Origin of the sequence: Peribacillus sp. Hz7 (assembly GCF_042136355.1) — a bacterium.
Taxonomy (GTDB): Bacteria; Bacillota; Bacilli; order Bacillales; family DSM-1321; genus Peribacillus; species Peribacillus asahii_A.
Genome location: NZ_JBHHJV010000006.1, coordinates 1 through 57,671, shown reverse-complemented (window position 1 = coordinate 57,671; position 57,671 = coordinate 1). Strand labels below are relative to the sequence as shown.

The following is a 57,671-nucleotide window of genomic DNA, read 5'->3' as shown; positions in this document are numbered from 1 at the left end:
CATTCATAGACTTTGGAAGTAGCTCGACAAGACGGGTATCCATACAACTAACGATTATCATTTTTTTATCAGGGTATTTAGTTGTTTGATACTTTGTGTACTCCCCTTCATTAACAAACTTTTCATTATAGTCAAGAATTTCATTTAACAAGCTCATTTGTTGTCATCTCCTGATTAGCTATGTAATTTCATCTATACATTATATCAAATATTCATAAAATTGACTACACTTCTGTTTTAAATCAGGTAGTCAATGATCGCGGTGATGTAATACAGCGGCCAAAAATCCTAAAATAATGACTCTCTCCTGTTCAGTAATAATCGAAGAAAAGGTAATAATCGGTGTATTTAATTCGAATCGCTTAGCCCACTCTACCGGCATCCAGCCTTCTTGAAAAGAGGCGACATTTTTCTTCTCTATTGTTTTAAGCTGTAAAGAGTAAAGACTTGCCTTTGACTCTACTGCAATCCATTCACTCTGATTTCCTTTATAGATTATCCCTTTAATTTTAATTAGTGAATCCTTCCAATTTTCCCGGTAACCCCCAATTATTTCATCATCGGCATTATAAATCGTCATCGAATTCGTTAACCCTGCTCGAGTATGGTATTTTGCCCTAACTTGTCCATCGCTATCCAATAAGATAAATCGCTTGGGCAATAGCAGTGAAACGACGTTCGGAATCAACCACATAAACCAGCGCATATTTTGATCACGAACTTCTCCAAGAAGCAAACCTTTCGAATCAAATAGCAGCATACGCAATGTTGGTGCAGGCATAAAAACGACTAATACATGGTCTATGCTTAATAACTGACCACTTGTTTGCATCGGCTTATCCCCTAATTTTTCTACCCTTTTGTCATAGGTTCGAAAATAAAAGAAGTGAAGCACACTAAAAATGATGATCGGAATAACAAAGATTAATAAATCCCCTTCAAATAATTGTAAAAGATGACAAACAAAAAAAATAATCGCTAACAATAGGGAAATCCAAGCAACGCAAAAGCATGCTTTAGCTGTTTTCTGATAATACTCTCGAATATTCATAATTAGCTCCTTGACTAAAGATTCATACTCTCTCTATTGTTATTTCGCTATCCATTCCTTAATTCCCTTTAACAAAAATCAACAGTATCCTATAACAAAGCCTAACAAAAAAAGAATCTAGACAAACATCAGCTAGATTCCTTTTTCATGACTTATAAAATTCGAAAAATAAGTGGAATTCGATACTCGACTCCTTCATAGGCTCGTATCGCCGCAATGATTGTAAACACAAACGCCGCAACCCCTAAAATAGGCAGAATCAATACGCCAATTCCAACGAAAACAAGAAGTGCTCCAATTATTCCATAAATCGTGTAGGAGATAAGAAAATTAAAATACTCTCGGCCATGATAATCAATATACGGTGAATCTTTTTTCACTAACCAAATAATGAGCGGTCCAAGAAGCGGAAAAAATAAACTAATAACGTAAATAAGAACAGCAAATACTTTTTCATCTTGCGTAACCATTTGTCGTTCCTCCTCTCTCTCATTCCATACTATATCTATTTATACGCATAAACATAGAAACGGCTTCATTTTATACAGATTTTTTTAACATATGCACTAGAAATTCCAAATATATCGCTTAATACTGCACATCTTTGGACATAGACTCGCATACAGATAATTAGTGTTTGTCCTTACTACTTTTACCTGAGGTGAATTCCATTGTTAAATGAATTTCAAGCATTCATTCTCGGCATCATTCAAGGATTGACTGAATTTTTACCGATTTCCAGCACAGGACATTTATATTTAGGGCGTCACCTATTTCATTTAGATGAAGCAGGAATTTTCTTAGATACGATGCTTCATATTGGTACATTGCTTGCTCTGCTTGTTGTCTATAAGCAAGAAATCATTTCCATCATCAAAAAGCCATTTTCAAAAATGACTGTGTTACTCATTGCTGGAACGATTCCTGCAGTATTTGCTGGCGTCTTACTTGGAGATTGGTTTGATTCACTTTCAAAGTCAGGTGTGACCATCGGCTGGGAGTTTCTTGCTACTGGTCTCATTCTATGGTTCGCAGATGCAAGAAAGGGCGGCACGAAAACATTAGAGCAAATTTCCGTAAAAGATGCGTTCATAATCGGTACGTTTCAGGCAGCTGCCATCATGCCTGCCCTCTCTCGGTCAGGCTTAACAATTGCAGCTGGATTGTTGTGTAAACTCGACCGCTCCACCGCTGCTTATTTCTCCTTTTTACTATCGATTCCAGCAATCGCTGGCGGCATTGTTTTTCAAATGAAGCCCATTTTCACTGGAGAAGTGGAGCGGCTTTCGTTTATGGCTCTTTTTATCGGTACGTTAACTTCAGCAGTCTTTGGGTATATAGCTGTTGTTTGGATGATTGATTTCTTAAAAAAACAATCGTTAAAGTGGTTTGCCGTATATGTTTGGATTCTTGGAATCCTCATTTTATCCCTCCAATTTACCGGAAAATTTTGAATAAAAACGCATGATTAAGACAATCGTTTGCATAAAATAAAAATAACAAAATTTAGTCGAAAAAAATAGGCGAAATTACTATATCCAAATGCACTTTTTTTTAGTATTATAGCAAGGTAGAGCATATTATATTTCTGACAATAAAAATAGGGAAGGCAAATGGTGCGCCACCGGTTTCCCGGTTCTAGTGGGTTCGATTCCCACCCCGAAATTTTTTGATGAACGACTTAAAAAATTTCGAGGGTGGGCGGCAGCTACGCTATAGAACTGCCCTCAAAGCGGAGGGATGGAAATGTTAAAGAAAAGAGAGTTTGTTGATTGTTCGTCTCTTTATGATTTAATGTCGCATCCAGATGTCTTCCCTTTCGTACGCCAAAAAGTAGATTCTTACGAAGAATACGTTTTTGTTACAAAGCAAACGATTGAAGCTGAAGAAGCTGGTGAACTAATTTCAAGAACAATTTTAGATGAATGGGATAATCCGATTGGCTGCATCTCCCTATATGATGTGGAAAATGGTGCAGGATTTCTCGGTACATGGTTAGGTAAACCATTCCATGGAAAAGGCTATAATACCCTTGCAAAAGAGGCTTTCTTTAAAGAAATCTTTTTTGATCTTGGTATAGAAACCGTATTTATGCGCATTCGCAAAAAAAATATTCGCTCTTTAAAGGCAGCTGAGAAACTCCCTTATGCGATGAAAGTAAACGAAACAAGAAAAGCATTATATGAACAAATTAACCAAAATGATGATCTATTCGATCTTTTCGAAATTCCAAAAGATTTATACACGCTGCATATCCTTCGACAAAATGATGACAATGATCAACATCTTATGGAGGCATAGTGCACTTAAATCCCTTTACCATTTGTGTAAAGGGATTTATTTATTGACTGAAAAGTTAATCTTTTCTGATTATTACTCTATTCATCGTAATGATATTTTCGTATAATAAACACATCACTTGAACATTTTTCCAAAAAAATCGAAAGGATTTGTTTCAATTATGATGAAAAAAGGATTTCTTTTTATCATTCAACTGATAGTGCTTATTACCATTTGTAAAATTGGTTACTTGTGCACAGATTTCTTCCATTTACCCATTCCTGGAAACGTTATTGGGATACTCTTATTATTTATCCTGCTTCAAACAAATGTCATAAAGCTGGAATGGGTGGATTTCACAGCTAGCTTCTTTGTCAAGCATCTCGCTTTTTTCTTTATCCCGATTGCCGTTAGCTTAATGACATTAGGTGCTTTATTCTTCCGCTATGGATGGGCTTTAGCACTTGTTCTGGGCATCAGTCTAATCGTTGGTTTTATCGTCTCTGCATTAACTGTACAAAAGCTTGCACAGAAAGGAGAAGTCAAACAGCATGGAAACGTTCATCACCATCTATAGCATCAGCATCACCATTATTGCGTACATATTAGCAAGGAAAATATATATGAAATATCCATCACCTCTGACAACACCTGTTTTTTTATGTACGGTTGCTATCATATCAACCTTACTTATCAGCAACTTACATTTCGAAGACTACGTAGCAGCGAAAGACATCATCACATATTTTCTCGGCCCCGCAACAGTCGCTTTAGCTGTACCGCTTTATAAAAATCGTGCCATTATCGCAAAATATGCCATTCCAGCGATTAGTGGGATTATTCTTGGCTTGGCCGTCACTTTATGTATCGCGATTATCATCGCTAAACTATTCTCCTTCAGTTTAAACATGGTTCAAGCACTCGCTGTAAAATCCGTTACGGTCCCGATTGCCGTTGAGATTATGTCGTTATATGAAGGGGACGCAAATTTAGCGGCCGCCTTTGTACTTATAACAGGCATTCTTGGTACAATGATTGCTCCTTGGCTTATGGATAAACTCCATATCACAATGCCTTTTGCTCGTGGGATTGCATATGGAACAATTGCCCACGGTTTTGGTACCGCTCACGCCGCTCAGGAAAGTGAGTTCACTGGGGCAGTAGCCGGAGCAGCGATGGCGATGGCTGGTATTATAATCGCTTTCTGTTTCCCTGTGTTTTATTCTTTTTTATAAAGTGAAACTTGCATCAGTGGGGGCTTTAAGCGAGGGATACACATCGCCTATACAAACAGGTTCGAACCGCAGTGAGTCCGAACCTGTTTGTATAGGAAATTACGTCATACCAGCATTTAAAAGGCTATTTTGTCTGTTATAAATTTCTTTGAATACATTTTTGACTACGATTGATAAAAAATACGTTATCGGAGGCAAGGGAATACAGACCTTAAAATTTTTTAGTTCTAATCATATCAGTATTCATATTCATATTATTGTAAGTGCTGAAGATTGCCGATAAAAGTAATTTCAACATTGAGCAGAGTTCCCTTATTTTTGAAATTAGATTACAATTGATAACTTTGATAATCCTCTTTATTATCTTTTAAACTTAAGTAGATAAGATTAGAGCCCCGTGGCCGGGGGCGAAATAACAGTCAAAGTATTAATTTAATAAGGTTTACAAGTTCAATATGACAACCACGGGGTGTTGATACGACTACATTCAAATTTTTTACGGTTAAAAGAGGAGGGGGCCAATCTTCCCTTCTATTCCTTTTTTAGGTCTAGAGCATCCCTTAAGGCCTCCCCAAACAAGTTAAAAGCAATCACAACGATGAAGATCATCATCCCCGGGTACAACATCAATGAAGGATTATTTCTAAAAAATGGCTTACTATCATTGATCATCATTCCCCACTCTGCCTCCGGCGGCTGTATGCCCAGGCCTAGAAAGGATAGGCCTGAAATAGATAAAATAACTCCCCCTATGTCCATAAAGACTAATACAATAACTTGAGAGATAATAGTAGGTAAAATATGTTTGATGACTATAATGAGCCTTGGTGTCCCGCATATTTTAGCTGCTAAGACAAAGTTTTGCTTCTTTACACTAAGAACCATCCCTCGAATAACACGAGCATAAAAAACCCATTGGACGAGTATCATGGCCAAAATCAAATTACCAAGGCTCGGTCCTAAAACTCCGATTAAGGCTAAGGATAGAAGAAAGCTTGGGAATGCCATGAGAGTATCACATATTCTCATGAAGAAATAATCAACCTTACCGCCTCTAAAACCCGCATAAATACCAAGCGGAATACTTATCATCATCGTTAATCCCATGACAAGGAATGCTGTTCCCAATGAAGTCTGTGTTCCATAGATTAATCGAGACAATATACATCTCCCTAAATGATCAGTACCCAATGGAAACTGGGAGGAAGGCCCTTGCAGTTTCTGAGTAATATCAACAAAGTTCGGATCATTAGGAGCAAAAAAAGGAGCAAAAAGAGCCAATACCATCATGAATAAAATAATTATGCTGCTAATCATCATGAGCTTATGTGATAACAGCTTTCGTTTCACGTCTCGTAACACTCTTATTTCTCTCCTTCCCATCGTATACGGGGATCCAGGAAAGAATACATAATATCCACAAGAAGATTACAGACCACAAAAATCACGCTCATAAACAATACACACCCCTGAATCATTGGATAATCTTGATTTAGAATAGATGTGACAAATAATTGTCCCATGCCGGGCCAAGCAAAAATGGTTTCAACAATTACCGCTCCGCCTAGCATGTTCCCTAAACTCATGCCAAGTCCAGTTATCACAGGCAATAAGGACTTTTTTAAAACATGCCTGCTAACAATTAATCTTTGACGTAAGCCTCTTGCTCTAGCATACATAACAAATGGCTCATTCAAGTTTTCCAGCATACTAGCCCGCAGCAATCGCATATACGTACCTATATAACCAAAAGCAAGTGTTAAGGAGGGAAGCACTAGATGAGCCAAAGTTCCCCTCCCCAATACAGGAAATAAATCTAATTTTACAGATAATAAATAGATCAAAAGAAATCCAAACCAAAAGGAAGGCATAGAGACACTTACAAAGGCAACTATTCTACTAAACTGATCAACAAATTTCCCCTTGTAAATAGCCGAAATCATTCCTATAGGTAGACTAATAACAACAATAAAGATAAGCGAAGCACCTGTTAATTGAATCGTTGGAAATAAATGCAACAACATTTCGTCCCATACAGCATTTTTGGATACATAGGACATCCCTAAATCCAATTGCAACACTTTCCCCAACCATTCTAAATACTGGATATATAACGGCTCATTTAATCCAAGCTCAACTCGAAGGGCTGTTACGGCCTCATCCGTAGGTGGAATATTAGACATCCTTAAGTAGGCTACTGCTGGATCTCCAGGAATTAAATGAATCAGGATAAAAGTGATGAATGAGATTCCTAATAATATTGGAATTAAACTTGTGAGACGCTTAACAATAAACCAACCCATGTAGTACTCCTTAAGCTGTTTTTAATTATGCTCAATTTATTTAACATCAATTGAAGTTAAAGGCACCTCAACTTCTTGAGGTAAAAAATCTACCCCGCTAATATTTTTATGATACACGGCTACATTAGACTGATAAGATATTGGTAAGTAAACAGCTTGTTCATGCAAGGTCGTTAAAATATCTGTATATAACATTTTTCTCTCTTTTTCGTCTGTAGTTAATAATACTTCCTTAATTTTTTGATCTAGTTCCTTCTTTTTAGGTAATCCTAGTAAAGCAGTGTAATCTGGACTTCCATTTTCCGAATCTGTCGTAATAGCAGCTAAATAAGAATGCGGGTCAAACGGTACAGCCCATGTTGATGTAAATAATAAATCATACTTACCTTCAAATGCGGTTGTCCAAAAAGTATTACTTTCCTGACTAATCAATTTAATATCTATCCCTAGTTTTCTAAAATCACCTTGAACAAATTCTGCGATTGACTTTTGAATGTTGTCTGTACTATTAAATAGAAGTTCCAGTTGCAACTCTTTTCCGTCTTTTTCTCTAAATGGTTTTCCACCCACTTTTTTCCATCCGGCTTCATCCAATAACTGTTCTGCTTTTGCGGCATCATATTCATAAGGATCTACATTAATCTTTGTGTAATCCAAAACAGGTGGAAATAAAGTATCAGCCTTTTCTTCCATACCATAAAAAATATTATCGATAACAGCCTGTTTATTAAAAGCATGGTTGAGAGCTAACCGAACTTTACGATCTTTAGTAGCTTCGTTATTTGTGTTAAAAAGCAACGTTCTTGTAGCTGTAGGTTCTGACAATTTAGTTTCATATTTTCCAGAATTCTTCAAGAATTGGAATGAATCTTGGCTGATGACGCCGTTACCAAAAATAAAATCAAGTTCCTTTTTCTCAAAAGCTAATACTCTAGACTCGCCGTCCATAATAACTTTAACAACTACCTTATCTACTTTAGGTTTAGTACCCCAATACTGTTCGTTTCTTTCGAATACAGCAAACTCATTTTTCTTATATTCGCTCAATACCCATGGACCAGTGCCAATCGGCGACTTGAGTCCGTCCTTAAATGTATTTTGACTGTCAGGAAAAGCAGCTTCGCCCACAAATCTCAAAGGTCTGACATAAGTTAGTTCTTGAAGAGTTGGATAATACGAGTTATGTAAAGTAAGTTTAAATGTATATTCATCGACTACTTCTGTACTTTTAATTTGATTAATTAATTCCACCCATTCATGTTGTTTACGATTATCTAAAACCGTATCAAAGTTTTTCTTAACGATTTCAGCATTAAATGGCGAACCATCAGAAAATTGAACATCTTTTCTCAAATGGAATACATATTCTTTTCCATCTTTCGATATATCCCAGCTCTCTGCTAACCAAGGCTGAATTTCTCCACCTTCACCGTAATAAACAAGAGGTTCGTATACCATAGCCTGGGAAAAAAATTCATTTGGAAAATACGTGTGTGGATTTAAGTCACCGATATCTCCAGGCCAAGAAAAAGTAACAACTTTTGTTTTTTCTTTATCTGATGCATTTTCTTGATCTTTTGTTGTGTTGCTGCAACCAGCAACAAAGATTGTGAACATTACTAGTAGTCCAACAAATGAACGGAATAAATTAGACCTTTTTAAAAACATATTTTCTCACCTTCAATTACAAATTTTAATTATTCGATAAAATATAAACTACAAAAAAAGCATTCCCAACCAGAATTTATCAGGTCAGAAATGCCTATCGTTTAAGAACAAATTCGTCTTCATAGCACTCTAATACCTCCCCCATCTCCCGTAGGTTTAACAGCATTTCTAGAACGGGCAGGTCTTCTGACTTAGGTTCATCATCTCTATGCGCCTTCCCGGATATTATCCAGTGGCTCTTATACATAGGACTCCCCCTTACAGCGGCGGGACCGTGCCGGATTTTGCACCGGCTTCCCATTTAAGTATTCGCAATTAAACGAATACACCCATTCCAATACCATATGAAATTTTTCTTTATCTTCATAATGAAATATAAAGCTTATCTATCTTGAAAATGATTAAGTGAAAATCATTTGTAAACTATTATATTTTATTAGTTTCAACCTTAAGTAATTTTTGATAAATTCAGCCACTAACCCTATCTATAAACGAAATACAGTAAATAAGAAAGAAATTACACATGTTCTCTCAAAATGGAAATATTCACTTCATGGAAATGAAATCAAAAAAAGTTTACCTATCACAAATTATATTCGTTATTGCAAATTTTTGCTATATCAAATTATGATTCTGATGTTTTTCAGAATGAAACATTAACTATGATTTAGTTAATTCTATTGTGCTTCGATGCTCTTTAATAGAACCTTGAATAGTAAGATGAAGTTTTTTTATCAAATTCAAAATATCTTTGTACTTTTAGAAGAATAAAATCGCTTTGTTGAGTTTGAAATAAAGAATACATATTCTCTTTCTCTGGTAAAGGATATGTAATGAAGACTTGCATCTTCTCGCTGTTTAACAAGATTACGCACAAAATAACTAGTAAAAAACTTTTGATCACCCTAGATATTTTAGTCGTTTTTTTCAGAAGTAATGTCTAGACCGCCAAGCTATAGCACGGCAGGTAATAATAGTGTACAAAATAGAGTAGCGGAAATATTGGTGTTAAAGGAACAACTAGAAAAACTTGACACATATGTGAAGTGTGGTATAGTACTCCATAATCGAATACTATGTAATGCTGGTGCCAGATTGTTTAATCTGGCTTAAAAGGGAAACCGGTGAAAGTCCGGTACTGTCCCGCAACTGTAAATGGGAGCTACCTACAAAAAACCACTGTCGAAGGATGGGAAGGTGTAGTTTAGTGATGATCATAAGTCAGGAGACCTGCCAGTGATTTACAACATCGAAAAAACCTACGGAGGATAGGGAGATGTTAGAACGCTTGCATGACTTGTACAAATATGTACTTTTACATAGAATCGTTTTCACAGCTACTACCTTGTGTAGGAGCTGTTTTTTTATTGTATGGGGATGTGGAAAAATAGAGAGGAGAATCAATAATAGTGAAACAAAAAATTAAACAAGAGAAACTATACAAGTGTGCAAGTAGCAGGGGAAATAAGTGAGGAGCAGCCGTTGAATATAAAACCTATAAGTTTCAAAATGATCCAGCTCTATTTGCTATCGATGCTATTCTTTACAGCCAATTCCGTATTGACTGTAATTTTCCCTCTACAGGCAGAGCATTATGGCTTTAAGACCTCTGAAATTGGAATCATGATGGGGCTTTACATGTTTGTTTGTATGTTCTTACGCCCATTTGCTGGACAAATGATTGCTAAATACGGCGTTAAAAAAGTAATGTGGACATTACTCATTGTTCATGCACTAGCACTACTATTGTATGTTTGGTTAGAAGTGGATAGCTTGTACGCTGTTCGATCACTTCAAGGTGTAGTCACAGCCTTCTTCTCTATGTCGATGCAAATCGGGATTGCAGATATTTTACGAGATAAGGATCGTGGACAAGGGATGGCCATGTATTCACTTTCTACGGTGTTACCAGGATTGTACGGACCTGCACTAGCCCTGTATTTATGGGCGGATATGCAAGCCATTTATGTATTGGTCATCACTCTTGCACTGCTACCACTACTCCTACAATTTAGAACACCATTTGAAGAAACGAAAGCAGCGTCCAAGCCCGTTTCTCTTAAACTCGTAAAAGAAAGTTTTTTAAGCGCTCCAAATAAACAGAGCTTAATACAAGCATCAACTGTTATGCTCACTGGTGCATTCGTCTTTGGTGCGCTTAATACATTCTTACCGCTCTATTTAGTCACAGAAGAAATTGGAACCCCTGTTGCGTACTTGCTATTGCAATCGATGATCGTTGTCGCAAGTAGGTATCTCTTCAGGAAATATATTCCTTCTGATGGCAAGTGGCATACAAATTTTATACTTATCGTATTGAGTACTTCAATCATTGGCACATCCTTGTTATTGTTTGTTACTCAAGTGCCTTGGCTCTTATATGTTTCTGCTATTTTCAATGGATTAGTTTCTGCTATGTTATATCCAACATTGACCACTTATTTATCCTTTGCTATCCCAGAAAAATCGAAGTATGTATTACTCGGTGTTTTCCTCGCCTCTTATGATTTAGGTTTTGCACTAGGTGGCTTTATCATGGGATGGGTTATCCAGTGGTTCTCATATGAAGGACTCTTTATCGTATGCACAGTATTAATCGCTTTAATAATGCTTGTGCTCTTTATACAGAAACCGAAAGAATTATACAAACAGTTGTAACTTTGAAATAAAGTTTGATTAAAAATACTTCACAAACCCATATTTTGCGATAAATACAAAGAACCCATTTTAAACAAGTAGATCAAAATGGGTTCTACAGTTTTGACTGTTTACTTATCTTACAAATCAATTATAAAGGAGAAGTTGATATGAAACGCAATAAACGAAAAAAAGGACTAACCCTATTCTTTTTCATGATGCTAGCACTATCGATTTTTTTCGCTGGATGCTCAAATGATAACGAGAACAGCAAGGAAAAAGAAGAAGATAATATGCTCACAACTTCATGGCCACGCGACGTTGGAGAAATGAATCCGCACATTTACAATCCATCACAAATGTTCGCACAAACAATGGTGTATGAGCCCCTTATTAGCTACGGAGAAAACGGTGAATTGGTTCCTAAATTAGCAGAAAGTTGGGATATTTCTGAAGATGGTAAAAAATATACATTCCATATTCGTAAGAACGTCCAATTTTCAGATGGCTCTAATTTAGATGCAGCTATTATTAAACGCAACTTTGATTCATTACTAAAAAATATGAATGCAACAGGCGGACATACGTGGTTAGGCGTTATGACAAAGATTGATGAGTTCACAGTAGTGAACGAACACACGCTTGAAATGACATTAACAGAACCTTACTATGCAGCACTTCAAGAGCTGGCAGTTGCACGTCCTGTTCGTATTTTAGGTGCAGCTGGATTCCCAAAAGGTGACGACACATCAAAAGGTGTCAAAGAAGCTATTGGTACAGGCCCGTGGATTTTAGAAGAATATAAAGTCGATGAATATGCGATTTATAAACGCAACGACAATTACTGGGGTGAAGTACCAAACGTTGAAAAAATCAAAGTCAAAATCATTCCTGATGCTGAAACAAACGTATTGGCACTTGAAAAAGGTGAGCTTGATTTAATAGTTGGTGAAGGTGTCATGAGTATCGATACATTTAAGGAGTTAGAAGCTTCTGGTGAGTACGAAACGCAAGTATCTGCCCCCTATGCAACACGACAATTAATCATGAATACAACACGCGATACATTATCGGATATTCGCGTTCGTGAAGCGCTACATATGAGCTTTGATAAAGCAACTATGGTAGAAAGCGTAACATCTGGCTTAGAAGAAAAAGCAGACAATATTTTATCAACAAACTTCCCATATACAGCAGATATTGAACCTCAAGTTGTCGTATATGATCAAGAAAAAGCCGCGAAATTATTAGACGAGGCTGGCTGGACTTTAAGGGATGGGGCAACTGTTCGTGAAAAAGATGGCAAACCTCTTGAAATCGAATTAATGTACGATGCAGCGGAAACGTTGCAAAAAACAATTGCGGAAACATTGCAATCTGAATGGGCAGCAGTTGGTGTGAAGCTAAATATCGTATCAGAGGAATTACCAATGCAAGTTAAGCGCTTAAAAGCAAACGACTTTGATATCAACCTATTCAGCAACTACGGTTCACCTTATGACCCACATACGTTCGTGAACATTGTGGCAAATGATGGCTTCGGCTTTAATGTTGCGATTGCGTCTTATGAAAAAAAGGATGAATTGACACAACAAATCAATAATGTATTAGTCTCAACAGACGAAAAAGAGCGACAAGAGCTATACACACTGATTTTAACAACTTTACAAGATCAGCACTCTATTATTCCAATTTCATACATCAACAAAATTGCCGTGTACAAAAAAAATGTAACAGGTTTCAAATTTGCGGCAAACCGTGATGAAAATTCTTTTACAGGAATTGGATTAAAATAGATTGCGAGGAGGATTTTTGTGGGTTCCTACATTGTGAAACGAATTTTCGCAATTATTCCGATTTTCTTATTTGCGACATTCTTAACATTCGGGATGATTCAACTATCACCCGTCGATCCAGCTGAAGCTTATTTTGCAGCTTCAAATACACATCCTACTGAAGAAATGCTTGAACAAAAACGCCAGGAGTTAGGCTTAGACCAGTCTCTCCTGGTTCAATACGTTCAGACAGTAATAAATATTGTTCAGCTTGATTTTGGTGACTCTTATATTTCCAACAAACCTGTTTGGGATGAAGTCGTCATGAGAATTCCGGCAACTGTTCAATTAGCAGCACTTGGCTTTTTACTTACGATATGTATAAGTGTACCACTCGGTTTCTTAGCAGGTATTAAGAAAGATAGTCTAATTGATCATTTTAGCAGAATTCTATCATTTTTAGGTGCATCGATTCCTTCCTTTTGGCTCGGATATTTGCTCGTCCTTTTCTTCTCGGTCAAGCTTGATTTATTTCCGGTAGAAGGTACAGGTTCATGGCTTCATCTCGTGCTACCGGCAATCACACTTGCCTTTCCACTTATTGCACTTTATACAAGAATGTTACGTGCAAATGTGCTTGAAAACCTATATCAGCCATATGTTCTTTTTGCGAGAATGCGCGGCATTAATGAATACTGGATTATGACAAAGCATGTGCTTCGCATTGCCATTTCCCCAGTCATTACAGGACTTGGTATGAATTTAGGAATGTTTTTAACCGGTACTGTTATTGTTGAAATGGTCTTCTCGTGGCCTGGCTTCGGTCGTTATTTTGTCGATGCGATTTTCAACCGTGATATTCCGGTTATCCAATGTTACGTACTACTTGCAGCCAGCTTATTTTTAATCTGCAATTTAATCGTTGATCTGATTCAACTGTATGTCGATCCTCGAATTGTACAAAAAGGAGAGACAATGCAATGATGACTGTACGTCGATTTTTCCAGCAGCCGAAAATGATTTTGGTATGCATTATTATCATTTTTCTACTATTTTTAATTGCTATATTAGCCCCATGGCTCGCACCAAATAACCCAACGGTGGTTAATCTATCAATGAAATTACAAGCACCTTCGTTAGATTATCCGCTTGGAACCGATCATTTAGGGCGCTGTAATTTATCACGACTATTAATCGGCATGCGCATTTCGCTTGGGTTTGCGTCACTGATTTTCATTTCTTCACTTGTGATTGGCTTAGTAATTGGAACAATTGCTGGATATATTGGTGGGTGGTTTGACTATACGTTAATGCGTATTTGTGATACGGTTATGGCATTTCCGAATTTGCTACTTGTGATTGGGCTTGTCGGTATGTTTGGCCCCGGCTTAACCCAGGTCGTGACTGCACTCATTTTAGTACAATGGGTTTATTATGCACGGATTTTTAGAGGGATGGTCATTAACTTGAAGGCAGAAAATTATATCACCGCTGCACAAATTAGTGGTTCATCATCATGGAAGATTATGAAAAAGCATATCGTGCCAAATGTTTTGCCACCGCTTGTCGTGATGGGCACACTAGAAATGGGATGGGCAATCATGAACATTTCATCAGTGTCCTTTCTTGGACTTGGAGTACAAGCACCAACACCTGAATGGGGTGCGATGATTTTAGAAGGCAAATCCTTTGTTCGTTCAAACCCTGAATTAATGCTCTACCCTGGTTTATGTATTATGCTAGTTGTAATTGTCTTTAATTTACTTGGAGAATCCTTATCAGAGCACCTTGGTGTAAAGCGTCGATTTTAAAAGGAGTGAACTAGATGCCGGCAGCAAAACCTGTATTAGAAGTAAATCAATTAAGTGTGCGAACTAAAACAAAAACGCTCATTCATCCGCTTGAATTTACACTTCAGAAAGGTGAAATCCTTGGGCTTGTCGGTGAAAGTGGTAGTGGTAAAACCCTAACAAGTATGGCGATTTTTCAGTTGTTACATAAAGAAAGTATGGTTATTGATGGCAGCATTCGCTTAAATGGACAGGAGTTAAATGGCTTACCCGAAAAACGAATGAAAGCGATTCGCGGGAAGGACATTGCTTTTATCATGCAGAACCCGATGAATGCATTTACACCTGTTTATACTATTGGCAATCAATTTGTCGAAACGATTCGTGCGCATATAGCATGTAGCAAGAAAGAAGCCTTAGAATTAGCAACAGAAGCACTTGCAAATGTGAATTTACCAAATCCTAAAACATTATTATCACTCTATCCGTTTCAGCTAAGTGGTGGGATGCTTCAACGCGTGATGATTGCATTTGCGGCTTGTTTGCATCCGAAGGTTATTATTGCTGACGAGCCAACTACTGCACTCGATGTACATAATCAACTTCAGGTACTTCGTCATTTAGAGCATATTCGCGCGACATATGGGACATCAATTCTACTCATTTCACATGATTTATCCGTTATCTCAGAAATGGCTGATTACGTCGCGGTTATGCAGAATGGTCATCTTGTAGAGCAAGCAAATGTATTTGATTTATTCGATTCACCACAGCATGCATATACAAAGCAATTGCTTGATGCACGCCCTACTTTACACATGAACCCATCTACAAGGGAGGTTTCATATGAGTCTTCTTGACGTAAAACAAATTTCTCACACTTATAAGACGAATTCAATGTTTAAGCCCCGTCATAAACGTACTGTATTAAACGATATTTCATTCTCAATTGACGAAGGCAGTTGCTTTGCAATGCTTGGTTCAAGCGGCGCTGGGAAAAGTACGATTGGGAAAATTATGCTTGGTATAGAAAAACCAACACAAGGATCTGTACAATTTATGGGATATGACCTTTATACAATTGATAAAAAATTAAAGCACCAGTTACGCCGCGATTTACAGGTTGTGTTTCAAGATTCGTATTCATCAGTGAATCCGCGCATGACAGCCGAACAGATTATTGCGGAGCCACTCAGAAATTATGAGAAGCTTTCTGCTACGGAACAAAAACGCTCAATTATAGAACTACTTGAACACGTTGGTCTAAACAAAAGGGATTTAATGAAATACCCACATGAATTCAGCGGCGGTCAGCTCCAGCGAATTAACATTGCACGTGCGCTGTCTCTAAAACCGAAGTTAATCGTATTAGATGAGCCAGTGAGCAGCCTGGATATGGTCAATCAAACGCTCATTTTAGAGCTTTTAAATAACCTAAAAAAGGAACTCGGTTTGACCTATTTCTTTATTACACATGATATTAAAGCCGCGCATATGCTAGCGGATCAGCTCGGTATTTTAGAAAAAGGACAACTTGTGGAAGTCTTTAATAATCCTAGTGAGTTTTTTACTTCTGTTCACCCCGTTGTTCATCAATTACGCAGTGCAATATTAGCCGAGCATCCAAGTAGTCGCACAATCCGTAGCAACAAACGTCCATAAGAGAGGTACGCCTTCTACATTGTTGAAAACAACTTTAACAACGAAAGATCTATGCATCGGTCTTTCGTTGTTTTTATATAGAATAGATTTTATTTTATGTAGCTTTCAATGTTTAGATTAATTTTAAAGTATAGAAAAATCGGGGTTCATCTTGGTTGAGAAGCTGAGTATGAAGCTAGACCTTACAGGTAAAGAAAATGGCCTTGAATTTGCTGATTTACTCTTAAATTTATTGAAGAAAATTATGAAAGTACGTCATTCGATTAACAGTGGCAAATTTAATTACCACATATACACAAATAGATTAAAGTATAATATTGCCTAAAGTATATTGAAGCATATCATTGCCCATTCGGCAAGATTATGGTTCAAGTCACATATGCACAATCACTCCTTAATATTGTTGGAAGCTGGTGTAGCCATTAAAGAAGTACAGAATCGATTAGGGCATACTGATGTACAAACCACAATGAATATCTATGCACACATTACAAAAAAGCAAAGGCTATGCAAAAATTTGAAAAGCACCTCAATATTTGACTACGGATATGACTACGGTTGAATACGATTCAATGAAGTTAATTGAAATAGCCCAAAAGAAAAAACCCTTGATTTTCAAGGGTTTTAACAATATTTGATATCCAATGATATCTATATATCGAGACGCCGTGGCCCGAACCTGTTACTTGGTTATTTTTGCAACTCTTTATATAAATTCCGCAACACATACGTCTTATACAGCTCTAGCTTTCGACGCTCTACCGGATGATGCTTAATCCCCATCTTCTTTAATTCCGCAATAAACCAACCTTTTGAATATTGATAAGCCATTTCTATTCCTCCTCTAGCATTTAGAACAACATATGCTAGAGAAACTAGATACATGCTTATTTTTTCATTAAATCTAGTAATAATTGATACATTTCGGGTCCTGTTTTAAATGGGCGCTTCTGTTCCATCTTCGCGCGATACGTCGAAGACTCCTTCAATAAATGATCAAGCGTTGACTCAAATTGTTCAAAACTCAAGTTTTCCTCTTGAATCACTTGACAAAATCCTTGTTTTTCAAAGCTCGCCGCATTTAAAATTTGATCGCCGCGAGAAGCATTTGCACTTAGTGGAATCAGCAGCATCGGTTTTTGTAAGCCAAGAAACTCAAAAATCGAATTAGATCCTGCACGTGAAACAACGACATCTGCTGCTGCTAATAAGTCGAATAGCTCCTCGTGCACATATTCAAACGGAGCATATCCTGGCTGCTTCAATGACTCCTCGACATTTCCTTTGCCGCAAATGTGAATGATTTGGTAATGGCGAAGCAACTCCTCAAGATGCTTTGTAATCAAATGATTAATGCGGACAGCACCTAAGCTCCCGCCCATAATGAGCAAGACTGGCTTATTACTAGTAAAACCACAAAAGCGCTTTCCTTTTTCTCCATTTCCCGCAAAAATACCATCGCGCAATACAGCGCCGATATATAACGCTTTTTCTTTCGGCAAATGGGCATTAGACTCTTCAAACGTTGTAAAAATTCTTGAAGCAAATGGCATCGCGATTTTATTCGCTAAACCTGGTGTGTAATCGGATTCATGAATAAAAATCGGAATTTTAAGCATTTTAGCTGCAAGCACAACTGGAACAGACACAAACCCCCCTTTAGAGAAAATAAAATCTGGTCGTGTTTTCTTTAAAATTCGACGTGCATCAAAGATTCCTTTAATTACACGAAATGGGTCTTTTAAATTTTCAACCGATAAATATCTGCGCAGTTTTCCAACAGATACCGTTTCATAACGAATATTAGGGAATTCTTTTTCAATAATCGTTTTTTCAATCCCTTTTTCAGAGCCAATATACGTAATATCCCAATCATTTTTAATAAATTCAGGAATAATTGCTGTATTTACAGATACATGTCCAGCCGAACCTCCGCCGGTAAACACGATTTTTTTTGTCAATGTTTTCACCTTCCAACCAAAAGAACTTACCTTCCATAATACCACACCTGAACCATTCACCAACTAAAAAGAAAAATCAAATTCTTTTCATTTCCATGACAGACGTATGATATAATTTTTCCATTGTGGAAAATTTGAACTAGAGGTACATCAATGAATCAAACATTTAATAAAACAGCAAAAGTTCGCCAATTATTTCACCTATTAATCCCAATTCTTATTACTCAGCTTGGATTATATGCAATGACTTTTTTTGACATTATGATGTCTGGACAATATCATACCGTAGATGTTGCGGGTGTCTCTATCGGAAGTTCTTTATGGACACCGGTTTATATGGGTTTAGGGGGCGTGCTAATTGCGTTGACCCCTGTTGTTTCACAATTGGTCGGCTCTAAACGAACAAACTCTGTTCCCTTTTCTGTTATACAAGCCCTTTATTTATCCGTGGCTATTGCATTATCGGTTTTAACTGTCGGTACATTTACGGTTAATCCCATTTTAAATATGATGGATTTAGAGGCAAATGTTCATCAAATTGCTCATGACTATCTTGTGGCACTTTCATTTGGAATCATTCCCTTGTTTATTTATGATACATTGCGCGCTTTCATTGATGCACTTGGAAAAACAAGAGTATCGATGCTTATTACACTCGGAGCCCTACCAATTAATATTTTATTAAATTATATGCTTATTTACGGGAAATTGGGACTTCCGGAATTAGGAGGTGTTGGTTCTGGATACGCAACTGCGGTTACGTATTGGATCATAGCTATTATGGCCATTATCGTCGTCATACGCATTCATCCATTTGCCGTCTATAACGTATTTCAAAAGTTTTACCGTATTTCATGGAAAGAATGGAGCTCATTCTTAAAGATTGGAATTCCGATTGGTCTCGCTGTATTTTTTGAAACAAGCATTTTTTCTGCTGTAACCTTACTGATGAGTGAATATGATACCGTGACCATTGCCTCTCATCAAATCGCTATGAATTTTGCATCACTGTTATATATGATACCATTAAGTATTTCAATGGCTTTAACGATTGTTATTGGCTTTGAAGTAGGCGCAAAACGCTTGAAAGATGCTCGTGAATATAGTCTTATCGGAATTACGATGGCTTTATCTATGGCTTTACTTTGTGCAACCGCGCTGTTCTTTTTCCGAGAATTGGTTGCTTCTATTTATACACAAGATCAAACCGTTATAACGCTTACGACTCACTTCTTACTATATGCAATGTTCTTCCAAATATCAGATGCTCTTCAAGCTCCAATTCAAGGGATTTTACGAGGATACAAAGATGTCACCATTACCTTCTTCATGTCCCTTCTCTCTTATTGGATACTTGGATTACCGATTGGTTACACACTCGCTAACTTTTTCGATATGGGACCTGATGGTTACTGGATTGGATTAATTGCGGGATTAGCGATTGGGGCAATTGGTCTCGCTACAAGACTAAGGTTCATTCAACGAACCAATGTCCTTCAAGAAGCTTCCTAAAAATAACCTCTTCTTCAAGCAATAGATCAGAATCATTGCTTGAAGAAGAGGTATTTTTAACATAGTCAAATCTATAAACGATGAACCTTCCGCCCATCTTGTGCATAACATATTTTGCATAAGTAACTATTTTACTGACGAAAAGAGGAATTCAATATGTTTCCCTTCAGCAGCCTTTTCTCATCTTCCAAAAATCAAAACAGCTTCTTAAAAAACTTGCAACAAAACGATGTTCAATCCTTTATCGAGAAGGTTTTCACAGAAGTGATGCCCAACAATATGCAAGACGTGATGAATCAAGGAACTGTTAAAGCAAAAGAGAGCGGAACCCGCACAGCAGAAAATCCACTCCAAGCAAATGTACTAGAAACCCATTCATTTATCTATATTCGAATTCCAGTTCAAGATGAAAGCTGGCTTAAACAAATGAAAATTTACCATACTTCCAACCAATCGATGATCCATGATATCCCAAACGAAGGAGATAAGCATAACATCCCCTTACCGGCTCTTGTCCGAAAAAAAGGAACATCGGTTCAATATAAAGACAATATATTAGAAATCCGATTTCAAAAGCATTCCGATTTGAACTACTCGGAAATAGATATCTCAGAACTATAACAAACCCCCAAACTATCAAACAGTTTGGGGGTCTCTATTCTTATAATCTAGCAATCTTATTTTCCAATAAACATTTGTGTCCAGTAGTTCCCTGAAGCTACATAACCTACTCCAATATGAGTAAAGCTTGAATTCATAATATTTTCACGGTGTCCTTGGCTATTCATCCAAGCTTGTACAACTTGCTCAGGTGTTGTTTGACCTTGGGCAATGTTTTCACCCGCTGATTTATAGCTAATACCAAATGATTTCATCATATCAAATGGTGAGCCGTACGTTGGGCTATTATGATCAAAGTAGTTTTTATCTTTCATATCTTGAGATTTAGCACGAGCAACTTTGCTTAACTCTGTATCTAATGTAAGTGGAGCTAACCCTTGTTTTGCACGTTCAGCGTTTGTTAATTCTACTACTTTCTTTTCAAAAGCACTTACTGAAGTATTTGTTTCAGCTGCTGTTGGTTTGTTTGTGTCAGCAGTAGCATTATTGTTTGTTGTTGGCTGTTGTGTTGTTGGTTTTTGTACTTGTTGTTGTGTTGGTGCTTGTTGTTTTGCTTGTGTTGGCTGTTGCGCTTGTTGTGTTGGTGTTGATTGTTTTACTGGTGCTTGAATTACGTTTCCTTGTACTTTAATACCATACTTAGCAAAGTATTGTTGAATGAACTTTTGTGCATCTTCCTGTGATGTTACTTTATATGTGAACTGTTTAGTAGGTTGGCAATTTACTTGTGCTGCTTCTGCTTGATTGAATCCAGCTCCTGAGAACATGACTGCTGCTGCGGCTACTGTTGATAGAATTAATTTCTTTTTCATTTGTATTTCCTCCTAGTCAATCTGTTGTTTGGCTTTCTGGAATCATCATATCATGGCTTTTTTGTAACAATACGACCAGCCATTTCCAAAAGATTAACAGATCAAAAGGAAAGAGCATTAAATGATTTCTCTCCTGCTCTTAAACGATGCAACCCCTTCGTAATACTACCATTTAAATGTTTTTTTCATTTTTATTCTCTCGTTCTCTATTTCTCTGTCAATGGTAGTTTTTCTCTTCTTATTCCATAACCTTCTAAAAAATCAATATTGACACTTTTCTATTCCCCTGCTTTTTGTAACATTCTTTACTATAATGTTACAAAGTTACGAGAAAAATTACTATTTTACAATTACCGTAACAAAAAAGATCTAGTATTATACCAGACCCTTTACTTTATTCTTCTCTTATTTAATTCTTTGCTCCAATTACAAATTCTCGTTTTGGCATTGTATGCAAGTTTCGTGCGGTTACATGGGCATATACATAATATGTTCCTTCTTCTTTAAATGTTTTTTCAAGCTTATACACGCCATCTTGACTATGCTTGACAGGAATCGTTTCACTTTCCTCCTCGTCTTCACGCCAAATTTCAAAGCTTACCTCGTCGGCATCTGTAACGATTTCATCTCCATACGTTACTTTTGCTTGAAAGATAACCGTTTCATTCACTTTTGCTAGTTCAGGAGTTATCTCTAATTCTACATGTAACATCTTTGGAAGCTGCTCCTCTTCTTCCTTGCCGCATCCAACTAAGACAATAAGAACAGTTAAAAATAAAACGATTATTTTTCTCATTCGTCATGCCCCCTGCTTTAGTCTACAACCACTCACTTTGAATCATTGGAAATGTTACATACACTTTCGTGCCAACAGCCTCTTCACTTTCTATCTTTAGTTCACCTTTTTGTAATTCTACTAGTTTCTTAACGATAGCTAATCCTAACCCCGAACCACCGTCTGAACGACTTCTTGCTTTATTCACACGATAAAAACGATTCGTGATATAAGGAAGATCTTGTTGTGGAATACCTCTACCTGTATCAGCAATGCTTAATTCACATGTTTCTTTATTCTGCTTTAATATAATAGAAATAACTCCACCTGCATTCGTGTAGTGAATTGCATTATCCAATACATTCTGAAGAATTTGTTCAAGTTTGCGCTCTTCACCCATAATAATAGGATCTGGATCTAACTCCATCTGTAACTGTAGCTGCTTGTCTTGAATCACTTGTTCATATTTTTCGACAAAGTCCTCTATAAACTGGGCAAAGGCAATCGGGGATTCCTGTAGCACAACTTGCTTACGATCCATTTTCGTTAACTCCATTAAATCACCAACGAGATGCTGCATCCTCAATGTTTCCCTCGAAATAAGCTGAAGATATTTTCTTTCTTCCTCTTTATCCTTAATGACACCATCAAGAATGGCTTGTGTATAGCCTTTTATATAACTTAGTGGGGTTCGCAGTTCATGTGATACATTTTCAAGAAACTCTCTTTTTCTTTCTTCTTCTAAATGAATCGATTGGGCCATTTTATTAAAAGCATATCCAAGCTGACCTACTTCATCATCACTTGTAACTCGAACTTGTATCGAATAATCACCGTTAGATACTTGATGTGCCGCTGCTTCCATATCACGAATCGGGTGAATCAACTTCTTTAACCATTTTGTTGTCAGCAGCATAACAATGAGCATAAATAAAATCGCAGTCACAATCCATTTTACTGCAAACTCATGAATTAAATCGGTAATCGAGTTAACAGGAATATACGTATAAATAATTCCTTCTAATCGGTCTCCATCGGTTAGCGGAATAATGGCCGCTACTATATTTTTTTCAAATCGTTCTTCATACCCTTCTTTTTCAATCGGCTTTCCTTCAAGAAGCATTTGTCGCTCTTCTTCAGAAATCAATGTATTATAATCAATATCAAACGGCAAACACGCACTCAATTCTCGGGGATTATTCACAACGAATGTTTCACTTTCATTTTTGCTATTAAACCATTCAATGTTTCGCTTATACTCTTCCGTAATCTTACCTCCTGCATAATCAGCAGCGAGTAAAGAAGCTTCATAAATAAGGTCACTCTTTACCTTCTCAACATATAAATTTTTATAATAATATTGTGATAGAGAATACGCAAAGACAACAGATAGAATAACGGCACTCATAATGGTGAACCAGAGCTTAAATGACAAAGATCTGATTTTACGCAAAATGCTCATCTCCCATTTTATAACCAATTCCCCATACCGTTTGAATATAATCCGCTTCCTTTAACTTCATTCTTAATGTTTTAATATGAGTGTCCACCGTTCGTAAAGAACCACCATAGCTCCCGCCCCATACATGCTCTAGTAATTGCTCCCGACTGAGTGCTTGATTTTTATGCCGCATTAAAAAAAGCAACAAGTCAAATTCCTTTAAGGTCACATTAATCAGTTGGCCGTTAATTGTCACTGTTCTTGCTTTCTGATTCACTTCAATTTTCCCAATCATCACCACATCTTGCTCCGTATATAACGGTGCTTTCTTGCCTGTTCTTCTTAACACTGCTTCTACTCTAGCCATTAATTCACCTGGATTAAATGGTTTAACAACATAATCATCTCCTCCAAGCTTGAGTCCTTTCACTTTATCCCATTCTTCTCCTTTAGCACTAACAAAAATAATCGGTACATCTGATTTCCGTCGAATCTCTTCACAAACTAAAAAGCCATCTCTTTGCGGCATCATTATATCTAATAAGATTAAATCTACTGTTGTGTGTTCTAAACAGCGAATGGTCTCTTCTCCATCTTGTGCTTGAAGGCAGTGATATCCAGAATTGAGTAAATACATTTCTATCAAGGTTCGCATATCTTCTTCATCATCAACGACCAAAACGGTATAATCACTCATGCACATCTACTCCCTGCTAATCATTTGAAACGGACCTTTGCCCACCTTAATTGTTTGTTTTACCTTCATAGACTTTGAATCCATCACATAGAGCTCATCGTTATCATATCCCGCAATCAATATATCATCATGAACAGTCATCATCTCAAATGGATTGACCCCAACTGTCGTACTCTTCACAACTTTATACGTTTCATCTACTTTGTAAAGAGCGTTTGAACCATGACTTAAAATGAAAATACCAGCCGCATTCTCCATAATATTAATGGGCATTATCGGCGTATTTAACGTTCGTTTTAATTCTCCTGTTTCCGTTGAATAAACACGGACATTTTCCTCCATATTCGCTCCTGCCCCATGACCGCCAATCCAAATCTCTTGCTGCTCTTCTCTTAATAAAGCACCTGTAGAAGATGCTTGAATGACAAAGTCTCTTTCTACTTTTCTTGTATATAAATTAATAACTGACAATTTTGTTTCACCAAAATTAATTACATATAATTGCTGATGATCTTGAAGGAGCGTCATCGGACTTTTCCCCACTTTAATTTGATCTTCTATTCGTCCCTCTTCATTATAGAAAGAAACATTGTTTAAAGATTGATTCACCGCAACGATACTCTTTCCATCCTGAAGCAGTTTCATATTAACGATACCTTTTTTCGCTTCCCAGCTATCGATTTGTTTTCCTTTCTCTAATGAAAAAACTTCAATCGAATCCATATCTTTTCCATAAAGCAGCAACGTATCTCCATCTTCGAGCAGCAGTCCGCCCATAAAAGGGACACTGAGATCCCAATCGGCTAGATGTTTATACTGTTCATCTAAAAAAGTAAGACTCGTATCTTTAATATTTACCGTTGCAATAAAAGGTTGATCGTGCTCAATCTTCGGATAAGTCACACTGTTACACCCAGTGAGCAGTAAGGCAGCAAATAAAAGAAAAAGTACTTGCTTCATTTTATCAGCTCCTTTATAACAGTGGGGTTTTCTTCATCCCCACTGATGATTATTAAACTAATACGAGCACTTGTCCCTCTCATCTATCTTCTTCATTTCCTCATACTCTTGAGGTAAGGTTGTTGACTTGCTATTAAATGTGGAACAAAACGATGATTACGCTACATTGTACCGATAAGTTGTGAAAAAAGTGTGAAGTTAATAACTCATCCTGTCTACATTCATTCTCTTTCAATTATATCATCTCTTTTCTCTATCAATACGTGCGGTATATTCAACATAATGAGAGGAAATACTACAATCAAAAAGGAGTGGATGTGCATGTCTCAAGTTTATTGTTGCCCAAATTGCCGTACTAATAAATCACGATTTAATCTTATTCAACAAGTAGCTACGCCGGTTAAAAAAGATCCACGTTCTGGTGAAATTGTTGCCCAATACTCAAATGACACCATCGAACCTTTTCATCTTGCCTATAATGGTCCTGACGTACGCGTTCAATGTGCTGCCTGCGGCTTAATTGAAGATGAAAAAACATTTGCTGCATTTGGTCAGCGCAGTCAGTAACTTCAAACGAGGCTACCCAAGGGCAGCCTCAAAAAATCATCTGAACTTTATTATTGTTTAATTCTTCGCTTTTCTTTCTAACTCCTTCAACTCAGAAATAAGCTGCTCTTTCTGCACATTTTCACCGATAATCACGATATTAAGCGGCATCTTCATCATTTCATTCATTAACATGGGCATGCCATACGAATATTGAAATAAGTATGGATACTGCGAATGAGTAAAAGCTACGTATCCTTTCATACGATAAACGGTATCAGGAAGGCTTCTCATCCACTCTTCAAAGTCCGTTTGCTTAATAGCTCCTTCAAACGAATAAACGATAGCGCTTAAATGTAAATGGTGATTCACATCAAGTTCTTGATGTGGATGGCTTTGTTTTCTTTTTAACTGCTGAAGCGAAGCAATGGACACTTCCGCTTGCTCCGTTAATAAGCATACTGCATCCCCATTGAGAGCTTGAATCGAATACAGAAGCTGAGCTGCCTCCATTTCAGTCACTAAATCTTTTTTATTCAGCAAAATAAAATCCGCATGATGAATTTGCTCTACTAACAGTTGACGCAGTTGTGGGGACAACTGCTCGCGATCTCGCCATCTTAATAAATCTACTACTGTAATGATGCCTTTATAAGCGAGTTTCTCAGCAAAAAGCGGAGACATAATCGCATCTAATACTTCAACCGGATGAGCTGCACCTGTTGTTTCAATATAAACTGCTTCCAGCTCATTTTCTGTTAATAATTCATGAAGCTGCACTTCCAATTTATCTTGAATCGTACAGCAAATACAGCCGCCAAATAGCTCTTTTAATGGAACATCATCGTCAATGAGTCCACTATCCACCGACACACTGCCAAGCTCATTCAACAATACAGCTACTTTTCGACCTGCTTCATTTTCTTGCTTTAAAATATTTCGTAATAATGTCGTTTTCCCGCTTCCAAGAAAACCACCTAATATGTATACTTCTGTCTCTTTCATTGTACTCTGCTCCTTATCTTTCACAAAAATAAACTTTATCGTACAAAGTGTATCATATTTCCACCAAAGTGCTAGCAGCATAGTCTATTGTATTCTTATGATAAATATTGTAAATAAAACCAAAATGCGATATATTGGTTTTATGAAAAATGATACTTTTAAACCAATTAAACGACTGTCCTTTCGTGATGAAGTATATTTTGCGTTAAAAAGAGCGATTACCTTGCTTGAACTGCAACCTGAGCAGCGTCTCAATGACAAAGAATTAGCAGAGGAATTTGGAATTAGCCGGACCCCCGTTCGCGAAGCCCTTAAACGGCTAGAGGACGAAGGGCTGGTAGAATCTATTCCTGGGTCTTCAACTCGGGTCGCTTCATTAAACATAGAGGAGGCAAAACATGGCGTAACGGTAATAGCAGCGCTACACGCTTTAGCTGCGCGTTTAGCGGTTCCATTATTGAAAGAATCAGATATTGATGAATTAGAGTATACGAATAAAACATTGCTACAATTCGCACAGAAAAAAGATATTATTCAAGCAATCGAAGCAGATGAATTATTTCATAATGTATTTTTAGATGTTGCTGGCAATCCAGAAATCATTCGAGCGCTCGAACCGATTGTTCCAAAAATCCAACGTTTAGAAATCGCACAATTTAATTCTGAAAAAAGTATTCAATCATTCGAACAGCATCAAAAAATTATTGAAGCTTGTCGCCAAAAAGATAGCGAGACGGCCGCTAGTCTTGTGGAGGAAAACTGGTTAAGTCTTCGAATATTACTACATCCACAGGAAGATTGAGGTGTCCGATGCGTCCAATTATATTAGGTATTTGTGCAGCATTCTTTTTTTCCGTGACGTTTATTTTAAATCGAGCAATGGAGTTATCGGGGGGAAGTTGGATTTGGAGTGCTTCACTACGATATTTTTTCATGGTTCCCTTTTTATTAGCAATTGTCATCGCTAGAAAAAACATACGCCCCCTCTTTCAAAATATGAAAGAACATTGGGGGCAGTGGATTTTATGGTCCTCTATCGGGTTTGGGTTATTTTATGCACCAATTTGCTTTGCTGCAGCATTCGCACCAGGATGGCTAACTGCAAGCACATGGCAAATTACGATTATTTCTGGTTCCTTGCTAGCACCACTTTTCTTTTTAACAGTTACAACACCGAATGGTTCCAAAAAAGTAAGAGGAAAAATACCGGTTCGTGGACTATTGATGTCGCTTATTATTTTACTCGGTATTGCTCTTATGCAGCTTGAACACGCGAGCTCTATTTCGTTAAAACACGTATTATTAGGAATCATTCCTGTCATTATTGCTTCCTTTGCCTACCCACTAGGAAATCGAAAAATGATGGATCTTTGTATGGGACGTTTAGATGCCTATCAACGAGTATTAGGCATGACATTGGCAAGTCTGCCTTTTTGGTTTATCCTTTCTCTTTATGGGCTGTTTACAGTAGGCGTACCTAGTATTGAACAAACGACTCAATCTTTGCTCGTTGCCATCTCTTCCGGCGTATTAGCGACGGTACTGTTCTTTCAAGCGACCGATTTAGTCAGAGGGAATATGCAAAAACTAGCTGCTGTTGAAGCGACTCAATCGCTTGAAGTTTTGTTCACTGTTGTTGGAGAGGTCCTATTACTATCAACGGTCTTCCCTTCCCTTTTATCATGGACTGGTATGTTCATCATTGTTATGGGCATGATTCTCCATAGCTATGTATCACATTATAAAACAACGAAACTTACAAACAATCAATTCGCGAAATCATAAGGCAAATCGATGAAATGCTCTATAGATTAAAGTAGAAAGGGGCACCCATTTTTGGAGTGCCCCCTCCTCTATTAAGCTTGTTGCTCACAATAAGAAAATTAGGTATATATCTTTTATTGTTTAATGGTAAATAACTTTAGCGCTTCAATTCGTTTCACGGCTTCTTGAAGTCTTTCTTCAGAAGTAAGTAACCCGACTCTGACATAGCCTTCACCAAATTGACCAAAGCCATTTCCTGGTGCAACGGCAACGTGAGCTTCATTTAATAAATAATCTGCAAAGCTCTCCGAAGTGAACCCTTCTGGAACTTTAAGCCAAGCAAAAAACGAAGCTTTCGGTGCCGTTACGTTCCAACCGATTGAACGTAGCCCATCGATAAACACACGACGGCGCCCTTCATATGTTGCCACCAATTCACGGACGCAATCTTGTGACTCAAGTAATGCTGTTGCAGCCGCTTCCTGAACAGCAGGGAATAAACTTACATATAGATGATCTTGAAGCAGTTCCAGTGCTTGAATCACACTTTTATTCCCAACAGCAAAGCCTACTCGCCAGCCTGCCATATTATATGTTTTAGACAGAGTATATACTTCAATCCCGATATCTTTTGCCCCTTCTGTTTGTAAAAAACTGCGCGGCTTTTCTCCATCGAAACCAATCGCTCCATAAGCAAAATCGTGCACAACACACATCGAATGTTCTTTCGCAACTGCAACCGTCTGCTCAAAAAATTCAGCCGTAGCACTTGCACCTGTTGGATTATTCGGATAATTAAGGAACATCATTTTCGCTTGTTGAACAATTTCACGGTCTAAGCTTGCGTAATCAGGTAAAAAGTCATTTTCCTCCAATAATGGCATAAATGCTGTTTTCACTTTCGCTAATGCAACACCTGATAAATAGTCTGGATATCCCGGGTCTGGAACGAGTACCGTGTCACCTGGGTTTAATAAGCATTGTGGAAGCTCTACTAACCCTGCTTTTCCGCCGAACAAAATTGCAACTTCTGTATCAGGGTCTAACACTACTCCATGCTCTCTTTCATAATAAGCACAAGCCGCTTCCTTCAAATATTGATGACCGCGAAACGGAGAATATTTATGATTCAACGGTTTCTCTGCAGCTATTTGTAAACTTTTCACTATATGTTCTGGCGTTGGCTGATCTGGATTTCCCTGTCCTAAATTAATGACATCATGTCCCTGCGCTTGAATGCTATTAACTTTCGCAACAAGCGAGGCAAAAAATTGTTTCGGTAATGTTTTTAATAATTCGGATTGTTCAAATTGAAACATTCGTGCACCTTCTCTGAAATTTCTTGAAATTATAATCAAAAATGATATATGTTTATGATAATGTTGTAAAGAACTTTTTCAAACTGTGGAGGTATAAATTATGAACTGGAACATTGCCTGTATTCAAATGGATATTGCTTTTGGAAAACCGGAAACAAACTATACAGCAGCAGAACAACTTATTGAGCAGGCTGTTCAATCGAAGCCGGATGTCCTCATTTTACCAGAGCTATGGACTACCGGATATGATTTAACACGCTTAGAAGAAATCGCCGACGTGGAAGCAAAAGAAACGATTTCATTTTTACAAAAAATCGCCAAGAAATATCACGTACATCTCGTTGGAGGATCCATCGCAAAAAAAACAAACGACGGCATTTATAACACAATGCTTATGATTAATAATAAAGGAGAATTCGTCAAAGATTACGATAAACTTCACTTATTTCAATTGATGGATGAACATCATTTCCTGCAACCTGGTGAAAGGGATGGTTTATTTACATTTGATGACAAACTGTGTGCCGGCTTCATTTGCTACGATATCCGCTTCCCTGAATGGCTTCGTGCACATACTACAAAAGGAGCAGAAGTATTGTTTGTGTCAGCAGAATGGCCGAAACCTCGATTAGATCACTGGCGTGCGCTGTTAATTAGCCGTGCAATTGAAAATCAAGCGTATGTGGTAGCCGTTAATCGAACAGGTTCAGATCCGAATAACATATTTGCCGGACATTCATTAATCATTGATCCATGGGGTGAGATTATTAATGAAGCAGGTGAAGGGGTCGAAATCTTAACAGGAACTATTGATTTTACTAAAGTACGAGAAGTGCGTAATAAAATTCCTGTGTTTGCCGACCGACGTCCGGAATTTTATTAATTTTTTATATTGACAATGTTTTAGGAATATTGTTATTATTTTTCCAAGCTAACTATAATTTATTAAAAATGAAAAATATACGTTCTCTTATCAAGAGCAGGCTGAGGGATATGGCCCTATGACGCCCAGCAACCGACCGCAATATGTGGAGAAATAATCCGCAAGGCACGGTGCTAATTCCATCAGAAAGAATTCTTTCTGAAAGATAAGAGGTTTGAATCATCATTTCAAAGCCTCTTTCTTAAATGGAAAGAGGTTTTTTACTTGCCTAAACGATAATCTGGAGGGATTATATTGACACAAACACAAGGCTCGTTCGAATTATTAACGAATGAAACAGCGATTGCACTCATACAAAAGCTAGAATTATTAGATAAAGACGCGACATTAACTTGCCGCAAAATTGGAGCTGGCACGTTCAATTATGTTTTTCATGTCGCAGATAACGCAACTAATAAAGGGGTTATTATTAAACAAGCTGTTCCCTATGCAAAAGTGCTAGGTGAAAGCTGGCCGCTTACATTAAAACGAGCAGCTATTGAAGCAGATGCCTTACTTACATTCGGAAGCTATTGTCCCGAATATGTCCCAAAAGTGTATTATGCAGATAAACAGCTTGCCATTACGGTCATGGAAGACTTATCACATGTAAAGATTGCTCGCACTGGTCTTATTGAAGGCGAAAGCTATCCTCTTATTTCACAGCATATTGGCGAATATGCAGCCAAAACTTTATTTTACACATCCGACTATTACTTAGAATCAACGACAAAAAAAGAAATCGCACGTGCCTTCACAAATCCAGAACTGTGTAAAATTACAGAAAACCCCATCTTTACCGGCCCATTCTTTGAGCATACACCAACCGACTATGAAGTGGAATTATCCGAGATTGTAGAAACGTTATGGAACGACCATGAATTAAAACTAGAAGTGGCAAAATTGAAAAAAATATTTATGAGCGAACAAGAAGCTCTATTGCATGGCGATTTACATACAGGACACATTTTGGCAAGCGAAAGCGAAACAAAAGTCATCGCCCCTGAATTTGCCTTCTATGGTCCAATCGGCTTTGATGCAGGACAATTTATTGCTAATCTCCTTTTCCAAGCTGTTACACGTGAAGAAGCGGATCAAGAGATTATTCTTTCTCATATTCAGACATTTTGGTCAACTTTTACAGGCACTTATTCAACATTATGGAGTAATGAAAACCATGATGAATTTAAAAACATTGATGGCCTATTATCTTATGTTTTACAAAAAGCGAAAGCGGACAGCTTTGGATTTGCTGGCTGGGAATTAATTAGAAGAGCAAGCGGACTTTCACCTGTAATCGATTTAGATGGAATTGCTAATATGGACCAACGAATTAACGTTAAAACAAACGCGCTTATCATTGGAACTCACTTAGTAAAAAATCGCAGCACACTGGATATTCCAACTGTTATTGAATTAGTAAAACAAGTAACTTGCTCTTCCTATTCAACTCTTTAAAAAAGATTAACTATGACCCAAACAACTTTGTCTTGCTTGGTGCAATGAAATGATTCCTATATTACCCTTTTAAATCAACAAGCATTACGGGATGTATTAATCTTTAATTCCATACAGAAAATAGAATGATTAGTCCGAACTATCGCGACAATATTCCCTAGTTTGTAGTAAGAGACTGCTTCTAAGCAGCCTCTTTTATATAGATTATACGTTATCGCGAAAACATCGTAGTCATACACGTATCTCATATAACAGGACTTACTCAAAAAACTCCTGTAAAGCCTGTTGATTTTTCTCAAAGTCTATAGATAAAACGGCACCAGCATGCGGATACATTTCGTTTGTATAGCTGTCATTAACAGGAATGCGCAACGTCTTAATCGAATCGACAGGGTGAAACATCGCTTGGGAACTTAATACAAACATCGTTTTCATTCCAATATCTGTTTCTACATATGTCAGCGCTTCTTCAATCATCCCTGGTAAAGCAACAATTCCATCCACGTTAGACAGCTGCTGAATTAACTGATCTTTTAACTGCACCAACACTTCTTGCTGTCGTTCAACACGACCAAAATCACTTTCATTATCATGGCGAAAACGAACATACTTTAAAATCTGCTCCCCATGCAACACATTTTCTCCACTGCTCGCTGCAATGCTCATGTCTGAAATCATCTCTGGTTTAACATCTACAGTAAGCCCGTCTGGTGCAATTAAGTCCACTATATTAACAAATCCTTGAAAGTCAATGACTGCAACATGGTCTACGTTGATGTTAAAATTCTCTAAAATCGTTTTTTTCATTAACTCGCTTCCACCATAATAATAAGCCGCATTAATTTTATGATATCCTTTTTCATACCCTGGAATTTTCACATAACTATCTCTCATAATAGAAGCTAACTTAATCTGCCCTTGTTTTGGCTCATAACGGGCAAGCAAGACCGCATCTGCACGCGAATCCTCTTCTCCACGAGAATCCACACCAATTAAAAGAAATGTTTTGGCCGTTTCTTTTTTCGAATCCATATGTTGGTTTCGTTCTATATTAGGTATAGGTGAAGCCACACAACCAGCTAACATCGTAAAGAGTGCACAGATTAGCAATACCTTTCTTTTCATTATCGTCACCTCGGCTTCAAAACTATCCATATTTTCCCCAAAAGTCCTCCTTCTAATACAGAAAAAGCTTAGTAACTGATTTAGCGTTACTAAGCTTCCCCTTAACCTCACCTTAATAGCGAGATCCTCGCTAAGTGAAATTGCACTTTATTTCATTTCTTTTTTCAACTCTTTTATAGCCCGCTTCACTTGCGTGTCATTCTTCAAAATTTTGTCGCGTAGTTCTTGCATTAATGTAACCGTCGTCTTATCTTCCATGATACCTGTTACTTTCAACTCATGATCCTGCTGGAATTTTTCTACCGCTGCCTTTGTTTGTTCATCAAAGACCGTATCAACCGTTCCCGGATTATAACCAAGCTCTTTTAACATATCTTCAGCTGCTTTCACTTCTGCTGAAGCATCCGATACTTTTAAGGCCTCATCTGGTGAAATATAAGGAAGACTTGCATAATCGGGCAGCTTGACCTCAATATCTGGCTTAATCCCCTTCTTATGAATCCAATTTCCTTCCGGTGTTAACCATTTATAAGAAGTGAATTTGAAATTCGAGCCATCTTTGAAATCTTGAGCATTTTGTACAGTTCCTTTACCAAATGACTTCACGCCAATTAATGGAATGTTCGCTGATTCACTCACCGCTGCGGCTACGATTTCAGAGGCACTCGCACTTCCATCATCAATTAACACAACGACTGGTAATGTGAACTCACCATCGTTTTCCGATTTATGAATCTCTTTATTTCCATTACGATCTTCGATTTGCAGCACAATTTCACCCTTTGGCACAAAGATGCTGGCCATTTTTATAGCCTCTGGTAAAAGTCCACCAGGATTACCGCGCAAATCTAAAATTAAGCCCTTCATATCTTTCTTGCTCATTTCATCAAGAGCCGTATTTAATTCATCAACTGTATGCTCTGAAAAGCTTGTCACAGCAATTTTCGCAATCCCATCGTCGAGCATTTCTGAATAGACGGTTTCAACTGGAATTGTATCTCGGACGATTGTAATCGATACGGGCTTCGCTTCTCCCTCTCGAGAAATCGTCAGCTCAACTTTTGTCCCTTTTTCCCCTCTAATCTTCAGAACCGCTTCAGTAGAACTTAAGCCTTCTATGCTTTTACCATCCACGCTCATAATGATATCGTTCGGCTTCACACCTGCTTTTTCAGCTGGTGATCCTTTAATAGGTGACACAACCATAATTTTTCCATCTTGTTCTTGGATTTCAGCACCAATTCCTTCAAAAGAAGAAGAAATACTTTCATTGAAGCTTTTTGCTTCCTCCTGGTCCATATAAGTAGAGTATGGATCTTCCAGTCCTTCAAGCATACCAGCAATCGCACCATTTACGAGTTTTTCATCATCAACTTCCTGATAATATTCCTTTTTAATCGTATCATACGTCGAATACAATTTTTCAAATTGAGGATATTGGCTCGGAGCGATAGATTGCACTTTTTCATCCCCAAATGTGAGAGCAACCGTTGTAATACCTGCCGTTAAGAAGATTAACAAAAACCCCCCCATAATCAAGGGAAACTTTTTAATTTTGAAATATCTTCCTGAATCTTTCTCTTCTCGATGTTCTTTGTTTTCCTCTTGCATTCATACTTCACCACTTTCATGTATCACTGCTATGTATAACAATACCCCTATTTTATCAGTTTTATTGTGAAACGGAAATTATAAGTTATGAGCAGAGCTTATAAACACCGTGCCTTTAGAAAGGTTAGGTATCAAAACTTTTATATTAACAGCTATAAATCCTGATTAAACAAAAACGAGCACTATAAAAATCGCACTTAACAAAGCAAAGTTAAGGCTATTTATAGATGCTCGCCTTATAAAGTAAAACTTTCATTAGTGGGAGTCTTACTACCCGTTAAGTGTAGAATAACAATTTCACGCTTCCTGAATCGCAGCTTCGAGCGCTACTTCAATCATATCACTGAATGTTGTTTGACGTTCCTCAGCCGTCGTCTCTTCTCCTGTTAAAATATGATCAGAGATCGTAAGAACAGACAATGCTTGACGACCAAACTTTGCAGCTAATGTATATAAAGCAGCCGTTTCCATTTCAATTGCTAATATTTGATACTTCGCCCACTTCTCTAAATCACTATTATCATTATAAAAATGATCAGCTGTAAACACATTTCCTACTTTCAACTGTAACCCTTTCGCCACACCTGCATCGTACGCTTTACGCAATAAATCGAAATCCGCTGTTGGTGCGTAATCAATACCGCCAAACGTTAAGCGGTTCATTTGTGAATCAGTCGAAGCACTCATCGCTAAAATCACATCGCGCACCTTTACATCCTTTTGAATCGCACCAGCTGTACCAACGCGAATTAATTTTTGAGCATTATAACTACTGATTAATTCATTCACATAAATAGAAATTGAAGGAACGCCCATGCCTGTCCCTTGAACAGAAATACGTTTTCCTTTATAGGTGCCTGTATAGCCGAACATATTTCGCACTTCATTATAAAGCTTAGCATCTTCTAAAAACGTTTCAGCAATATATTTCGCACGCAATGGATCTCCTGGAAGAAGAACCGTTTCGGCAATTTCATTTGGCGCTGCTCCAATATGTACACTCATTCTTATATCCTCCTCTAATGAAAAAATTATCCATTTACATACTATAACATATAATTCTTACGTAAAAAAATATGTGCCTCGTTGATGTTACCTTTCTAAAATTCCCCCTAAAAGTAGAAACACCCTATACAATATTTTAACATCTAAAAAAGGTATAAGATTCACCTTTAAAGGATAATAATGGAAATTATATCGGACATCAGGAGGGTAAGAAATTGAAAGAGGAACTAAAGATTTTTTTCAAAATTTTCACTACGACCAAAGATGCAATTGAAAAGTTTATGAATATGCTAAATCCTGTCATTCAAAATGCCAGCGATGATCATGAACGGCTGTATTATCATCATATTTACGAAGAAGAAGAACAACGACTATCGCGTTTAGTAGAACTTATTCCACTAATAAGTAAATTTGAACAAGAAAAAGACGAGAAAGATTTCACACCCACGAACAATGAATTCAATCGCCTTTTGCAAGAATTAAATCTGGAAAAATTCGGATTACACAATTTCGTTGAGCACCTTGATTTAGCACTTTTTCGATTTACTGATACAGAACGAAGTACTCTATTAAACGAACTGAGAGTTGTTTCATATCGAGATTATCAACAGGTCAAAGAATTGTTAAATGAAATCAATACACGATTTGACCATGACTACGTTGACCCACATGCGCATCATGATGAACATCATGATCATTTAGCGCGGCCTGTTTCTCCAACAGTAGTTACCCAGTCTAAAAGAAAAAAAGGATTTACTGTGGGAAGTTTATTGTAAGGAATAGAAAAGGAGGAAGGAAGAATGAGTAAGTATGAATTATTTCCAGATTCACCGCTAACAGATCAAGAATTCTCACAATTAGACCAAACGGTAATCGATTCGGTAAGAAGGCAGTTGGTTGGACGCCGTTTTATCGAACTGTACGGTCCTCTTGGAAAAGGAATGCAAAGTATTTTTAATGATATTTTTATGGAAAACTATGAAGCAAAAATGGATTTCCAGGGATCATTTGATCTGAATATTGAATCTAGCAAACGAGTAAATTATACCATCCCATTGCTTTATAAAGATTTCGTTTTATACTGGCGTGATTTGGAGCAAGCGAAAGTGTTAGATATCCCGATAGATTTTTCAGTAGCTGCAAATGCAGCCCGTGATGTTGCTTTATTAGAAGATCAGATGATTTTTCATGGGTCAAAGGAATTTGAAATTCCCGGACTTATGAATGTTAAAGGTCGATTGACACAATTACTTGGAAATTGGTATGAATCAGGTAATGCCTTTCAGGATGTAGTGGACGCAAGGAATAAATTACTTGAGATGAAGCATAATGGACCGTTTGCCCTTGTGCTCTCACCAGAGCTATATTCATTATTGCATCGTGTACATAAGGATACAAACGTTCTTGAAATTGAACATGTTCGGGAACTTGTTACAGATGGGGTCTTCCAATCACCAGTTTTAAAAGGAAAAACGGGAGTTCTTGTCAATACAGGGAAAAACAATTTGGATCTTGCCGTGTCAGAAGACTTTGATACAGTTCACCTGGGAGAAGAAGGAATGAATCATCCATTCCGTGTTTATGAAACAGTTGTTTTACGGATTAAACGCCCATCCGCAATTTGCACACTGGAAGACCCTGAGACTTAATGGTATCAATGAATAAAAGAGCATGGACTGTCGGCTCCCTTATTCCAGGAAGTATAATTCAAAAGCGTACAATCCAAAAGCAACTTGTAAAACCTGATTCATCCGGTCGACAAATTTGCAGCCGTAACAACATCATTGTTCAGCAACATGAAAACAGATTTGAAATTCAGCCTGCGGAAGGGAAATTACTAGATGTTGCTTTAAACCAGGGAAAGGCATTGCAATATAAATGCCGAAAAGGAACTTGTGGATTATGTACAGTAAAAATTATTGAGGATGGCCCTGGATTATCTGAGCCAAATGAAAAAGAGCAAAAAAAGCTAAAGAAAACGTTAAACAACGGTCTTCGATTGGCTTGCCAGGCAGAAATTCCTTTATTAGAAAAACAAACTTATCTCCCTAATGGCGAAAGTCGATGTACGTAAAGGTTATGGATTTGAGAGCTCTCATATCTTTACTATTGTCCGCTTCATATAAATTCTAATCGTACAAAAAAACAAGGTTCCTTATAGGACCTTGTTTTTCATGCAAATAAGCGTTTGTTTATATGAATTAACTTTTCTTCAAGTGGAAACGGAAGGACAATATTGTGGTTTTTCAATTCTTTTATACTAATATCCCTGACAAGTTTTAACGCCTCTTGCTTAAAAGTATGGGTAACGAAACCGGCATTTACGTCACATAATTTTTGTAAGTATTGCATGGTATCCTGCAGCAATAATTGTTTCACATGCATATTATTCAGCTGACAAATCAATTTATGCTGCAATCCTTTTATTACAGCAATTTGATCAACATGTGCAATAATGTTTGTTCCCTCTTCATCCATAAAACATACGGAAACATAGTGACCTTTGGAGATATCAACATTTATAAACACAGGATTTTGATAAGATTCACCAGAAGTTAATCTTATCATGTCTGCTTCTGCGGCTCCGCCTATTTTACGGTGATTTGAAATAACAGTATGAATATCTTTCAACCCATATAGCATGTTAATCATGTTGTTCCCCCCGAAAAAATATCTGATATATGTCTACTTTCAATTTTATAGATAATGAGAATCATTGTCAATTTATATTTATTCATGATACATAGGATTCTTTCCAACATAGTTTTATCTTTACCAATAAACTCTGCTAGCCCCTTTGTATCATTCCTTTACCCTCCTATACAATAACAGTCCATTGCGTTATCATAACTTTTTATATAAAAAAATGTAAACACCAAGAAGGGTTTGAGGGAATAAGAGAGAATAATTAATAACTGAAATCTTAAAAGATTACATCCACTTTAAAAGGAGGTGAATAATATGGCACATGGCGTATTATGCGAAGTAAATAGCTGTAAAAACTGGGAACAAGGAAATAAATGTACGGCTGATTTAATTTATGTAGGAAACCTTGAGAAGAGACAAACATCTGAAAGTGAAGAAACAGGCTGTAAAACCTTTGAACCTTCTAGTTCATAAAAAATACCTCTAAGATTTCATCAGTTAACAACAACTTTTATTTTCTGCTATCAAATCTTCTATGTTACATTCAAAAAATAAAGTAAGTATCAATGACCTCGAATATGTTATACGATAACATGAGGTGTGATACTACAGCTCCAGATGTTCTTTGTAGGTCATAAGGGCAAACAAGTATCCAATCTCCAATCAGTGAAGAAACAGATTACAAAACATTCATACCAGAAGCTTTTGCTTAATTTTCTAAGGGTAACTATTTTGAGGTTACCCTTCATTATTCATGTTCATAGAATTTTTTCATATTAAAAAAAGGCATAGAATAAAAGATTTTTATTTCGGCTTTTCTATTACAATACAGACAAGAACGGTGACAATCTTTGATTTTTTTCACATGAGGAATAGTAAGACGTTTTAATCCTTCCTTAACATGCTTGTGACACACCATTAACATATCATGTTCCCCCCCTTTTAGAACTGTATATGTATATAAAGTCACTGCATCGATTTATTAATAACAATTTTTCACAAAAGGAGTTTTTTTATCAATATCATTTAACATAACCTAAAATAAAGAAAAACCCGAATGATTCGGATTTTCCTTTACTACATAAATTAAATATATCGAATTAAAAAATCATTGATTCTATGCTTCATGTTCGGAATATCATGACTTGTTAAAGATAAACGAACATTCTTTTCACTATCGCCAAACAACGCAGCAAAACCACGAGACTTACGATCCAATTCGACTAATACTTCTAACGCCTGATCATTTTTCACAAAAAATACGAATTCAAGCTCCTTTAAGCGGCCGCGAAAGGCTCCGCTAACCGGTACAAATTCGAATTCTTGAAAATAAGGCGCATATGTACGAAAACGAAAAGGAGCTTCCTCACAATCCACTTCTCGTAATCGAAACCCTAATTCCTTTACAGCATGTAAAACAGAATCAATTAGTGGATTGGCCACGACTCTAATATAATCCTGATCCGTAGGGTCGATGGCATTTTTTATATCCATTCCTGTTTTAATCCAAATTTTTGTCTTTCCGTAAGTAAGAGGTGTTTCAAATGGAAGTTGAAAGCTGAAAGGGATTTCTTTCGTTTCATTTGGTCCAATTACGAAAGGTTGAGTAATTAAATACCGGTTAATGGTCGCTGTCTTTTGATACGTATGATCATCGTTTTCAACTTCATAATTCGTATGTAGCGTTAAATAAATTTCGTCAATTTTCTGTTCAACTGTTCCACCTTGAACGTCAATGACTCCTGAAACTGTTTCCCCAAGCGTATATTGACTTTTTTCCAACTTCGTATCCACTTTTGCATTGCCAATACCTATACTCGCTAACATCTTATTAAAAACCGACATCCTCATCACTCCTACTTTATAGAATATAAACTATCTTTATTATAAATGAATACTTCTAAAGCATGTCTAGTCGTTTGTTAGAAAACTGTGTCAAATGGATACCTCAATATAAAACGACGGATTACTCCGCCGTCATGTATTCTATGAAAAGTAAGGAATTCGGTATCGATTATTCTTCTAATTCCTCATCAATGATGCACTTTTGGATTAAATAATCGAATGTGATGTCAGCAAGATCTTCGGCTTCTAACTCTGTTGGAGCATAACCTCTTTTCAGCAATTCTACAAAAAAGAATTCTGCAATTTCTTCTGTATCAATAATAACCTCAATTTCTCGCATACCATCGCCCCCTCCATACAAGTTCTATGATAATTGCTAAACGAATATTCATAAAATTACTATTTCTAAGAGTTCGTTTTCTTTTTCTTACGATTCGGGTACAACTCTTCAGCTGCTCTACGAATTTTCCCAAGAGCAATATTCATAATATGCTGATATTCATCATCACCAAATTCTTTAAATAATCGATTATAATCATTATATAAATCTAACAAGCCATCAATATGTTGTTTTTGCTCTTTAGTTGTCATTTTCTTATTCCTCTCACCTTTACGAGGATTATTTAGCTTCGGCTGCTCTTTTTCTTTTTTATGTGCAGAGTATAATATCTCTAATTTTTGAATAATCGCTTCTGCTCGCTTGGCATCAGCTATTAATGTCATTTCCTCTTCATGTGCCTCAAGCCATTCTCCGTCAGAAATCCGCGTTAATTCGTAAATGACATCTTCCCAAGCGCTGTCTTTATAACGCCAAATCTCTGTCCGGTAACCAACAATTTTAAAGTAATCGTACTCATACCCATCGACTTGTACTAAATCGCCTAATAAAAATTTATATTCAATATTAATTTGTTCCTTCTCAAAAACAATTTCTCCATCATAATCATCAATATGCTCCAGGGTACTCTCCACATAAAGTCCATCGCTGTAGTTTACTTCATATACATAAGTACCATCGAGAAACTTTACATCTGTGATTTTACCGACTGTCCCATACATTTTGATGATGATTGTATCACCAACCTTAAACTTCGGCTCCTTTTTCTTTCCCATCAGCGACATCTCCTCAAATGGTCCCCTACCGAGTAATTACTAAAGTATATGCTTCAATAAGGATAGACGTTAATAGAAAAAGGTAGGCATTCTCCCAAATTACACATAAAGAAAGCGCAATCTAAAGATTGTGCTTTCAACCTTTAGACTGCGCTTTCTTCGTAATTACGATAGAGAGTTCAGCACATTTAACATAAAGCGATGCCAAATTACTCATCTGCTATAGTAAGAAGAGGCTTTTAAAATAGCTCTTCCTCTATAGGACATTTCACCATAGCCCTTCTTCGGATTGCATGAATATATCCCATGCCTCATCAAAAACAGACATACTTTCTAAATAATCCACATTCATTTCTAAATAGCGGCTTAGCTCATCATAGTCAACCGATTGCTTTGGAAAACTATGATCCAAAAAAGCATGATTAGCAAATTTAGTAATTGCATCAACCTCTTTCGGTTGTCGATAAGTCATTAGAAATGTATAAAACGACTTCATATTCATTCCCCACTCTTCAAATAGATGATTGTTGCTTTACTATATCGAAACTCTCAGAGCACGTCTACACTTTTTAACCCGATTCCAAAATTACCTTTATATAGAATTTACACATCATAATTGTTAATCATTCCATCATTTGAAACCGCGGTTACACACATCTTTCAGCATAGCCATTATATAAAAACCTTTCCATTCTATAGGTTATTATTAATTAATAAAATTGTTGTCAGCCAAACATCCAATTACTTTTAATCATTGAATTCAGTCTCTTACTCTATATAATCAACCTCTACCTGAGCGGAATGTAATTGTTGTTGTTCTAGATTCCATTCAAACGTGATAATAGCTGATTGTTTGGATTGATGAGTGAACACCCGTTCACCATTTTTGATAAGCGAACTTTCCGCTTGCCAAAAACTAACGGTTGCGTCTTCTCCCGTACGGTTACAAACGATAATGGGCAATCCTGTCTCAATGGACCTTTGCTCCCATTCTCCATTCGGACCATGTAACCCTGGTCCCCATGAAGCCGGTGCTATAATGATTTCTGCACCTTTCTGATATAATCGCTCAGCAACATTGGTTGTATAAGCGTCTGCACAAATCATAATCCCTACGTGTATATCATCTATTGTAATCGGCTCAATCACTTTACCGGCTGTAGACCAACCATCCGATAAAACATTAATCTTTCTTTGCTTCCCTATTATTTGACCGTTTGAATCAATCACAAATACTGAATTATAATACTTCCCATCTTCCCCTTTTTCAGGACTACCTAGAAAGACTGTTGTATCGATAGATTTTACTAATTGACAAAAACTGTTCATCCATGAATTTGGTTGACATTCAATCCAATCTGTTCCAATCTTATGCCGAAATTGTAATCCGCTTACACTAAGCTCAGGCGTAATAATCCAGTCTACTTCTTTATTGGACGCAAGCTTTACAGAACGTTCAATCAATTCTTGGTTATATCTTATATCCCCTGCAATCGGCAATAAATGCAATAGGGCAATCTTTACTCTCTTCAATATAGTCACTCCATTCGATAAACCGTTTACTGAAACTACTACTATTTTAAACTAGGAAACTATTTCATACATCAAAAAATAAATTTGACTGACTGCTCTTCGTTTTACGTTATACGAATATAAAAGAATAACATAAAAATAACGCCTGCTATTCAGCGGCGTTTTCATTAAAAATAATTGCTTAAGGTCGTGTTGCTTTAAACCATTGTGAAAGAAATATCCAAATGAGAATAAAGTCAACAAAACCCCCTCCGTAATACATTAACATGCTGCCCATTTCCGCCTAAGCTATGGGTACACCATTAGGTGGTTGAGCGTACATATACTTAGATAAAATATTATGACCAGCTAAAAAAAGTTTTTAATAATCTCTTGTTCATGGTGACATTCATTGCACATATAGCTTATTTCCGTTGCATCTTCTCTTACAACATGTTCTGTTTCCTTTTCACAAGTTTCACAATATCTTGTTTGATGTATTTCTTTCATTAAATCAGCCACTCTCCTTGTCTTTCGTGCTTTCCTATTTAGTTCTGCAATATGGAAGTTAGCCATAGCTTGCGTAGCTTTCATAAATTATATCCACAATGCCATTGATAAAAGAATTGTAAAAGGAAATAGTAAGAATAACGATTGAAAGTAGGAGGGTATAAATTTGACTATACAAGAGAATCGATTATCTATTTTCGCCTTAGGAGGCGTAAATGAAATTGGTAAGAATATGTATGTGATTCAATATGAAAACGATCTCTTTATTATTGATTGCGGCTCTAAATTTCCAAATGAAGATTTATTGGGCATCGATTTAATTATTCCTGATATTACTTACTTACAAGAGAATAAGAATAAAATCCAAGCATTAATTGTTACACATGGACATGAAGATCATATAGGGGGAATCCCTTACTTCCTAAAAGAATTAAATGTACCTATCTATGCTACACGCTTTACACTTGGTTTAATTGAATTAAAATTAAAAGAACATGGACTGCTGCGAGATAGCAAACTGATTCAAATTGATGAAGATTCACATTTTAATTTTGGACAGACCGGTGTAAGCTTTTTTAGAACTAGCCATAGTATCCCCGATTGTCTAGGCATTGTCTTCCATACACCAGAAGGAGTCGTCGTCCATACTGGGGACTTCAAATTCGATTTAACTCCTGTGAATAATCAGTATACGGATATTCATAAAATGGCTGACATCGGCAAACAAGGTGTGTTAGTTCTATTATCCGAAAGTACGAATGCTGAACGCCCTGGTTCTTCTCCATCGGAACAACTTGTAGGCGGCCATATTGAAGAAGCCTTCCGGAAAGCCGAGCGGAAAGTCATTATTTCTACTTTTGCTTCTAATGTTAATCGCCTTCAACAAGTAGTAGATGCTGCACAAAAGACAAATCGAAAACTTGCATTGCTTGGTCGAACGATGGTGAATGTCGTCTCTGTCGCGATGGAACGTGGTTATTTACAAGTTCCTGATGGGATGCTAATTGAAGCGCAGCAAGTAAACGAAATGGCTCCTGAAAAGGTAGCTATCCTATGCACAGGAAGCCAAGGGGAGCCGATGGCCGCCCTTTCCCGTCTATCTAGCTCAAATTATCGGGATGTAGACATTCTACCTCAGGATACAGTTATTATAGCGGCCGGTCCGATACCGGGAAATGAACGAAGTGTTTCGCGTATTGTAGACAACTTATATCAATTAGGGGCTAACGTGATTTACGGATCTGGAAGTGTAACAGGCATGCATGTTTCTGGACATGCCTATCAAGAAGAATTAAAGCTGATGCTTACGCTAATGAAACCTAAATATTTCATTCCAATTCATGGCGAGTTTAGGATGCTGCATCATCACCGTTTATTAGCTGAATCAGTTGGCGTGGAGCAAGGAAATACATTTATCATTAATAATGGTGATGTTATTGACATTAACAACCAAGCTGCTCGTCAAACTCGAAAGATACCTTCTGGGAATATTTATGTAGACGGTGTAGGTGTTGGTGACGTTGGGAATATCGTGTTACGAGATCGTAAACAGCTTTCCGAGGATGGCATGCTAGTCATTGTAGTTACTCTTAGTAAAATGGAAAGAAAAATCATTTCTGGCCCTGACACCATTTCCCGCGGCTTTGTCTATGCACGAGATTCGGAGGAGCTTCTAAGAGAAGTGAATCGACTTGTTAAAACAACTGTTAACGACTTACAAGAAGCGAACAGATATCAATGGAATGTGATGAAACAAAGTATTAAAAAATCCGTTGGACAATATGTATATAGTCAAACGAAGAAAAAGCCGATGATTCTTCCAATTATTATCGAAGTTTAACAAGAACTGGCTGCCATTACAGCTACCTATCCATTTTATGTATTGATACATAAAATGGATAGGTAAAAAATTAAGGAAACGATGCCTCTTCATTATGTAGAAAGCAAGCAAGACGATGTTTTTTTAGAAAACAAACTGAAACTAACGATCTCACCATCATCTACTTTTTATTCCAACAAGAATTAATACGACCCCTAAAAAAATACACGATATTTTAAACAAGGATAGTTTTTCAGCAACACCTATTAATCCAACGGTTGTTGTTACAACTAAAATGATAGGTCCTACCATAGCTAATGAGCTATTAATGATTAACGCTTTTTCAATATCATTCAATTTAAATATAAGTATTGCCGCAACCATTTCAATACTTGCGGAAAGAAATCGTAATGTTCCCATAATTAATACCGCTTTTTCAATTACTGTAAACATAGTACCCTCCTTGGATAAAGATTCCTTTCTACATCATTCTATGCTGCAGTTTGGAATTCAGGACAAGTACTACTTCCTACTGACATGTCAAAACCTTTGTCATTCATTATAAATGTAAACTAACAGGAGCAGATAATCTCTATATTTTACTCCCTGTTAAGCACACAATAAAAGCGTAAATTCATATATGAATTTACGCTTTTATTGTGATTATATCTTTTAAATTCGTCTTATTGAGCAGCATTCTCTTCAGACTTTTTCTGCTTAATTCCTTGCAGTTCAAATCTCATAGTCTTTTTACCATTTGCCTCGACCGATTCCCTTAAAATCTGACCGGCACCTTTTGCATAGTATGTGATGCTATACTCTTCCACACCTTTTTGAGTTGTTTTCACTTCTGCTACATTGTCAAAGGTACCAGCTGGAGTTGTAACCCTTTTATCTACAGATTCAATTGTAAAGGTATAAGAATCAATCGTCCATTTTTTTCCTTTTTCTACCGGATATGCCAGCACTTTATCGCTACCATAAAATAATCCTTCTTCATTCTCTGTTTCTAAATACGTATCTGCACCATACCATGTATTAAACGTTTGAGATTTACCAATATAATGTTCTTCATATTCGATATATCGCTCTTTCTTAGTACTATACTCCTTAACAGTATATAGTTTTTCCGTATCTTTTAAGTAACTCATTTCTTTTGGAACTTCTACAGACTCTATTTTTTCACTAGAATTACTAACTCCTTTAAAAACAATAAATAGTAAAAAAGCCCCTACAATTAGTGAAAATACAAGAAGAATTTTAACTGATTTTTTCAAATGCCTCTTCCTTTACTAGGTAATTTAAATCCCTCCTATCTTATCAAATCTTTTAGAAGACAGTCAAAAATAAAGAAGCAAAGAACGATAAGTATTCAAGTGCATATCCAAATTCTGATGACGGGTTACTTCTATAGTATAAAAGGCATCCAAAGCGTTCTCGCTCGGATGCCTTTTGTTTACCTAAGATGTGATGATTATTTAAATATAGGATTTATGCATTCTTTCACATTTTCGTCTATAATCGAATGGATTTTCCATTTAAAATAGAAACAAAGAATTTGGTCATCAAACATTCTCGTTATCCTAAAAGGAGCATACAAATGAAGATTGATTTATTAGTTCATTTATTTGAAGCAAATAGAAATAAAGAAAATGCTATTCCAATGCAAAAGTATATGAAGGATCACTTCCCTTTTCTCGGTATTAAAACACCTAGGAGAAGGGAGCTCATGAAAGAATTTTTTCAAAAAAGCAGCCTATTAAAGGAAAGCTTTCAGACGGATTTTATTAAAGTTTTGTGGGAGTTAGAAGAGAGGGAATACCAGTACGCCGCTCTAGACTATATCGAACGGTCTATCAACAAGTTAGACAAGAATCATCTTCCATTATTTGAAAAGCTGGTTACTACAAAATCGTGGTGGGATTCAGTTGATGTGTTGGCACCGAAACCGATTGGAAAAATTGCGGCTAACTTTCCAGAAGTTATCCCTCAAACGATTGAAGGCTGGGCTTACGGGGACCATCTTTGGCTCAACAGAGCAGCAATCCTTTTTCAATTGAAATATAAAGAAAAGACAGATGCACAACTTCTTTACGACTATATTGTACAAAATAAAGAAAGTAAGGAGTTTTTCATTCAAAAAGCAATCGGCTGGGCGCTTAGGGAATATTCAAAAACAAACCCTGAGTCTGTTAAAGCCTTTATTGAATCCCACGAGCTTCCAAAATTAAGCGTCCGAGAAGGAAGCAAGTATTTATACTAAGTAAAATCCTAAAAATGCAGTATGATTTCTCAAAAAAATAATATACTTCAAAACTATTGAACTTTATTTTTCAACAGTTTTGAAGTATATTTTGTTTAGAAAATGGCTGGGATATTAATTTAGGCTACTCTCTTATACATTAGTCAATGTTCATCTAATTATCTCATTTGTGATTAATCCAACTCGTTCTATTGTTTTACATTTGAGAACCCAACTTTAAGGAAATTTGTCTAGCTGCATTCGTCACTTTTTGAATTAATTCCGGCAAGCGATCTTCTTGATAACGTGCATCAATTCCCGCTATGCTAATACCAGCTACAATTTGATTTTGATTATTCAAGATTGGTGCACTTATAGCTTTTGTATGATTCTCTAATTCAGATGAAGTAATGGTGTAACCGTTTTTTCTCGCATCCTCTAATGATTGACGAAGCACACTTTTATCTGTTATTGTCCCCATCGCAATTGGTTTTAATTCTATATTTTCTATATAAGCTTCACGCTCTTCTTCCGGCAAATAAGCAAGTATAATTCGAGAGTCCCCTGCATACAATGGCGAACGCCTTCCAATTGAAGTATATAAACGTACAGGCTGCAACGTATCTATTTTTTCAATATACATGGCTTCATTGGCATCTCTCACAATAAGGTTCACTGCTTCTTCAACATCATCTCGAAGTTCTTTCATAACGGGAAGTGCAATTATCCGAATATCCAAGCGCTCCGCCACTAATTGACCAAACTGCAAGAACAATAGTCCTAGCGAATAATAACCTTCTTCATCTCTTGTTAAAAACCCCATTTCTTCAAGCGAACCAACCATACGATGTAAAGAGGTTTTCGGAATATGAGAAAGTTCCATCATTTCATTAAAAGTGAGTTTGGGATAATTCAAGAAAAGAGTGAGGATTTGCATGGATTTTACAACGGTTTTGTTATGTGCTTGCATAAAATATCTCCCTTCTTGATAAGTGTTAAAAAATTTAAACATCCACTGCAATTATGTAATATATAAAAGAAATTTTATTCTTTTTCTACCATTACTATAAAACATTATAAACAAAAGAGGAACATCGGATTTCAATTAAGTGAAGTTGCATCTCCTATTAGGATAAAAGGAATTGGGGTAGAGATTAACCTCCGACCTCTCACACCACCGTACTTACAGTTCGGGACTCACACGCTATAGACTGTACTATGCTCTGGGCGCACAACAAAAAAAGGAGGGAAAATCCATCCTTTTTTATCTTTAATATTTCTCTACTCCCAAGAAACTTTCAACAAAATTTTTTGAAAGTCATTTCGATTAACATAATCAAATTAATTATAATACAAACACAGTTGTTAATAGACGTTTCAAGCCTTGTTTCTCTTTATCTTTTTGGGATTTTCCTCACCCTGAATAAACTCACAAAGATTTTTTGCGCGGACTTATATTTATGGAGAATGATGTTTGGCCGACTGAATCTGGAGACCTAATAAAACACGCTGTTGTTTTAGTCTCCAAAACTCTTTCAATAAATACTCATTAGAAGAATAAATTCGCAACTGCTGATAAATGATACGAATTTCTTCATTAATATGTTTATACTTTTCCAAAAGATGTTTAAACCCAAAGGATTGGATTTCTTTTCTGATTTCATTACGGGAATTTTGTAATTTTTCTACAATTTCTTGTTTCCACAATTGGTCATTTATACTTTCCGCATATAAGTATAAATCTAAATAATCATTTACCGATAATTGGGTCTCGCTAATGTTCATAAAACTTCCCCTTTCAGTCTCTCTCCTTTATTAATTGCCATTTACTCATTTAATGGAATTTTCTATTGTTCCCATCTATTCTGAAGAAACTAGAGCATATAAAGATTAGAATAACTGAGCGAGATTACTACCTACATATCATGATTTTTTACAAGTCCATTTTATAGAACCAAAATCATTATGCGGATGACAATGTGATTGAAAACTTCTATATTCATTTTCTAGTTCTGTTAGTGATAACTCAAAAAGATGTTTATCACCTTTCTTATATATTTTAAAAGCAATCAGTTTATCTATTAATTTTTTTCGTCTATCTTCCACGGCTTTCCTAAGAACATTTCCCACACAAATCACTCCTTTTATAAATTCATTATCCAAAAGTTTATTAAACATATAAAAAAAGTATGATTTCAACAAAAAATTCTAACTAACTATTTAATAATAAACCACTATTTTCCCTACAAAACGACCATTTTCTTTATTTTCAATCCTACATTTTTAATCATGTTACCGAGCTTATCTCCACGACAACTAAAACTTATTGCATATTCCTCCCTCTAAATACAAAAGACTTTAACTCTTAAGCATGAAAATAGCCAAGAATTAAAGTCTCTAGTGGTCTAGTGGACGAAAAAACTTCCTTTTTTTTCATTTTAATAAAATTAAACGCATAGGTCAAGTGTGAATTAAAATTTAGTTCACAAATTCAAGATATGCTCTTCTTAGATCAAGCATAATTGTTCACCCTATAGACTGTACCTACGCTGGACACGCGACAAAAAAGAAAGCACTCCTGGAGTACTTTCTTTTACTGTAAAGCCAATGATAGCGCAACCTTCAATTGTTTTAACTTCTGTTCTTTTTGAATGTACAACTGCTCGGCTTCTTTTAAGGTAACTTGTGAAAATTGAATAGATTCCCCGGGTTTCAACTGCCCTATTACTGATAGATCTGTCGTAATCACTTGAGCAATTTTAGGATACCCTCCCGTAGTTTGGCGATCTGCAAGTAGAATGATAGGATTTCCATCTGGAGGGACTTGAATAGAACCATTCGATACAGCTTCAGACAAGATGTCACGTTTATGCTGTAGTTCCAATGCAGGACCTGATATTCTATATCCCATACGATCTGATTGACTTGAAACTTTAAACAAACTGTCTACAAACTGAAGTTTACTTGAGTTTGTAAAATATTCGTACTGGCTTCCAGCGAGAAAGCGAATGGCTGGTATGCGGCTCGGCAAAAACTCTTTTGCATGAACAAACCACTTTGCAGCAATAAAACTTTCCGTCCACTTATGCTTTAGCATAGTAGAATGTCCATTAAAAGGAACAACATCATCTACTTGTAAGGCTCTTCCTTTATAGCCCCCCATTTGGCCTCTTAAATACGTACTTTTACTACCCATCACTTCTGAAATAGCATATCCTCCCGCAACGGACAAATAAGCACGACAGCCTGATTTACATCGTCCAAATCGAAGAATAGCTCCTTTTTTCACATAAACAGGTCTCCACATTGGAACCGTTCGGTCATCAATGGTAGGTGATAAATCCCCGCCTGTAATCGCGATTACACAGTCTTCTTCTACTTTAAAGGCCGGGCCCATTAGTGTCACTTCAAGGGCTGCTTCTCCCTCTTGATTACCAACCAACAAATTCGCAATTCGTAAGGAATACACATCCATTGCCCCGCTTACAATCACACCGTGTTTTTGAAACCCTCTTCTGCCAAGATCTTGAATCGTTGTTAATAATCCCGGTTTGATAACGCGTAGGCTCACCGTATCTCCTCCTTCATTTCTTTGTACTCTTCATAAGAAATTGGATAAAATTTCACAATATCTCCTGCTTGTAATAAACTAGGGGGATTTTCATTCGGTAAAAATAGTTTTTGGGGCGTTTGTCCAATCAATTGCCATCCACCAGGCGTTGAAATAGGATAAACTCCCGTTTGCATGCCAGCAATTCCAACGGCTCCTGCTGGTATCGCTGTTCTTGGTGAAGAGCGTCTAGGCGTTGCAATCTTTTCTGATAACCCTCCCAAAAATGGAAATCCTGGTGCAAACCCAATCATATAAACTAAATACTCACCGCTTGAATGAATACGAATAACTTCATCAGTTGTTAAATGATTATAGCGGGCTACATATTCCAAATCTGGTCCATACTCGCCTCCATAGCATACCGGAATAGAAATCGTTCGATGGGTCATCTTTTTATTCGTTTTCATTTGTTGCAACTTCTTTTTAATGTTTGAACAAACTACCTCATAAGGAGAAATCTCTTCTTTATCTCTATATTTTTGCTCATTAAAGACCACAAGAGGATCATAATAAACGGTTAAATTAGTATAAGCAGGTACGCATTCTACCAATCCAACAAACGGTTCATTTTCAAGTAACTCCATCAATATTTTTATTTTTTGATGAATATCATATTGTATTTCATTCCCAAATGTAACCACTACTGCCGAATCGCCCAATGGAGATAGTGTAAATCTAGTTGTATTCAAAAGCTTTCCCGCCATAGAAATCATCTCTTTCTATTAGTTATAAAACTCCTAGTTTTTCATCACGAATGTCCGTAATAAACATATGTCCTGGTGCATGAGTAATCATAATCGCAGGTTTTGTTTCCATTGCGATCGATTGAGGAGTTACGCCACAAGCCCAAAATACCGGTACTTCCCCTTCACGAATCGTTACTGCATCACCAAAATCAGGCTGGTGTATGTCAGCAACACCAATTGCACTAGGATCTCCAATATGAATCGGCGCACCGTGAACAGCCGGAAAACGAGAAGTAACTTGCGCTGCTCTTACAACATCTTTTTGAAGAATCGGTCTCATGCTCGCAACCATTTTCCCATGGAAGATTCCTGCTTCTACGCATGAAATATTCGTTTTATACATAGGCACATTACAATCCTCTTCAATATGTCGAACTGAAATATCATTATTTAATAATGCGTGTTCAAAGGTAAAACTGCAGCCAATTAAAAAGCCAACCATATCATCTTCCCAATAATCTGTAATATCCGTTACTTCTTCCACTAATTCACCATACTTATAAATTCGATATTTTGGAATATCTTTACGTATATCACCAGATGGAGCAGCAAATTTAGGAATCGGAGAACCAATTTCCGTTACGTCAAGAAGAGGACAAGATTTAGAATTACGCTGACAAAATAGTAAAAAATCAAAAGCATGCTCTTTTTTTAAAATGGCTAAGTTCGCTTGAGCGTACCCATTTGCCATTCCTGCAGTTGGTCTAATCAATTGATTATCACGAATTAGGGCACGAAGTTCGGCTGGCGTTGCTTGTGCAAGATTCATCATATTATTCATCTCCTATAAGGAACTGGCAGTCTACAAAAAAAACTGCCAGTCGTATTTATTCAATCTAATCGTTTTATTTAAATAATAGCGGTAGTTGAGTAATAATTGTATAACCACCCATTAATGCCATAACTACTACTACAAACACACCTGAGATTGTTAACCATAGTGGATGCTTATAATCCCCAACAATACTCTTCTTATATGCAGCAATTAAAAGTGTTCCAAGAGCAATTGGAAGAATCAATCCATTAAGAGCCCCTACTAAAATTAGTACTTTGACAGGTTTCCCAATTAATACGAAAGAAAGGGTTGAAACAACGATAAAACCAATAATAATCCAGTTCGCTTTTTGATTTATTTTTTCACTAAATGTTCTGACAAAAGAAACCGACGTATAGGCAGCACCGACTACTGATGTAATGGCTGCGGACCACATAACAACCCCGAATATTTTATAACCAATATTACCAGCAGCAAGCTGAAACACGGAAGCTGGAGGGTTGCTCGGATCAATTTGCAAACCTTTAGATACGACACCAAGAACAGCTAAAAATAAGGCAATTCGCATAACCGAAGTAATTAAAATACCAACTACGGAACTTTTCGTAACTTCAGGTAATGCCGCTTTCCCCTTTACTCCAGCGTCGAGCAAACGGTGTCCACCGGCAAATGTAATATAGCCACCTACTGTTCCACCAACTAATGTAACGATTGCAATAATATCAATTTTGTCTGGTGCAAACGTTTTCACAACTGCTTCTCCGACTGGAGGAGATGTTGTAAAAGCAACGTATAGCATTAAACCAATCATGACAAAACCAGCAATTTGGGTAAAGCGGTCCATCGCTTTTCCAGCTTCTTTTACAACGAAAATTAATATAGCAATGACTGCACTAATGATAGCTCCAGTTGTTGGAGATATTCCTAGCATCGCATTTAAACCAAGTCCAGCTCCTGCGATATTCCCGATATTAAATGCAAGTCCACCTATTACAATAAGTGCTGCAAGAACATAACCTAATCCAGGAAAAACCATGTTAGCAATGTCTTGTCCCCTTTTCTCAGAGACAGCAATAATTCTCCATACATTTGTTTGAGCAAAAATATCAAGAATAATGGAAATAAGAATAACAAATCCAAAACTTGCTGCAAGACTTTGAGTGAAAACGGTTGTTTGAGTTAAAAAACCTGGACCAATGGCTGATGTTGCCATAAGAAATGCTGCGCCCATTAATAAAGTCCAGTTCATTTTTGGCTTAGCAGAAGGGTTTTTGTGTGGTGTTGTATTTTTGCTGTGCTCCAATAGAATCTTCCTCTCTGATGTCTGATGATTGTTGTTATTTCAAAATAGACTTAATTGTAATTTCTGATAATTCAAGAGACCTTTTTACATGGCGTGCAAAACTTAAAGCATGTGCCCCATCGCCATGAATACAAATCGTATCTGCCTTTAAAGTTACATCGGTTCCCTGCTGTGACAAGACTTTACCTTCCTTAATCATTCGAATAACTTGTGCAACAGCATCGTCATCATTTTCTATCAATGCATTTTTTTCATTTCGAGAAGTCAATGAACCATCTTGTTGATATGTTCGATCTGCGAAAACTTCACTAGCCGTTTGTAATCCAATAGCTTGTCCAGCTCGTACTAATTCACTTCCCGATAAACCAAATAAAACGAGTTCAGGATTTACTTTGTAGACCGCTTCAGCAATGGCCCTAGACAAATCTTTGTTTCTTGCCGCCATATTGTATAATGCACCGTGAGGTTTAACATGCTGCATTCGACCACCTTCTGATTGTAAAAAACCATTTAAAGCGCCGATTTGATAAACAACAATATCATAAGCTTCTTGTGGTGAAATATTCATATTTCGGCGACCAAATCCTATTAAATCTTGTAAACCGGGATGAGCTCCAATTTTGACCTGTTTTTCTAAAGCAAGCTGTACTGTTTTTCTCATAACAGTCGGATCACCCGCATGAAATCCACAAGCAACATTCACTGATGTTACATAATCTAAAATTGCTTCATCGTTCCCAATTTGATATGTTCCAAAACTCTCTCCTAAATCACAATTCAAATCAACTGTATTCATAGCCTGCTCCTCCCTTTCACTAAAAATTCAAACAATAACGCGTGTTGATTACTATAAAACTCAATAATTTTCTTTCATTAAATCACTTTACCGAAATTCGGAATTTATGTATCAAATTTCGGAACATTTTTATTTTATCACGGGTTTTTTATTTCAACAATATTTTTTTGTTATATAACATTACATATATTTTTTTCTTTTCTCATAAAATGTTTTAAAATAAAAAAGAAAAAGGAGCTAGTAGACTAGATCCACATGCTCCTCAAAGTTCTCCCGTATCTCTTTAAAAGCCTCAATTATATTAGGCTTTATACTCTGCCTGATAGGAGTTCTCTCCGGCATGGACTGAAAGCAGCGTATCAGCGTAACCCACGAGACGATTTACGATTTCATCGGAAAGCGCATAAACAAGCGGATGCAGCTGTGAAACATATAATTCCCTAGCATCAAAAATAATCGTTGTATTGATAAATACGTCCCGATTGCCGTATAAGTTATAATGGATAATCACCTTTCCTGCTGCACCACCCGTTTGCGGGTCTTTAAATCCCGGCAGGAAAACATACCATTCTTCCGCAGTAGCAGAGCGAAAGTTTTTAATGAACTGTAGCCCTTCCACTTCTTTTTTTATACGCAGTTTCAAATGGGGCTCTATAACTTCCTCTACATTCTCCTTGTTTTGATCCATATGAACCTACCTGGCTTTTTTATTCTGAAAGATGTAATCCATGCTGCTGAATTCTGTGTTTGATTTTTTCCTGATTAATCTGAGTTTCATTGTAAGTAATCTTTACTTCCCCATCCTCGATGTCTACTAAAGCTCTTTCAATACCATTCATTTGTACAAGAATTGTTTCTAATGTTTGAATAGGCTGTTCATTTACTGCTTCTTTTACATAAATAGTCATATCCTGCAACTACAAAACCTCCTTCTTCTCCGTAAAATTTTTAGATGCTTAAACATACTTATTCTTCTCTAGAAGAAGTTCTATTTCTTGATTCCTGTAATGTATCTTTTTTTGTTTCGTTTGAAACAGATTCTAACCCATATCCTGTTGAACTTATATCCAACCTTTTGTCATTAGCTTTTCTTTTCATGCTTAAATTCGATTCATCATAATATGTACCTAAATGCTCTTTCTCCATATTAGAACCTCCAAATATAGGGATAGAAATAGTGTCTACGTACAGGTGAAAAATATGTACCTCCACAAAAGAATGACCTTACCTAAATTTCCTAACTAACCAAAAAAGCTGCCCCAAACTTTAAAGTTCTGGGGCAGCTTTCCCTAATTTACTTATGATAATCAATGGTGCCTAATGAGTCCATACGGCTAGCAATCATCGCTATAATTGTACTTGCTTCTTCCTTACTAAAAATAAAAGGGAAAATGCTCAAATAAATTTTCTACATTTCCCCCTTTATTTATATTTTAGTTTAACTAGCTTTCCTTTGCACCTCTTGATATTTTACTTTTTTTGGAGATGCAACTGTAACAACAAATTGACCAAACGGAATTTTATTAATAATTTTGACTAAAAAAATCGAAGAAAGTACAGTAATAAGAAAAGCTAAAGGGAGCCATCTTGTTTGAGTTAATAGTTCAGCTGTGTGATTTTGCATTACATATAAAACCATTGGATGAACTAAATAAATACCCATCGATAAATTACCAAGTTCGATTATATAGCTTCTTATTTTCTCCCAACGCCCCATAACATAATAAACACCAATTAGTACAACGAGAAATAATGGCATGTGAAACAAATTAGCAATGCGCGTAGATGAAAAAAAACCGAATGTATTATACTCATATATAACGAAACATATACTAATAGCACCAACCAAAATAGTAAATTTCACATTTTCTTCAACCCATTTTACAAGTGGTTCCCAAAAGTATACTAAAAGTCCTCCGAAGATAAAGTAAAAAATCCACTTAAATATTGATGATCTATCCTGAATAAATAGATTAAAAGTTTCATTTCCTGTATCAAATGGTTGCCGCATAAAAAAATAATTTATGAAAAGAGCTATAATTGTTAAAGCTAACATACTATTTTTAGTTTTAGCCAATTGCAAAATAGGGAATAGTAGATAAAACTGAATCACCACAACAATAAAATAAAGATGATAATAACTATCACCCAGTGAGAAAAGAAATAAAAAGTCTTTTACACTGGCTCCTCCCTCGGACCAAGGGAAATTATACTGTTTAACAAGTAAATAAAGAAAACTCCATATAAAAAACGGTATAACAATTTTAGTAAATCTAGATGTAACAAACTTTTTAAAATTAAATCCTTTTTTAATTGCTTGATTGTATAACAGAAAACCGCTCAAGATTGCAAAAAACGGTGTACCAAATCTTGCAACTTGATTTAAAAATAATGTCAGCCAATTGAAGTGCTGATCATTTAAATGATAATTCCTTGCTGTGACATGAACCATCACAACACATAAACAAGCGATAGCACGTATAAAATTCAACTCGTAAAAATATCGAGTTTTTTTATTTAACTCTCCTCCCATAAACCACTTCTCCTTACGACCTTATCTCTATATAACTCCCAAATTATACTACTCAAATTCAGAAAAAGTAAGCACACAAAATATAATCCCATAATGGCTAGTCACCTCCTTCGTACACAAGGTAACCAAATACATCGTATATTACAATCATAAACGGATTAAGGCAAAATTAAAACATACTAACATTAGTAGCACAAACCATGGCCATGGTTTGTGCTACTATTTTTTTATAGTAGAAGTGCAGGAAAGTCGCTCATGCCTTAGGATCTTGGAATCCGTAATT

General features: G+C 36.6%; 62 protein-coding genes, 1 pseudogene and 3 riboswitches (1 of these 66 running past the window's edge). Of the genes and pseudogenes, 24 read left to right on the top strand and 39 right to left on the bottom strand.

All coding sequences use genetic code 11. From position 1 onward, the window contains the following. From ACE199_RS10560 to ACE199_RS10550, 3 genes are all read right to left on the bottom strand, one after another. On the bottom strand, positions 1-157 hold the beginning of the coding sequence (locus ACE199_RS10560) for a beta-class carbonic anhydrase (RefSeq protein ID WP_375349709.1). Its footprint begins 422 nt before the window's first position; only the first 157 of its 579 coding nucleotides appear in the window; the start codon lies at positions 155-157; its stop codon lies off the left edge, out of view. A gap of 93 nt (positions 158-250) precedes the next feature. Beyond that, positions 251-1,051 carry a hypothetical protein gene (locus tag ACE199_RS10555; protein WP_375349708.1) on the bottom strand — a complete coding sequence of 267 codons (801 nt, stop codon included), beginning with the start codon at positions 1,049-1,051 and terminating at the stop codon, positions 251-253. A 152-nt stretch (positions 1,052-1,203) separates the two neighbouring features. Then, positions 1,204-1,521, bottom strand: a complete 318-nt coding sequence (locus ACE199_RS10550; protein WP_127760915.1) for a DUF4870 domain-containing protein — start codon at positions 1,519-1,521, stop codon at positions 1,204-1,206. Positions 1,522-1,722: 201 nt separating this feature from the next. Between ACE199_RS10550 and ACE199_RS10545 the strand changes: the two genes are divergently transcribed. The 4 genes from ACE199_RS10545 to ACE199_RS10530 all read left to right on the top strand — a co-directional run bounded on the left by ACE199_RS10545 (position 1,723) and on the right by ACE199_RS10530 (position 4,566). After that, on the top strand, positions 1,723-2,505 hold the full coding sequence (locus tag ACE199_RS10545; RefSeq protein WP_127760916.1) for an undecaprenyl-diphosphate phosphatase: 783 nt from the start codon (positions 1,723-1,725) through the stop codon (positions 2,503-2,505). Between the two features lie 292 nt (positions 2,506-2,797). Further along, positions 2,798-3,352 (top strand): GNAT family N-acetyltransferase, encoded by a 555-nt coding sequence (locus ACE199_RS10540; RefSeq protein ID WP_375349707.1) that lies wholly within the window; start codon positions 2,798-2,800, stop codon positions 3,350-3,352. A gap of 160 nt (positions 3,353-3,512) precedes the next feature. After that, positions 3,513-3,908: a CidA/LrgA family protein gene (locus tag ACE199_RS10535; protein ID WP_127760918.1), complete on the top strand. Its 396-nt coding sequence runs from the start codon at positions 3,513-3,515 to the stop codon at positions 3,906-3,908. Continuing rightward, entirely contained in the window at positions 3,883-4,566 is a 684-nt protein-coding gene (locus ACE199_RS10530) for an LrgB family protein (protein WP_375349706.1), read from the top strand. Before ACE199_RS10535 ends, ACE199_RS10530 begins: the two co-directional genes overlap by 26 nt. Positions 4,567-5,097: 531 nt before the next feature. On the opposite strand, the gene nikC (ACE199_RS10525) is transcribed toward ACE199_RS10530, so the two are convergent. From nikC (ACE199_RS10525) to nikA (ACE199_RS10515), 3 genes are read right to left on the bottom strand one after another with little or no spacing between them, the layout of a single operon-like run. After that, a complete protein-coding gene (nikC, locus tag ACE199_RS10525) occupies positions 5,098-5,928 on the bottom strand; it encodes a nickel transporter permease (protein ID WP_375349705.1) in 831 nt (276 codons plus the stop codon). 2 nt (positions 5,929-5,930) lie between these two features. Continuing rightward, positions 5,931-6,869: a nickel ABC transporter permease gene (gene nikB, locus ACE199_RS10520; protein WP_375349704.1), complete on the bottom strand. Its 939-nt coding sequence runs from the start codon at positions 6,867-6,869 to the stop codon at positions 5,931-5,933. 36 nt (positions 6,870-6,905) lie between these two features. Continuing rightward, positions 6,906-8,537, bottom strand: a complete 1,632-nt coding sequence (nikA, locus tag ACE199_RS10515) for a nickel ABC transporter substrate-binding protein (protein WP_375349703.1) — start codon at positions 8,535-8,537, stop codon at positions 6,906-6,908. A gap of 159 nt (positions 8,538-8,696) precedes the next feature. Further along, positions 8,697-8,885, bottom strand: a riboswitch (cobalamin riboswitch). Positions 8,886-9,607: 722 nt separating this feature from the next. Continuing rightward, positions 9,608-9,789: riboswitch (cobalamin riboswitch) on the top strand. A 230-nt stretch (positions 9,790-10,019) separates the two neighbouring features. Here nikA (ACE199_RS10515) and cntE point away from each other — a divergent pair. The 7 genes and pseudogenes from cntE to ACE199_RS10480 form a co-directional block, all read left to right on the top strand. Then, on the top strand, positions 10,020-11,195 hold the full coding sequence (gene cntE, locus ACE199_RS10510; protein WP_375349702.1) for a staphylopine family metallophore export MFS transporter CntE: 1,176 nt from the start codon (positions 10,020-10,022) through the stop codon (positions 11,193-11,195). A 149-nt stretch (positions 11,196-11,344) separates the two neighbouring features. Then, complete coding sequence (gene nikA / locus ACE199_RS10505) at positions 11,345-12,970, top strand: nickel ABC transporter substrate-binding protein (RefSeq protein ID WP_375349701.1); 1,626 nt, start codon at positions 11,345-11,347, stop codon at positions 12,968-12,970. An 18-nt stretch (positions 12,971-12,988) separates the two neighbouring features. Further along, positions 12,989-13,933, top strand: coding sequence for a nickel ABC transporter permease subunit NikB (nikB, locus tag ACE199_RS10500; RefSeq protein ID WP_375349700.1), 945 nt, complete (start codon positions 12,989-12,991; stop codon positions 13,931-13,933). After that, a complete protein-coding gene (gene nikC, locus ACE199_RS10495; RefSeq protein WP_375349699.1) occupies positions 13,930-14,760 on the top strand; it encodes a nickel ABC transporter permease subunit NikC in 831 nt (276 codons plus the stop codon). Before nikB (ACE199_RS10500) ends, nikC (ACE199_RS10495) begins: the two co-directional genes overlap by 4 nt. Before the next feature lie 14 nt (positions 14,761-14,774). Next, complete coding sequence (locus tag ACE199_RS10490) at positions 14,775-15,599, top strand: ABC transporter ATP-binding protein (protein ID WP_375349698.1); 825 nt, start codon at positions 14,775-14,777, stop codon at positions 15,597-15,599. Next, complete coding sequence (gene nikE, locus ACE199_RS10485; RefSeq protein WP_375349697.1) at positions 15,586-16,401, top strand: nickel import ATP-binding protein NikE; 816 nt, start codon at positions 15,586-15,588, stop codon at positions 16,399-16,401. Before ACE199_RS10490 ends, nikE begins: the two co-directional genes overlap by 14 nt. Before the next feature lie 334 nt (positions 16,402-16,735). Then, positions 16,736-16,963: pseudogene (locus ACE199_RS10480) on the top strand (tyrosine-type recombinase/integrase); the annotation flags it as partial. Positions 16,964-17,091: 128 nt separating this feature from the next. Here the strand turns inward: ACE199_RS10480 and ACE199_RS10475 are convergent. Next, entirely contained in the window at positions 17,092-17,232 is a 141-nt protein-coding gene (locus ACE199_RS10475; protein ID WP_127760927.1) for a YflJ family protein, read from the bottom strand. Between the two features lie 56 nt (positions 17,233-17,288). Next, a complete protein-coding gene (locus ACE199_RS10470) occupies positions 17,289-18,362 on the bottom strand; it encodes an undecaprenyldiphospho-muramoylpentapeptide beta-N-acetylglucosaminyltransferase (RefSeq protein ID WP_127760928.1) in 1,074 nt (357 codons plus the stop codon). A gap of 153 nt (positions 18,363-18,515) precedes the next feature. Between ACE199_RS10470 and ACE199_RS10465 the strand changes: the two genes are divergently transcribed. Further along, positions 18,516-19,874 carry an MATE family efflux transporter gene (locus tag ACE199_RS10465; RefSeq protein ID WP_375349696.1) on the top strand — a complete coding sequence of 453 codons (1,359 nt, stop codon included), beginning with the start codon at positions 18,516-18,518 and terminating at the stop codon, positions 19,872-19,874. 156 nt (positions 19,875-20,030) lie between these two features. Next, positions 20,031-20,495: an Hsp20/alpha crystallin family protein gene (locus tag ACE199_RS10460; protein ID WP_252282483.1), complete on the top strand. Its 465-nt coding sequence runs from the start codon at positions 20,031-20,033 to the stop codon at positions 20,493-20,495. A 56-nt stretch (positions 20,496-20,551) separates the two neighbouring features. Here ACE199_RS10460 and ACE199_RS10455 read toward each other — a convergent pair whose 3' ends face one another. The 5 genes from ACE199_RS10455 to ACE199_RS10435 all read right to left on the bottom strand — a co-directional run bounded on the left by ACE199_RS10455 (position 20,552) and on the right by ACE199_RS10435 (position 25,180). Further along, entirely contained in the window at positions 20,552-21,307 is a 756-nt protein-coding gene (locus ACE199_RS10455; protein WP_375349695.1) for a CAP domain-containing protein, read from the bottom strand. Between the two features lie 409 nt (positions 21,308-21,716). Then, the gene (locus ACE199_RS10450) at positions 21,717-22,103 is read right to left on the bottom strand and encodes a FixH family protein (RefSeq protein WP_127760932.1); all 387 of its coding nucleotides are present in this window, start codon (positions 22,101-22,103) and stop codon (positions 21,717-21,719) included. 22 nt (positions 22,104-22,125) lie between these two features. Next, positions 22,126-23,535, bottom strand: a complete 1,410-nt coding sequence (locus tag ACE199_RS10445; RefSeq protein WP_375349694.1) for a sensor histidine kinase — start codon at positions 23,533-23,535, stop codon at positions 22,126-22,128. Continuing rightward, positions 23,528-24,220: a response regulator transcription factor gene (locus ACE199_RS10440; RefSeq protein WP_375349693.1), complete on the bottom strand. Its 693-nt coding sequence runs from the start codon at positions 24,218-24,220 to the stop codon at positions 23,528-23,530. Before ACE199_RS10440 ends, ACE199_RS10445 begins: the two co-directional genes overlap by 8 nt. Before the next feature lie 6 nt (positions 24,221-24,226). Continuing rightward, on the bottom strand, positions 24,227-25,180 hold the full coding sequence (locus tag ACE199_RS10435; RefSeq protein ID WP_375349692.1) for a YncE family protein: 954 nt from the start codon (positions 25,178-25,180) through the stop codon (positions 24,227-24,229). Between the two features lie 321 nt (positions 25,181-25,501). Between ACE199_RS10435 and ACE199_RS10430 the strand changes: the two genes are divergently transcribed. Further along, positions 25,502-25,747, top strand: coding sequence for a DNA alkylation repair protein (locus ACE199_RS10430; protein WP_375349860.1), 246 nt, complete (start codon positions 25,502-25,504; stop codon positions 25,745-25,747). Positions 25,748-25,804: 57 nt separating this feature from the next. On the opposite strand, the gene ACE199_RS10425 is transcribed toward ACE199_RS10430, so the two are convergent. Then, complete coding sequence (locus ACE199_RS10425) at positions 25,805-26,731, bottom strand: CobW family GTP-binding protein (RefSeq protein WP_252282489.1); 927 nt, start codon at positions 26,729-26,731, stop codon at positions 25,805-25,807. A 142-nt stretch (positions 26,732-26,873) separates the two neighbouring features. Here ACE199_RS10425 and ACE199_RS10420 point away from each other — a divergent pair, with 142 nt between their 5' ends. Continuing rightward, positions 26,874-27,533: a GntR family transcriptional regulator gene (locus ACE199_RS10420; protein WP_375349691.1), complete on the top strand. Its 660-nt coding sequence runs from the start codon at positions 26,874-26,876 to the stop codon at positions 27,531-27,533. Positions 27,534-27,541: 8 nt separating this feature from the next. Further along, positions 27,542-28,516, top strand: a complete 975-nt coding sequence (locus ACE199_RS10415; RefSeq protein ID WP_375349690.1) for a DMT family transporter — start codon at positions 27,542-27,544, stop codon at positions 28,514-28,516. Between the two features lie 113 nt (positions 28,517-28,629). Here the strand turns inward: ACE199_RS10415 and ACE199_RS10410 are convergent, their stop codons facing one another. Beyond that, positions 28,630-29,814, bottom strand: coding sequence for a pyridoxal phosphate-dependent aminotransferase (locus ACE199_RS10410; RefSeq protein ID WP_375349689.1), 1,185 nt, complete (start codon positions 29,812-29,814; stop codon positions 28,630-28,632). A 100-nt stretch (positions 29,815-29,914) separates the two neighbouring features. Between ACE199_RS10410 and ACE199_RS10405 the strand changes: the two genes are divergently transcribed. Together ACE199_RS10405 and mtnK are read left to right on the top strand one after the other, a co-directional pair. Then, positions 29,915-30,697 carry a carbon-nitrogen family hydrolase gene (locus ACE199_RS10405; RefSeq protein WP_375349688.1) on the top strand — a complete coding sequence of 261 codons (783 nt, stop codon included), beginning with the start codon at positions 29,915-29,917 and terminating at the stop codon, positions 30,695-30,697. Positions 30,698-30,781: 84 nt separating this feature from the next. Further along, positions 30,782-30,909, top strand: a riboswitch (SAM riboswitch). Positions 30,910-30,988: 79 nt separating this feature from the next. After that, a complete protein-coding gene (gene mtnK, locus ACE199_RS10400; protein WP_375349858.1) occupies positions 30,989-32,194 on the top strand; it encodes an S-methyl-5-thioribose kinase in 1,206 nt (401 codons plus the stop codon). A gap of 258 nt (positions 32,195-32,452) precedes the next feature. On the opposite strand, the gene ACE199_RS10395 is transcribed toward mtnK, so the two are convergent. The 3 genes from ACE199_RS10395 to deoD form a co-directional block, all read right to left on the bottom strand. Next, positions 32,453-33,319 (bottom strand): LCP family protein, encoded by an 867-nt coding sequence (locus ACE199_RS10395; RefSeq protein ID WP_375349687.1) that lies wholly within the window; start codon positions 33,317-33,319, stop codon positions 32,453-32,455. A gap of 147 nt (positions 33,320-33,466) precedes the next feature. Then, positions 33,467-34,930, bottom strand: coding sequence for a lmo1851 family serine protease (locus ACE199_RS10390; protein ID WP_375349686.1), 1,464 nt, complete (start codon positions 34,928-34,930; stop codon positions 33,467-33,469). Between the two features lie 297 nt (positions 34,931-35,227). After that, positions 35,228-35,935, bottom strand: coding sequence for a purine-nucleoside phosphorylase (gene deoD / locus ACE199_RS10385; protein ID WP_375349685.1), 708 nt, complete (start codon positions 35,933-35,935; stop codon positions 35,228-35,230). 215 nt (positions 35,936-36,150) lie between these two features. Between deoD and ACE199_RS10380 the strand changes: the two genes are divergently transcribed. From ACE199_RS10380 to ACE199_RS10370, 3 genes are read left to right on the top strand one after another with little or no spacing between them, the layout of a single operon-like run. Continuing rightward, complete coding sequence (locus tag ACE199_RS10380) at positions 36,151-36,711, top strand: IMEF encapsulin system ferritin-like cargo protein (protein WP_375349684.1); 561 nt, start codon at positions 36,151-36,153, stop codon at positions 36,709-36,711. Positions 36,712-36,735: 24 nt separating this feature from the next. Next, positions 36,736-37,584 carry a family 1 encapsulin nanocompartment shell protein gene (locus ACE199_RS10375; protein WP_375349683.1) on the top strand — a complete coding sequence of 283 codons (849 nt, stop codon included), beginning with the start codon at positions 36,736-36,738 and terminating at the stop codon, positions 37,582-37,584. Continuing rightward, positions 37,584-38,009 carry a 2Fe-2S iron-sulfur cluster-binding protein gene (locus ACE199_RS10370; RefSeq protein ID WP_375349682.1) on the top strand — a complete coding sequence of 142 codons (426 nt, stop codon included), beginning with the start codon at positions 37,584-37,586 and terminating at the stop codon, positions 38,007-38,009. Before ACE199_RS10375 ends, ACE199_RS10370 begins: the two co-directional genes overlap by 1 nt. Before the next feature lie 98 nt (positions 38,010-38,107). Here ACE199_RS10370 and ACE199_RS10365 read toward each other — a convergent pair whose 3' ends face one another. Then, on the bottom strand, positions 38,108-38,587 hold the full coding sequence (locus tag ACE199_RS10365) for a hypothetical protein (protein ID WP_375349681.1): 480 nt from the start codon (positions 38,585-38,587) through the stop codon (positions 38,108-38,110). 309 nt (positions 38,588-38,896) lie between these two features. Between ACE199_RS10365 and ACE199_RS10360 the strand changes: the two genes are divergently transcribed. Continuing rightward, the gene (locus tag ACE199_RS10360; RefSeq protein ID WP_375349680.1) at positions 38,897-39,055 is read left to right on the top strand and encodes a DUF1540 domain-containing protein; all 159 of its coding nucleotides are present in this window, start codon (positions 38,897-38,899) and stop codon (positions 39,053-39,055) included. Between the two features lie 612 nt (positions 39,056-39,667). On the opposite strand, the gene ACE199_RS10355 is transcribed toward ACE199_RS10360, so the two are convergent. The 6 genes from ACE199_RS10355 to ACE199_RS10330 all read right to left on the bottom strand — a co-directional run bounded on the left by ACE199_RS10355 (position 39,668) and on the right by ACE199_RS10330 (position 43,645). Further along, positions 39,668-40,426: a sporulation protein gene (locus ACE199_RS10355; RefSeq protein ID WP_375349679.1), complete on the bottom strand. Its 759-nt coding sequence runs from the start codon at positions 40,424-40,426 to the stop codon at positions 39,668-39,670. A gap of 169 nt (positions 40,427-40,595) precedes the next feature. Further along, complete coding sequence (locus ACE199_RS10350) at positions 40,596-40,766, bottom strand: YozD family protein (RefSeq protein WP_119118782.1); 171 nt, start codon at positions 40,764-40,766, stop codon at positions 40,596-40,598. Between the two features lie 65 nt (positions 40,767-40,831). Further along, the gene (locus tag ACE199_RS10345; RefSeq protein WP_127760952.1) at positions 40,832-41,539 is read right to left on the bottom strand and encodes a hypothetical protein; all 708 of its coding nucleotides are present in this window, start codon (positions 41,537-41,539) and stop codon (positions 40,832-40,834) included. 268 nt (positions 41,540-41,807) lie between these two features. Then, positions 41,808-42,035 (bottom strand): YozE family protein, encoded by a 228-nt coding sequence (locus ACE199_RS10340; protein ID WP_127760953.1) that lies wholly within the window; start codon positions 42,033-42,035, stop codon positions 41,808-41,810. Positions 42,036-42,307: 272 nt separating this feature from the next. Beyond that, positions 42,308-43,081: a carbon-nitrogen hydrolase family protein gene (locus ACE199_RS10335; protein WP_375349678.1), complete on the bottom strand. Its 774-nt coding sequence runs from the start codon at positions 43,079-43,081 to the stop codon at positions 42,308-42,310. Positions 43,082-43,420: 339 nt separating this feature from the next. After that, on the bottom strand, positions 43,421-43,645 hold the full coding sequence (locus tag ACE199_RS10330) for a hypothetical protein (RefSeq protein ID WP_375349677.1): 225 nt from the start codon (positions 43,643-43,645) through the stop codon (positions 43,421-43,423). 82 nt (positions 43,646-43,727) lie between these two features. On the opposite strand from ACE199_RS10330, the gene ACE199_RS10325 reads away from it, so the two are divergent. Then, positions 43,728-45,401, top strand: coding sequence for a ribonuclease J (locus ACE199_RS10325; protein ID WP_375349676.1), 1,674 nt, complete (start codon positions 43,728-43,730; stop codon positions 45,399-45,401). Positions 45,402-45,557: 156 nt separating this feature from the next. Here ACE199_RS10325 and ACE199_RS10320 read toward each other — a convergent pair whose 3' ends face one another. Continuing rightward, positions 45,558-45,833: a YqhV family protein gene (locus ACE199_RS10320; protein ID WP_252286385.1), complete on the bottom strand. Its 276-nt coding sequence runs from the start codon at positions 45,831-45,833 to the stop codon at positions 45,558-45,560. A 230-nt stretch (positions 45,834-46,063) separates the two neighbouring features. Next, on the bottom strand, positions 46,064-46,657 hold the full coding sequence (locus ACE199_RS10315) for a hypothetical protein (RefSeq protein ID WP_375349675.1): 594 nt from the start codon (positions 46,655-46,657) through the stop codon (positions 46,064-46,066). A 323-nt stretch (positions 46,658-46,980) separates the two neighbouring features. Between ACE199_RS10315 and ACE199_RS10310 the strand changes: the two genes are divergently transcribed. Further along, positions 46,981-47,643, top strand: coding sequence for a DNA alkylation repair protein (locus ACE199_RS10310; RefSeq protein ID WP_375349674.1), 663 nt, complete (start codon positions 46,981-46,983; stop codon positions 47,641-47,643). 196 nt (positions 47,644-47,839) lie between these two features. Here the strand turns inward: ACE199_RS10310 and ACE199_RS10305 are convergent, their stop codons facing one another. The 12 genes from ACE199_RS10305 to ACE199_RS10250 all read right to left on the bottom strand — a co-directional run bounded on the left by ACE199_RS10305 (position 47,840) and on the right by ACE199_RS10250 (position 57,388). Beyond that, positions 47,840-48,592, bottom strand: coding sequence for an IclR family transcriptional regulator (locus ACE199_RS10305; protein WP_375349673.1), 753 nt, complete (start codon positions 48,590-48,592; stop codon positions 47,840-47,842). Positions 48,593-49,080: 488 nt separating this feature from the next. Continuing rightward, complete coding sequence (locus tag ACE199_RS10300) at positions 49,081-49,407, bottom strand: hypothetical protein (protein WP_375349672.1); 327 nt, start codon at positions 49,405-49,407, stop codon at positions 49,081-49,083. Positions 49,408-49,545: 138 nt separating this feature from the next. Beyond that, positions 49,546-49,752, bottom strand: a complete 207-nt coding sequence (locus tag ACE199_RS10295) for a Fur-regulated basic protein FbpA (protein ID WP_375349671.1) — start codon at positions 49,750-49,752, stop codon at positions 49,546-49,548. 463 nt (positions 49,753-50,215) lie between these two features. Further along, a complete protein-coding gene (locus ACE199_RS10290; protein ID WP_375349670.1) occupies positions 50,216-51,193 on the bottom strand; it encodes a 5-oxoprolinase subunit C family protein in 978 nt (325 codons plus the stop codon). Continuing rightward, the gene (gene pxpB / locus ACE199_RS10285) at positions 51,190-51,939 is read right to left on the bottom strand and encodes a 5-oxoprolinase subunit PxpB (protein WP_375349669.1); all 750 of its coding nucleotides are present in this window, start codon (positions 51,937-51,939) and stop codon (positions 51,190-51,192) included. The genes ACE199_RS10290 and pxpB overlap by 4 nt, the downstream gene beginning before the upstream one ends. A gap of 22 nt (positions 51,940-51,961) precedes the next feature. Continuing rightward, positions 51,962-52,753, bottom strand: coding sequence for a putative hydro-lyase (locus ACE199_RS10280; protein ID WP_375349668.1), 792 nt, complete (start codon positions 52,751-52,753; stop codon positions 51,962-51,964). A gap of 73 nt (positions 52,754-52,826) precedes the next feature. Then, positions 52,827-54,005, bottom strand: a complete 1,179-nt coding sequence (locus ACE199_RS10275) for an NRAMP family divalent metal transporter (protein WP_375349856.1) — start codon at positions 54,003-54,005, stop codon at positions 52,827-52,829. Between the two features lie 88 nt (positions 54,006-54,093). Then, complete coding sequence (gene pxpA / locus ACE199_RS10270; RefSeq protein ID WP_375349667.1) at positions 54,094-54,855, bottom strand: 5-oxoprolinase subunit PxpA; 762 nt, start codon at positions 54,853-54,855, stop codon at positions 54,094-54,096. A 301-nt stretch (positions 54,856-55,156) separates the two neighbouring features. Next, the gene (locus ACE199_RS10265) at positions 55,157-55,543 is read right to left on the bottom strand and encodes a hypothetical protein (protein ID WP_375349666.1); all 387 of its coding nucleotides are present in this window, start codon (positions 55,541-55,543) and stop codon (positions 55,157-55,159) included. 19 nt (positions 55,544-55,562) lie between these two features. Next, positions 55,563-55,763, bottom strand: a complete 201-nt coding sequence (locus ACE199_RS10260) for a hypothetical protein (RefSeq protein ID WP_252291573.1) — start codon at positions 55,761-55,763, stop codon at positions 55,563-55,565. A gap of 58 nt (positions 55,764-55,821) precedes the next feature. After that, positions 55,822-56,001, bottom strand: coding sequence for a hypothetical protein (locus ACE199_RS10255; RefSeq protein WP_127760992.1), 180 nt, complete (start codon positions 55,999-56,001; stop codon positions 55,822-55,824). A 292-nt stretch (positions 56,002-56,293) separates the two neighbouring features. Further along, positions 56,294-57,388, bottom strand: a complete 1,095-nt coding sequence (locus ACE199_RS10250) for an acyltransferase (RefSeq protein WP_375349665.1) — start codon at positions 57,386-57,388, stop codon at positions 56,294-56,296. Between the last annotated feature and the right edge of the window lie 283 nt (positions 57,389-57,671).

Coding starts and splice junctions, on each gene's coding strand:
- ACE199_RS10555 (WP_375349708.1), bottom strand. CDS start 1,051: ATGAATATTCGAGAGTATTATCAGAAAACAGCTAAAGCATGCTTTTGC.
- ACE199_RS10550 (WP_127760915.1), bottom strand. CDS start 1,521: ATGGTTACGCAAGATGAAAAAGTATTTGCTGTTCTTATTTACGTTATT.
- ACE199_RS10540 (WP_375349707.1), top strand. CDS start 2,798: ATGTTAAAGAAAAGAGAGTTTGTTGATTGTTCGTCTCTTTATGATTTA.
- ACE199_RS10535 (WP_127760918.1), top strand. CDS start 3,513: ATGATGAAAAAAGGATTTCTTTTTATCATTCAACTGATAGTGCTTATT.
- ACE199_RS10530 (WP_375349706.1), top strand. CDS start 3,883: ATGGAAACGTTCATCACCATCTATAGCATCAGCATCACCATTATTGCG.
- nikB (WP_375349704.1), bottom strand. CDS start 6,869: ATGGGTTGGTTTATTGTTAAGCGTCTCACAAGTTTAATTCCAATATTA.
- nikA (WP_375349703.1), bottom strand. CDS start 8,537: ATGTTTTTAAAAAGGTCTAATTTATTCCGTTCATTTGTTGGACTACTA.
- nikA (WP_375349701.1), top strand. CDS start 11,345: ATGAAACGCAATAAACGAAAAAAAGGACTAACCCTATTCTTTTTCATG.
- nikC (WP_375349699.1), top strand. CDS start 13,930: ATGATGACTGTACGTCGATTTTTCCAGCAGCCGAAAATGATTTTGGTA.
- ACE199_RS10490 (WP_375349698.1), top strand. CDS start 14,775: ATGCCGGCAGCAAAACCTGTATTAGAAGTAAATCAATTAAGTGTGCGA.
- nikE (WP_375349697.1), top strand. CDS start 15,586: ATGAGTCTTCTTGACGTAAAACAAATTTCTCACACTTATAAGACGAAT.
- ACE199_RS10475 (WP_127760927.1), bottom strand. CDS start 17,232: ATGGCTTATCAATATTCAAAAGGTTGGTTTATTGCGGAATTAAAGAAG.
- ACE199_RS10465 (WP_375349696.1), top strand. CDS start 18,516: ATGAATCAAACATTTAATAAAACAGCAAAAGTTCGCCAATTATTTCAC.
- ACE199_RS10460 (WP_252282483.1), top strand. CDS start 20,031: ATGTTTCCCTTCAGCAGCCTTTTCTCATCTTCCAAAAATCAAAACAGC.
- ACE199_RS10455 (WP_375349695.1), bottom strand. CDS start 21,307: ATGAAAAAGAAATTAATTCTATCAACAGTAGCCGCAGCAGCAGTCATG.
- ACE199_RS10450 (WP_127760932.1), bottom strand. CDS start 22,103: ATGAGAAAAATAATCGTTTTATTTTTAACTGTTCTTATTGTCTTAGTT.
- ACE199_RS10440 (WP_375349693.1), bottom strand. CDS start 24,220: ATGAGTGATTATACCGTTTTGGTCGTTGATGATGAAGAAGATATGCGA.
- ACE199_RS10435 (WP_375349692.1), bottom strand. CDS start 25,180: ATGAAGCAAGTACTTTTTCTTTTATTTGCTGCCTTACTGCTCACTGGG.
- ACE199_RS10430 (WP_375349860.1), top strand. CDS start 25,502: ATGTCTCAAGTTTATTGTTGCCCAAATTGCCGTACTAATAAATCACGA.
- ACE199_RS10425 (WP_252282489.1), bottom strand. CDS start 26,731: ATGAAAGAGACAGAAGTATACATATTAGGTGGTTTTCTTGGAAGCGGG.
- ACE199_RS10420 (WP_375349691.1), top strand. CDS start 26,874: ATGAAAAATGATACTTTTAAACCAATTAAACGACTGTCCTTTCGTGAT.
- ACE199_RS10415 (WP_375349690.1), top strand. CDS start 27,542: ATGCGTCCAATTATATTAGGTATTTGTGCAGCATTCTTTTTTTCCGTG.
- ACE199_RS10410 (WP_375349689.1), bottom strand. CDS start 29,814: ATGTTTCAATTTGAACAATCCGAATTATTAAAAACATTACCGAAACAA.
- ACE199_RS10405 (WP_375349688.1), top strand. CDS start 29,915: ATGAACTGGAACATTGCCTGTATTCAAATGGATATTGCTTTTGGAAAA.
- ACE199_RS10395 (WP_375349687.1), bottom strand. CDS start 33,319: ATGAAAAGAAAGGTATTGCTAATCTGTGCACTCTTTACGATGTTAGCT.
- ACE199_RS10390 (WP_375349686.1), bottom strand. CDS start 34,930: ATGCAAGAGGAAAACAAAGAACATCGAGAAGAGAAAGATTCAGGAAGA.
- deoD (WP_375349685.1), bottom strand. CDS start 35,935: ATGAGTGTACATATTGGAGCAGCGCCAAATGAAATTGCCGAAACGGTT.
- ACE199_RS10375 (WP_375349683.1), top strand. CDS start 36,736: ATGAGTAAGTATGAATTATTTCCAGATTCACCGCTAACAGATCAAGAA.
- ACE199_RS10370 (WP_375349682.1), top strand. CDS start 37,584: ATGGTATCAATGAATAAAAGAGCATGGACTGTCGGCTCCCTTATTCCA.
- ACE199_RS10365 (WP_375349681.1), bottom strand. CDS start 38,587: ATGATTAACATGCTATATGGGTTGAAAGATATTCATACTGTTATTTCA.
- ACE199_RS10360 (WP_375349680.1), top strand. CDS start 38,897: ATGGCACATGGCGTATTATGCGAAGTAAATAGCTGTAAAAACTGGGAA.
- ACE199_RS10355 (WP_375349679.1), bottom strand. CDS start 40,426: ATGTCGGTTTTTAATAAGATGTTAGCGAGTATAGGTATTGGCAATGCA.
- ACE199_RS10350 (WP_119118782.1), bottom strand. CDS start 40,766: ATGCGAGAAATTGAGGTTATTATTGATACAGAAGAAATTGCAGAATTC.
- ACE199_RS10345 (WP_127760952.1), bottom strand. CDS start 41,539: ATGGGAAAGAAAAAGGAGCCGAAGTTTAAGGTTGGTGATACAATCATC.
- ACE199_RS10340 (WP_127760953.1), bottom strand. CDS start 42,035: ATGAAGTCGTTTTATACATTTCTAATGACTTATCGACAACCGAAAGAG.
- ACE199_RS10330 (WP_375349677.1), bottom strand. CDS start 43,645: ATGAAAGCTACGCAAGCTATGGCTAACTTCCATATTGCAGAACTAAAT.
- ACE199_RS10320 (WP_252286385.1), bottom strand. CDS start 45,833: ATGTTTACAGTAATTGAAAAAGCGGTATTAATTATGGGAACATTACGA.
- ACE199_RS10310 (WP_375349674.1), top strand. CDS start 46,981: ATGAAGATTGATTTATTAGTTCATTTATTTGAAGCAAATAGAAATAAA.
- ACE199_RS10305 (WP_375349673.1), bottom strand. CDS start 48,592: ATGCAAGCACATAACAAAACCGTTGTAAAATCCATGCAAATCCTCACT.
- ACE199_RS10300 (WP_375349672.1), bottom strand. CDS start 49,407: ATGAACATTAGCGAGACCCAATTATCGGTAAATGATTATTTAGATTTA.
- pxpB (WP_375349669.1), bottom strand. CDS start 51,939: ATGGCGGGAAAGCTTTTGAATACAACTAGATTTACACTATCTCCATTG.
- ACE199_RS10280 (WP_375349668.1), bottom strand. CDS start 52,753: ATGATGAATCTTGCACAAGCAACGCCAGCCGAACTTCGTGCCCTAATT.
- ACE199_RS10275 (WP_375349856.1), bottom strand. CDS start 54,005: ATGAACTGGACTTTATTAATGGGCGCAGCATTTCTTATGGCAACATCA.
- pxpA (WP_375349667.1), bottom strand. CDS start 54,855: ATGAATACAGTTGATTTGAATTGTGATTTAGGAGAGAGTTTTGGAACA.
- ACE199_RS10265 (WP_375349666.1), bottom strand. CDS start 55,543: ATGGATCAAAACAAGGAGAATGTAGAGGAAGTTATAGAGCCCCATTTG.
- ACE199_RS10260 (WP_252291573.1), bottom strand. CDS start 55,763: ATGACTATTTATGTAAAAGAAGCAGTAAATGAACAGCCTATTCAAACA.
- ACE199_RS10255 (WP_127760992.1), bottom strand. CDS start 56,001: ATGGAGAAAGAGCATTTAGGTACATATTATGATGAATCGAATTTAAGC.
- ACE199_RS10250 (WP_375349665.1), bottom strand. CDS start 57,388: ATGGGAGGAGAGTTAAATAAAAAAACTCGATATTTTTACGAGTTGAAT.